We start from the raw sequence: 57,671 nt of genomic DNA, 5'->3' as shown, positions 1-57,671 counted from the left end.
TGATTGGATTCCTTCGATATTGAGAGCTGGTTCAAAGAAAAAACGTTTTAGAAAGGCAGTACGTTCCTCTTGTAACAGTGGTAATTCCAAGCCATAAATCTGGCTGATTTCCTCTGGATTACGTTGAGCATAGGTTTCAACCAAGGCCAACTCGCGTTCGTTCGGCTCCTGCACATCATCGTACAAACCTTCTACCAAGATACGGCCATCTGCAGCCCGAAGACTAGTCAAAGCTTGTATAAGATACCATGGAGCCGACTCGATGACTCCACCATAGCTAGAATGGATATCGACGTCTGCACTCTTGACCTTGGCATCAAAGGTTACAATTCCCTTATTTCCACCTGAGATTTCTAACTGCTCTAAGGCATTTTTGGTCCCTTGTTCCCAGACTAATAGATCTGCACCTCGGAGTTTGTCCGCATGTTTTTCTAGATATTTATCCAAATCCATAGAGGCCGATTCCTCTGCCCCTTCCATGATGAAGCTGATATTGACAGGGAGATCATCGTGGTGCTGCATATACTTTCTAAGAGCACTCAAACGAGCAGTGATATGACCTTTGTCATCATCCACCCCACGCCCATACATAATACCATCACGCACAGAAAGCGTGAAAGGATCCTCTGTCCAGACTTGGTCACCATCTGCCGGTACTGTATCGTAGTGGTTGTAGAAAATGATGGTTTTAGCATCTGGTCTCGAACTTTTGAAATGTGCCATGACAAAAGGCGCCGTATAACTTTCATCAATCTCAACTTCTGCGCCAACACGTTTAAAAATTTCACCTAGATAACGAGCCACCTCTTTCAGCCCGACTTGTTGGGCAAAGACTGATTTTTTAGAAATCAAGGTACGCAAAACTTCAAAGTAATGTTGCGCTACATGATCCTTTTCAAATTTTTCAATTTGTTCTTCTTGGCTAGGAAAAACCATTTTTTCTCTACCTTTCTACTAGGACTTGTACCTTTGGAATCAATACAAGTGGATTTCATTTGCTTGAGGCTCTATATAAAAGCAAGAGGTGGAAAAAATCTCTCCCACCTCCCTATGTTTATTACCAAACTGGTTGATCCAAGCCGTCTGAAGTTTCTTCGATAACTTTTTTCACTTCATCAGTGTGGTAAGCTGCGATAATTTTCTTGATTGCATCAGCTTTAGGTGATGATTCCCAATCTTTCTTCGCAACGATGATGTTGTACCATTGTTTTGAATTTTCGTCAGCTTGCTCTTTAAAGAGTGCTTTCTTGTAGTCCAATTTTGCTTCTGTAACAAAAGTGTTGTTGACAACAGCTGCATCAACTGATGTCAATGAACGAGCTGTCTGGCTAGCGTCCAATTCAGTGATTTTCAAGTTCTTTGGATTTTCTTTGATGTTTGCGATTGTAGCAAGTTCAGTTCCTGAAACATCCAACTTGATCAAACCAGCAGATTGAAGAAGGTAAAGAGCACGGCTTTCGTTAGTAGCATCGTTTGGTACTGCGATTTCACCGTTATCTGGGATTTCTTCTACTTTAGTGTACTTGTTTTCTTCTCCGTTTTTACCTGAGTAAAGACGGATTGGTGAGATATAAGTATCTGCAATCGCTACAAGATCTTTTCCGTTTTCTTTGTTCCAGTTGTTCAAGAAGTTGTAGTGTTGGAAAGCGTTCAAGTCTACTTCACCATCGGCAGTTGCTTTGTTTGGTTGTGAGTAGTCTGTAAACTCTGTGAATTCCAATTTGATGCCATCTTTTTCAACTAATTCTTGGACTTTGTCCCAGCGTGCTTCTTCTGAACCGCTACGGTTAACAGTCGCAATTTTAACTGTAGTTGTATTGTCTGCTTTCTTGTCTGAATTTCCGCAAGCTGCAAGTGTAAGGCCTGCTACTGTAGCAATCGCTGCTACGCTTAACCATTTTTTGATTTTCATGATTCTTTCTCCTTTAAAAATAATACCGTAATAGTATCTCATACTTTATTTGATTTCGCAAATTGTTATTAGATAGGTAAGGCTATAGTTTGAAACTATACATATTAAGCGAATATTAATCTACATTCACTTCTGTAGCTCTGCATAAAAAAAGCTAGCTAGCTGATTGCTAGATAGCTTTTTAAGAATTATTTACCTTGTCTTCTGCGTCGTGTTGCGATGCCTGCTAAGCCGAGGCTCGCAAGTAAACCGTAAACTCCGAATAGAGTCGTTTGCCCATCTACTCCTGAGTTTGTTCCTGTATTTGGTAATGCTTTCGTAGAAGCTTTTTCTACAGGTTTATTAGCTTCTGCACCTTGAGGTTTATCAGCAAGTTTACGAAGATCAAATTCTGGAAGTGTGTCTTGAACTGGAGCATTTTTTGGTAGACCAATAATCATTCCGTCTTTTTCTGCCAATTTCAGCATATTTTCTGCTTCAAGTACATCTAATAAAGCTTGTAGCTTCGCTTTGGCTTCTGCTAGGGCTGCTTGAGCCAATTTCAATTCAGCTTCCGCTTGGTCACTAACTTTCTGTGCATTTGCTTTATCAGTTTCTGCTTGCTTCAATGTTGTTTCTAAGGCTGATGCTTGACCTTTCAAGGCCATTGCTTTATCGCGTTTTTCTTCTGCATTCTTAATAGCTGTAGCCAATTCTGCTACCTTGGCTTGCAAGGCTTTTAGATTTTGACTTGCTTTAGTTGCCTCTTGTGATTTTGTAGCAACTAATTCAGCTTTTGCTTTCGCATCAGCAGTTAACGTTGCCAAATCAGATTTAGCTTGTTCCAAATCCTTTTTAACTTGTTCACGCGCATTGACTAGATTATTAGCTTGTTTATTTAATTTGTCCAATGTTACTAACAAGTCAGCTTTTTTAGTTTCAGCAGCTGATTTTTTAGCATCTTTATCAGCTTTTTCTGCTTTCAATGATGCAAGTTCAGACTTAAGATCAGCAGATTTGTCAACAACTGTTTTCTCAACATATACAAAGTGATGCTCAGGCAAGAACTTCATGCGTTTACCATAGAAGGTCGGATGCAATTTATCGTCTTCATTAAAGGCATAGAAATTAGAACTGTATTCCTTCACTGTTTCAGGTGTATAGGCATTACTTGTATATGTATAATAAATATTATTAGGATTTTTTCCTTCAATCGTTCCTTGGGCTACACCTACTTTTCCTCCAACCGGTGTAAGAAGGGCTCTGCGGTGTCCGTAGTCGATTCCTTTTATATTATTAAAGTCTGCATACCAAGCTAAAAGGGATTCATAAGCAAACTGTTTATAACTCATAATCTTATCGTAATTATAAATCGTTTGACCATTTTTAACTTCCACAAAGTTTGGTCCACCATCTGTTCCAGGAATTGCATAATTCATTCCAATATTTTCTACACGAACATCTTCTCCATCTGGGTGTGAGAACTTGGTATCATGGCTTAAGACTCCAGTGGTAGCCATTTCATTTGAACGTTCTTCTGCATGTTTAATGTAGGCTTCGTCTAGAGCTAAGTCTTGTGTAACACCATTAGCACGACGGAGTTCATTTGCTAACTCGATGAAAGCTTCTGTCAATTTGCGATTATCCACAACAAACTTAAAGACTGGTCTTGTTTTATATTTGTGATTAACTGCATCATATGGGTTTGCATTATAATCAGCTAAAGCCTTAGTGAAGCGTTTCATTTCTTCAGTTGCTTCCTCTTCAACTTCACGAACACCTTGAAAGTCAACATTTTCCATCAAAGGTTTGCCTGCGGCGTCTCTAGGGCGATTTTTTTTGTTATAGTCATAATCATCCTCAGATGCTGGAGCTTTATGTCCTTGTTCTTCTGGATTCAAGACCTTTTTCAAGACTGTTGGTTTGTAATTGTCAAGTTCCTTTTGTTTTTCTGCTATCTTATTCGCTACTTCATTCGCTGCTTTCGTTTGTTCTTGAAGAGACTGATCGGCTTTTTTAACCTCGCTTTCAGCATTAGAGATTTGATTTTTAAGACTTGCATCAGTCATGCCATCTAGTTCAGCTTGCTTTTCTTTTACCTCTGCTGCTTTAGCGTCACGCTTTTCATTGGCAGATTGGCTAGCTTCTTTAGCAGCAGTTTCTGCAGATTGAGCTGCTGTTGCTGTAGATTCTGCATTTGCCAAAGCTTTGTCAGCTTCTGTTTTTTCAGCGCTCTTCTCAGATGCTACTTTTGATTCTTCTTCGATGATAGCATCAGCATTTTTAGCGATATTGATAGCTTCTTTTGTCTCAGCAACCTTTTTATCAGCCTTTGCTAAGTCCTTTTTAGCCTCCGCTTCTTTTGAAGCTTTTTCATCTACAGACGCTTGAGCTTTCTTAACTTCCTTTTGCGCATCTGTAATCTGTTTTTCAGATGATGATGGCGCAACAGCTTTTTCCTTAGCATCTACAGGCTTTTCATTAGCTTGAACCTCATGATTCATTGCGCCCGCTGCTAACAAAGCCGCAGCTAATGTAAATGAGGATAGAAACTTTTTATGTTTCATAACAATCTCCTTTAAATGTATTATTTATTATTATAACCCATTCCGACGGGCTTTGTCAAAGAATATGGGGCAATCCAGTCGCTTTTTTGAATGTGCTTACATAAAAATACCTCTGTCACTAACAGAGGTATTTTTAAATTATTTAATATCAGCTTCTGCTGGGAGGTAAGAACCACCAAAGAACTGTTGAGACAGTTTTTCAAGAGTTCCGTCTTTGTATAGTTCTTGGATACGTTTATCCACAAATACCTTCAACTCATCTTGACCTTTTGCAAGAAGTGGATATACGTAAGGTTGTTGGTCGCTTGGAAGTTCGATGACTTTCAAGTTATCCAAACCTTGGTTTTTGATAACTGTTTCTACACCGATCTTGTCAAAAATCTTGTAGTCAAATTGTCCATCGCTCAAACGAGACATGATTTGTTGGAAATCTGCCTTCGTATAGTTAAGGATAGTTGGGTTATCTGGGTGTTGTTTGTTGTATTCTTCCAACTGTTTAGCGGATGTTGTTCCCTGAACGACTTCAGTAGATTTTCCACCGATATCATCAAGTGATTTGATGCTGTTGTCATCCTTTTTAACTACGAGAACGTTAGGGTTTTTAGCAGTTGGTGCTGCATAAAGATATTTTTCTGCACGTTCTTTAGTGTAGCTAATGTTGTTAACTGCCATTTGGTAACGATCTGCGTCAAGACCTGCAAAGATCCCTGACCATTCTGTCTTTTCAAACTTGACATCATATTTGTCAGAGTCTTTAAAGATAGCACGAATAACTTCGATTTCGTAACCAGTCAACTCACCATTATCTTCATAGTTAAATGGTTTTGGTGAAGCGTTAGTTGCAACGATAATTTCTTTCTTACCAGATGTTGCTTCACTAGTTGTAGCATCTTTCTTCTCACCACCTGAGCAAGCTGCTAATACACCTGCGGCAACAATCCCTAGGGCAGCAAGTGATGAATACTTAACGATTTTTTTCATGATAATTCCTCCAAAATAAAATACAGTCTTATCTTAACAGAAAAATTAGGATTGCGCCATTATATGATTTCTATATTTGTGATAGGTTTTCTTTATGGCTGATTAAAAGACCAAACGTAGGACTGCTATCAAGACTACTCCAAAGAGAACCGTCCCCACCAGATTGCGGTAACGAAAGGCCACAAAGGCTGTTGGGAAGACTGCTAGAAAGTCTAACCATTTTATCTGTGGAAAGCTCCCGATCTTTCCTGTCACCACACTTGAAAGAATCAAGGCAAAGATAATAGAAACTGGGAGAAATTTCAAAAAGCGCTCTACGATAGGTGGCAAACCCTTATACTTGGCAAGGATAAACGGAATAGTTCTTGGAACCCAAGTCACCAAACCAGAAAAGACGATTGCCATTAAAATATACTTACTGACCATCCAAAATCACCCCCATGGTACAACCTAGCAAGGTCGCAAACAGGACAGCTAACGACTGAGATACTACTGTCAAGAGTACAAAAAAGGAAACAGCAACAACTCCAAGAATGATGAAGAGATTGCGTAAGGGAATCCGTTTCTGCATAATCTGAAACTGGGAAGTGAAAATCCCGATAAACATCCCCACTAGAGCAAAATCTAACCCAAAAACTTCTGGATTTGGCAAAAGGCCACCAAGGGTTGTCCCAACTACTGTCCCAACAAACCAGGCTACATAGCTATTGAGATTGTTTCCATGCATCCACATAGGGTTGACCTTATCCGTATGAACCAGTTCTCTCATCAAGACCCCGTAAGTCTCATCGGTCAAGAGACTAGACATTCCGATATTATGCCAGAGACTAGTGTGGCGGAAATAGGTCGACGCATGCAAACTCAGCAAGAAGAGACGCAGATTAATCAAAAAGACCGTCATAGCAATGGCTGCCACAGGTGCTTGAACTGCTATCAAGGCTATCATGGCAAACTGGGCGCTCCCAGCATAGACAAAGAGGCTCATCAAGCCCATCTCTACAGGGGTTACATAAGGGGAGCCGATAATGCCACAAGCAAGACCAATGCTAATATAACCTAAAGCCGTCGGCACAGCTGCTTGTACACCCTCCCAAAATCCTTTTTCTTTCATAAACCTCCTCATTCTTACAAATACATCATTCTATTGTCACAAAGCGTTCAAAACAAGAACCCTAGGGCGAGTACCATCGAGATTGATCAATACGAATATTATATTGATTATTCCCAGGATTGTCATCATCCTCATATTCTGTAGGATAGACATCAATCCAGAGCTCTCTCTTTTGCCCTTTCAGTTTAACCTTGTAGCGATAACCGTCATCATAGAGCCCTACCGTATCAGTGGTCATGGACTGATAATCTGGAAGAGCTTCAATTTCTGCTTTCATATCTTGGGTTATCTTATAAAGCACTTCCTTCTGTTGAGCCTTGGACGCCACAGGGAAATAAACCGTAGCCCCTTGTAAACGATGCGATTTTGAGAAGGTAAAGGTCACGCGACCACTATAACCTTTCCATTTAAAACTTTCATAGTCGTAGAAAAGGCGCCCGGTTTTATAGAGATAGGGATCTTTTGCATGCCAAGGATTGTGATAGCCTGTTTCTGTCTCTTCTACTATTTCATTAGGTTTTCCAAACACTTTTTCAAAAGATTTGAGGGGCATGTTAAATGAAATAGATTCAAACATGACCAGTTGTGTCTTTTGAAACAGCTGAAAAACCATTAGAGACAGCAATAATACCACTAGGGCAAACGCCATACTGATTGTTTTTTTAAATCTCATATTTCTACTATACTAAAAAACTCTGGCATTTGTCCAAACAAAAAAGCCAGCCACAAGCTGACTCTTTATTCTATGGTATCAAAAGCAAGACTTGGTTTGGCATTTAGCTCCAAGTCTGCAAAGTTTTCTTTGTTCCACTCGCTGACGCTGGCATAGGCAATCATACCCGCATTGTCTCCGCAAAGTCGCAGAGGTGGAATGATGACCTTGACGTCTGTGATTTCAGCTGCTAGGCGTTCTCTAAGTCCTTTGTTAGCTGCCACACCACCAGCCACAACGAGGGTTTTAACAGGATATTTCTCCAAGGCCTTCTTGGTCTTTGCCATGAGAATATCCATAACTGCTGCTTGGAAGGAAGCACACAAGTCCTCTGTAGACAGGCTTTCTCCCTTTTGCTCGGCATTGTGGTGAAGATTGATAAAGGCAGACTTCAAACCTGAAAATGAAAACTCTAGATTGTCTTCCTTAATCATGGCACGAGGAAAGCCATAAACATCCTGACCTTGATGAGCCAATTCGTCTATCTCCCGACCTGCTGGATAGGTCAAACCCATGACTCGGCCTACCTTATCATAGGCCTCACCAACCGCATCATCACGAGTTTCCCCAACAATCTTATAATCACCAGCCTCAGAAACATAAACCAACTCTGTGTGTCCACCGCTAACCAATAAAGCTAACAAGGGGAATTCCAAAGGCTCGACACTTTGAGCTGCCATGAGATGACCGGCCATGTGATTCACAGGGATTAGAGGTAGTCCATGCGCCCAAGCAAAGGCTTTGGCAGCTGATAAACCAACAAGCAAGGCTCCTACTAATCCTGGTCCATAGGTAACCGCCACAGCTGTCACATCGTTTTCGGTAATTCCTGCTTCTGCTAGCGCCTCCTCGATACAGGCTGTAATGACCTCGACATGGTGACGACTAGCTACTTCTGGCACTACGCCCCCAAAACGTTTGTGACTCTCAATTTGACTAGCAATGACATTGGACAAGAGCTCGTTATCGTTTTTCAAGACGGCGACACTAGTCTCATCGCAGGATGTCTCAAATGCTAAAATATATCTATCCTTCATCTATTTCTCTCTTCATGATAATAGCGTCCTCAACCGGATCATGGTAGTAGGCCACTCTCTCAGCGATGACTGCCATTTTTTCTTTCTTGTAAAATGCTTGCGCTCGGTGGTTGGACTTTCTAACTTCGAGGAAAATCTCTTTATCTGTCGGCAATGTTGCAAACAAGACTGAGGCTATCCCCTGACCTTGATAGGCTTTTTTGACAGCAATTTGCAGGACTTCTGCTTCAAAAAGATTCTCCTGAATTGCTAGAAAACCTATCACTTCTTCCCCATCATAAGCTAGAGCATACCAAGTCTGGTCTTGAGACAGGTCTGCTTGAATTTGTTCCAACGTCCAAGGACTGACGGGATAAACATCTGTCATCACTTCGTAGATAGCTTGTGCCTCATCAGGCTGCTGTTGGATTCGTTTGATTTCAATCATAGGCGTTTGATGTAAGATTCTCCAGACTCGGTGTGATTCTTGAGCCAGTTTTCCTCAGCTTCTACACGCTTAAGGTAATTTGGCACAAAGTCATGCAAAGAGTCTGCTTCCTTATCCCAAGCCCAAAGAGCTAGATTCGCTGCATTTGGTAAGGTTTCTTGATAGTTAGCCTGTGGTAATTGCTCTTGAATCTGTTCGACAAAGGGACCCACTTCACCGACAAAGGTTACCTGGTCAGCATCCTTGACTTGCTCAAGGACTTCCGCAAAGGACAGATGCGCTTCTGGAAAGACAGGTTGAGCATGTTCATAAAATCCTGCGTATACATTGTTACGGCGTGCATCCATCAAAGGTACAAGCAACCCTTCTTGTTGGCATGGCACCAGAGACAAGAGACTTGACATGCCCACCAACTCAATGTTTAGGGTATGAGCCAAGGTCTTGGCGGTCGCCACTGCGATCCGCAAACCTGTATAGCTACCCGGCCCCTCTGCTACGACGATTCGATCCAAATCCTTGGGTGTCAAATCTAGATTGGTCATCAAAAAATCAATAGCAGGCATGAGGGTAATACTGTGATTTTTCTTGATATTAATCGTGGTCTCGGCAAGAAGCTGCTTGTCCTCTAAAATAGCTAGAGAAAGAGCCTTGCTGGACGTATCAAAAGCTAATACTTTCATAACACATTCCTATCTTATTGTCTGTTTACTATTATACTACAAAAGCCCTCGCATGGGAATTTTCTTTGTCTTGAAACGAAAATGAGAGTGGGACAGAAATCGGTCATTCGTTAGAATTCGATTTCGTCGTCCCACCTCCGCACAGTTGAGTAGGGCTGTAAAAGCTGATGAAATCAGCCTAGTAGAGCCCACTCAACCACTGCGTCTTGCTCGACAATCCAAAGACAATTGAGAGGCTAGGACTTTTGTCCCAGCCTCAGCACTTAAGTATTCAAGCCAAAGTAAAATACAAACCAGACCACATAGGTCACAAGAAGAAGGAAAAACGAATACAGAGTCACGAAGCCAATCTTCCACAGGAGTTTGGCTTTCCGATACTCTAGCCGAGTATACAAAACATTTCCTCCGTAAACACAGACAACAAATGCCGCAAAGGCCAGAAGACGAATGATAATAGCTAGTTGAAACATATCCTGCCCTCCTTCATAAGGAAAAACCTCTTTTCTAACTTTATTATAGCACGTGATTCTAAAGTCTTCAAATACTTGTATCGGGCAAAATGAAACACATTTCAAGCTCCTTACTTTCATGTTTCCTGCTTTTACTAATTCCCCTTTTTATGTTATAATTGAGATAATTGTAACGAATCAAGGTCAATACAGGCAGAAAATGAAATAGAAACAAACAGCTTCAAGCTGGTAATTTTTTGAATACAGCTGACCTGAAAACAGAAAGGAAACACATGATTTACAAAGTTTTTTATCAAGAAACAAAAGACCGTAGCCCACGTCGTGAAACAACACGCTCACTTTACTTAGACATTGATGCCAGCTCAGAACTTGAGGGACGTATCATTGCCCGTGAACTTGTTGAAAAAAACCGTCCAGAATTCAATGTTGAGTATATCGAGCTCTTGTCAAACAAATTGCTAGACTACGAAAAAGAAACTGGCGCATTCGAAATAACGGAGTTCTAATATGGCCTATACTCTTAAACCAGAAGAAGTGGGCGTTTTTGCCATTGGTGGTCTAGGAGAAATCGGTAAAAACACATACGGAATCGAATACCAAGACGAAATCATCATCGTTGATGCAGGGATTAAATTCCCCGAGGATGACTTGCTTGGTATCGACTACGTTATCCCTGATTACTCTTACATTGTCGAAAATATCGACCGCGTCAAGGCTCTCTTGATTACACACGGACACGAGGATCATATTGGTGGGATTCCTTTCTTGCTCAAGCAAGCAAATATCCCTATCTATGCAGGTCCACTAGCTCTCGCTTTGATCCGTGGAAAACTCGAAGAGCATGGCCTTTTGCGCAATGCTACACTTCACGAAATCAACCACAACACTGAGTTGACTTTTAAAAATCTTAAAGCAACTTTCTTTAGAACAACTCACTCGATCCCAGAGCCTTTGGGAATTGTTATCCATACACCTCAAGGAAAAATCGTCTGTACCGGTGACTTCAAGTTTGACTTTACACCAGTTGGTGAACCTGCAGACTTGCACCGTATGGCAGCCCTAGGTGAAGACGGAGTGCTTTGCTTACTTTCTGACTCGACAAATGCTGAAGTGCCAACCTTTACAAACTCTGAAAAGGTCGTTGGTCAGTCTATTATGAAGATTATCCAAGGTATCGAGGGACGTATCATCTTTGCATCCTTTGCCTCAAATATCTTCCGTCTACAGCAAGCGACTGATGCCGCTGTTAAAACAGGGCGTAAGATTGCTGTCTTTGGACGTTCTATGGAGAAAGCTATTGTCAACGGGATTGAACTAGGCTACATTAAGGCACCAAAAGGAACCTTCATCGAACCAAACGAAATCAAAGACTACCCTGCAGGCGAGATTCTTATCCTCTGTACAGGTAGCCAGGGTGAACCTATGGCAGCCCTCTCTCGTATCGCTAACGGAACTCACCGTCAAGTGCAACTCCAACCTGGCGATACGGTTATCTTCTCATCCAGTCCAATCCCAGGAAACACCACTAGCGTTAATAAGCTGATTAACATCATTTCTGAAGCTGGAGTTGAAGTCATCCATGGTAAGATTAACAACATCCATACATCTGGACATGGTGGCCAGCAAGAGCAAAAACTCATGCTCCGCCTCATCAAGCCAAAATACTTCATGCCTGTCCATGGTGAATACCGCATGCAAAAGGTCCACGCTGGACTAGCTGTAGACACTGGAGTAGAGAAGGACAATATCTTTATCATGAGCAATGGTGATGTGCTTGCCCTCACTGCAGACTCTGCTCGTATCGCAGGTCACTTCAATGCCCAAGACATCTACGTCGATGGAAATCGTATCGGTGAAATCGGAGCAGCAGTCCTAAAAGACCGCCGAGATCTATCCGAAGATGGTGTCGTACTTGCTGTCGCAACAGTAGACTTCAAGTCTCAGATGATTATTTCTGGCCCAGATATCCTCAGTCGTGGATTCGTCTACATGCGCGAATCTGGTGACTTGATCCGTCAAAGTCAACGCATCCTTTTCAATGCTATTCGTATCGCTTTGAAAAACAAGGATGCCAGCATCCAATCAGTCAATGGCGCTATCGTAAACGCTATTCGACCATTCCTTTACGAAAATACTGAGCGTGAACCAATCATCATTCCGATGATTCTCACACCAGATGAAGAAGAATAATACAAAACTCTCTGAAGCTTAAAGGCTTCAGAGAGTTTTTCTTATTTAACAACAAGATCGTAACGAGTTTTGCTGGTGAAAGTTTCACCTGCTTTGAGAATGACTTGATTTTTAAGGTCACTGTGAATAGCATCTGGCAAAGCCTGTGCTTCAAGAGCAATTCCATTGTGCTGGATCATTGGTTGACCAGCGATGATGACACTCTCATCCACAAAGTTCGCTGTATAAACTACAAAGCAAGGAGCTTCTGTCTTAAAGAGTAAGAAACGACCTGAACCTTGGTCATACAAGAAACCAGCATTGTCATGTCCTTCCGGAAGAGCAAATGGGTGATCCAAACCAGATACGAGTTGGATTTGCTCATCTTGGTCTGCAAAGATATCTTTCAACAAGGCGCCATTGTAGATGTGTTTAACCACATCACGATTAGCATCTGGGATCTTAGCTGGAACACCGTCCGGAGCGATTGGATAAATACCTTCTGTATTTAATTGGAAGACATGACGATCAACCGTCTGAGTAAAATCGCCTGACAAGTTAAAGTAGCTGTGATTGGTTGGATTAACCAAGGTATCTTGATCTGTCGTTACCTTGTAGCTGATTTCATAGGCACCCGTTTCTTCCAAGTAGTAGCTAATCCAGATTTTAAGATTTCCAGGGAAACCTCCTGTCCCGTCTTTTCTTTCCGTGTAAAGAGTCAAGCCATGGTCACTTACTTCGACTAGTTCAAATAAGCTAGAATCCCAACCTGTTGAACCACTGTGGTTGCAGTTGCTAGCATTGTTGACTTCGAGTTCATAGGTCTGGCCATTGAGTTCGAATGTTGCACCTGCGATACGACCTGCCACTGGACCTACACTCGCTCCATGTTTAGGGCTATTTCCCACATAGCTGTCAAAATCATCAAATCCTAGGATAACATTGGCAAAATTACCAGCCTTATCTGGAGTTACATAGCGTAGAATCGTTGCACCATAGGTCATGATTTCTAGTTGGTAGCCTGCTTCTGTTTCAAAGCAATAAGCGACAACATCCTTGCCATCAACTTTTCCAAATACACGTTCTGTGTATGCTTTCATCCCTATCTCCTTATTATTTGAATTCGTGAATAATGACACCTTGAACAACACGGTTTACGGTACCTGTTGGTGATGGTGTATCCGGTCTATTTCCAACCTTAAGCGAAGTCAAGAGAGCAAACAATTGACCGTAAACAATATAAGGGAATACGCGATAAACATCATTTAAAACGCCACCGCAGCCAAGCGCTACTTCCTTCACATTCTCAAGTCCAAAGACTTGATCGCTTAAAAGCACGACACGACGAGCAATTTGATCCCCTGCAACTTCACGAACCAAGTCCAAGTCATACTTGCGAGTATAGTCTGTTGTAGTACCAAATACTATGACGACAGTATCTTCGTTGATAAGAGATTTTGGACCATGACGGAAGCCAACTGGACTTTCATACATAGTCGCCACTTGACCAGCAGTCAATTCCAAAATTTTCAGCTGTGCTTCATGAGCAAGTCCGAAGAATGGACCTGCACCCAAGTAGATGACACGGTTAAATTCTAGGTCAACCAACTCTTTGACATCTGCTACATTGTCAAGAACTTTGCGAGCAAGACTAGAAAGCACTTCAAATCGTTCAGCTTTAACGGCAAATTCGGTTGGATCAAAGACCAAGAGTGCTGTCAACATCATAGAAGTAAAGCTTGATGTCATCGCAAAGCCAGCATCGTTAGAAGCTGCAGGTTGCAAGAGCAAAAGGTTGCGGTCATCACCATGGGCTTGAAGAGCTAATTCCCCTTCAGCCGCACATGTGATAGTCACTTGATAAAGTTCATCAACCAATGCCTTAGCCAGCTCAACTGTTGCTACACTTTCAGGCGAGTTTCCGCTACGTGCGAATGATACCAAAACAGTTGCCACATCTTTTTTCAAATAAGTTTGTGGGTTTGCAACGATATCTGTTGTCGCAATAGCATTAAAATTCCATTTACGTTCATCATAGACTTCCTTGAAGTAAGGAACCAAGGTATCACCTACATAAGCAGAAGTCCCAGCACCAGTCAAGATAACCTTGATGTAGTCATGTTTATCTGCAATGCCTTGCAAGAAAGCTGCAATTTCATCGCGTCGTGCTTGATAGGATTCAAAAGCTTCCTTCCAAACATCTGGTTGTTGGTAAATTTCGCGTGTGGTGATCTCTGCTCCCAACTCAAGCAAATCTTCTTTTGTATAATCTAGCATTGAAAACCTCTAATCTAATATTGTTTCATGATTGAAAACATGGGAATGGGAGTCGCTCCCATTCCCATGTATATTTTCTATAAGATGATTTAACGTTTTAACGCAATCACATCTTATACTCAATGAAAATCAAAGAGCAAACTAGGAAGCTAGCCGAAGGCTGTACTCAAGTACGGCAAGGCAAAGCTGACGTGGTTTGAATTTGATTTTTGAAGAGTATTATTCATCTTCATCGTCATCGAAGCTAGCCAATAAATCATTAACTTTCACAATGCTTTCTGAAGCACGACTCTTATAGTCCGCATCCATGCCTGTTAGGCTTGCATTGATAAATTCAATAACCATTGGAAGATTCATCCCTGCATACAGTTCAATGTCGCGACCTTCCATAATCAGACGACTCACCACGTTACATGGTGTTCCACCAAGAAGATCTGCAAAGACTAGGAAATCATCTAAACCTTCAACAGCAGCTTCAAATTTAGTAGTAAATTCTTCTGGTCCATCTTCTGGAAGAAGAGCCACCGCATGAATGTTATCTTGTGGCCCCATAATCATTTCTGTGCTACCTTTAAGTTCTTCACAGAAACGACCGTGACTCACTAAAATCAATGATTTAGTCATAAATTATGCGCCCATTCCAAGTGCAAATTTACCAAGAGCAGAAAGAGCCAAGGCAAGCACGATAATGATACCGATAGCTTTTGTAGAGTTCATACCTTTCTTACCAAGCAACCAGAAGATGAAGGCAGTGAAGATTGCTGGAAGCAAACGTGGGAAGATTGAGTTCAAGATGTCTTGGAAGTCAATCATCTTTTCACCGATTGGCAATTTGTATGAAATTTCAAAGTTGATCATTGTTGCTACAAGAGCACCCATCATGAATACACCAAGTACAGATGCAGCTTCAATCAAAGCTGTCAAAGTGCTTTGCATGTTGTTGATAAGGTTAACCCCTTCTTTGTAGGCAAATTCCAACTGTTTCCAACGGAAGATGTCATACGCTACCGCAACTGCGATCCAAAGGAAGATCCCCCAAGGTTGGCCAGCGATAGCCATTGTTGCAGCGATAGATCCCATGATAGCAGGTACAAGTGAACCAAAGATAGTATCTCCAAGAGGAGCGAATGGTCCCATCAAACCTGTCTTGATACCGTTAACCGCGTCTTTTGAGACTACACCATCTTTTTCTTCCATGGCAAGGTCAAAACCAGCGATGATTGTGTGGAAGAATGGTGAAGTGTTGAAGAATTGAGTATGAACTTTCATCATTTCTTTCAACTCAGGAGTTCCATCTCCATACATTTTACGCAATTGTGGCAAGATCATGTAAAGGTAACCTGATGCTTGCATACGTTCGTAGTTCCATCCCAATTGGAAAGTGAACAAGCTACGTTTGTTAATTTGATTAAAATCTTCTTTTGTTAATTTGTAATTAGAATTCGTCATCTTCAATTTCCCCACTTTCTGATGGTGTAGAAGGTGCTGCTACAGCTACTTTTTGGCTATTTTTGAAGTGAAGCACTGCAAGGAAAATACCTACGATAGAGATACCGATCATAGACAAACCTTTGAAGTTGTTTGCAAAGCCAATTTTTTCAGCAACTTCAGCTGGAAGCATGCCAACGATACCAGCAACTGCTCCACCAAGACTTGTTACATATGAGTAAAGTACAGTCAACATAGCTGTCAAACCGAATCCCATAGCAAGGTAGTGAAGGTTACGTTTAACTGGAAGGTAACGAAGCAAGATAGCGAATCCAAGACCTGGAAGCATACGACCTGCAAGAGTCAAACCGTCTGCAACCCATTGGTATTCTTTAACAAGGTTTACAACACCTGTAACGAATTCTCCACCGAAAGCAAGGGCGAAGAATACTGGAAGGGCACGAGATAGAGCCCAAGGAAGCGCACCAAGAAGGTAGTTGCGTTCGATTCCTTTGTAGTCAAAGCGTTCGATCGCAGCATCAATACGGTGAGCGAAGAATGTTGTAGTCATACGACCAAGTACGTCGAAGTAAGTCAAGAGTGCCGCTACTGGTACAGCGATTGTAGTAATCGCAAGGTCTGTTTCGATACCTTGTGCAACTGAGAAAGCTGTCGCAAGTACCGCACCAGAAGTTGCGTCGATACGAGAAGCACCACCGAAGGTACCTACCCCAAGTACGAACAACTGCAAGCTACCACCGATAAACAAACCAGTTGTCAAATCTCCCATGACTAAACCAGTAATGAAACCAGCGAATACAGGGGAACCTGCAGAAGAAACGATCGTCAACTCATCACAGATTTGATAAGCTGAGTACAAAGTGAGAAGTAAAATTTGCCACCATTGTATCATAACAATGACCTCCTAAAAATTTTTTCCTATTTTAATAAGCTCAAAAAGTCTGAAACTGGATCATTTGGAACCATTTGAGCAGTGAGTTTAACACCTTTTTCCGCTAATTTACGGAAGTCTTCCACGTCTTTATCCACAACGTTGATAGAACGTGTGATTGCACGTGTTTCTGGTGTTTGAGACATGTTGCCGACATTGACAGTTTCAAGTGGCACACCTGCTTCTACCAAACCGAGGAAACGGTCAGGTTTGCGTGCTACAATCAACAGACGTTGGCTATCATATTTACCAGCAAGGATATTCGCTGCTGCTTTATCAACTGGCAAAATACTAAGTTTTACACCTGGTGGTGTTGCAAGTTTCAAGCCACTTTTTTCAACGTCGTTGTTCACAACTTCATTGTCAACGACCATGATACGTGAAACATTAAGTTTAGCAGACCAAAGGTTTGCGACTTGTCCGTGAATTAAGCGCCCATCGATACGGCATCCTACAATTGTCATAAGTTTTCCCCCTTTATAAGTTTTAGTGTAGGTTTACAAGTTAAGTGTATGTGTTCCTTATACTCCCCTTCGGTTTCAAAGATAATGATGCGGTTGGCACCTTCCTTGAGATAGCTATGTGGAATATAAAGAGATAAGGTTGGACCGACATTCCAGAAACGACCTAGATGATGCCCGTTGATATAAGCAATCCCTTTACCAAACTCAGAACAATCTAAGTAGGTATCTTTCGGCTCCTTGATCTCAAAGTCAAAGGCGTAAAAGGCGGGTTGCCCTTCTGTCCATCCTTTAGAGAAATCAATCTTCTCAGGATTATCAAGTGGAAGTGGATATTGCTTCCAGTTGAGCAAGAAATGCAAATCTTTACAAACACCTGTGCGAATTCCTTTTCGTTGTGTGTCTGCTAAGAATTTGTGTCCATAGTTGACACGCCCCATATTTTCAATAAGTATATCAATATTGGATAGCGTTTTCTTTTTGCCTTGATAAAAAATATCTTCACCGATTTCTGTTTGGTACTGTGTCGCCACTCGTTTACCATCGATAAAGAGTTGGGCTCTATCTCGTCCGTCAATGATTCGAATGCGTTCTTCATCTGCATCCCAACTTGCTTCCGTACGATAGAGTAGGTAGCCGTAACCTTGTCCTAGCTCTTCCATTTTCTTAGGGTAGAGACTTTCAATCGGACTTGTCAGACTATCCAAGGTTTCGAAAAGAGAAACTTTCTCGACCAGTGGAATGTTTTCTACTTCCATACTTTCCTTGCGAAGCGGTTCAGATTGTGGATACTCAGGATAGTAAGTCGCCATCATGTATTTGACTGCAAAATATTTAGCAGTCGGGTTACCAGCTTCATCAAGAAGAGCGTCGTAATCATAAGATGTTACTTGTGGTAAATCAATAGTTCCTCGAGCTGAACAACCATTCATAAAACCAAAGTTGGTTCCACCGTGGAACATATATAGGTTGATAGATCCTAGCTCTAGAACTTCATGAACAGCTTCTGCTAATTCCTCAGGTTCACGCTTGATGATTGGTTCTTTCCATCGATTGAACCAGCCATCCCAGAATTCCATACACATGAGTGGCCATTTCTTGCCGTGCTCATCTAGAAACTCTTGCATCTGTGAGAAATTATAAGCAGCTTTGGAACCAAAGTTCCCCGTCACAAAGAGATCATCCTCAATCAAGGTCCCAGCCTTGAGAGTCGCTCGCCACGGACCATCTGATGTGAACAGCGGACAAGTAACTGACCGTTCTTCCATCAAGCGTCGGATTGCCCTCAAGTATGCCTTGTCTTCACCATACGATCCATACTCATTTTCGACTTGCATCATGAGAATGTTGCCACCGTTTTCCAATAATCTCGGAACTAAACGTGGAAGCAACTGATCATAGTAACGACCAACCATGTCAATGAAAGCTGGGTCCGACGACCGAATTCTCATATCCTTGGTTAAGAGCCATGCCGGTAAACCACCAAATTCCCACTCTGCACAGATAAATGGAGAAGGACGTACAATTGCATATAAGCCCAAATCTTGTGCAGTTTGAAGAAATCTTTCTAAATTAAGATCACCTTCAAAGTTAAATTTCCCTTCAGCAGGTTCATGCATGTTCCAAGCAACATAGGTCTCAACTGTATTGAATCCTAATGCCTTGAGGTTATACAATGAATGATGCCAATCTTCCGCAGGAACTCTAAAATAGTGAATGGCGCCAGACAAAATCTTGAATGGTTTCCCATTCAGATAGAAATCATCTTTAATTTCAAATCTTGCCATTCTTCCTCCTCTAAAAGCGAAAAGTTTGCGCTTTCATTTATTGTTATATCAACTATAAACCAATCGGAGAATAATGTCAATACTTTTTGAAATTTTCTTTAAAATTTTTCTATTTTTTTACTGAATCTTTTCTAAAAATCATCTCAAATCCTATAAAATCAACATTCTGACTGAAGAGCAAAAATACGAGGCAAAACACGAATTATTTATATCTATCCTAAATTCTTATTCCGATATTTTAATTTTTTAAAATGCTTTTCTACTATTTTTTTCGATTTTATGTTAAAATCATATGTGGAGAAGGAAAAAATGAGGTGAAAATATGGCAATTCCAAAATATCAATATATTAAAGATGAATTGAAAAATAAGATTATTTCTGGTCAATTCGCTAGTGGAGACAAGTTCTACACTGAAGCAGAATTGATTTCCATGTATGATGTTAGTTCAATCACAGTAGTCCGCGCCTTGAACGACCTTGCCAAAGACGGATATATCGTCCGCCAACAAGGGAAAGGAACTTTCGTAGCTCGTGCACGTAAACACAAACTCGTTGAATTTTCTGATGTAGAAATCTTCGAAACAAAAGATGATAAAGTAACTGTTCTTTCTATTGAACGCGGGAATGATCTTAAATACCTAGAAAAACTCGGCCTACGCGGCGATCAATTCTATTACAAGATTGAACGTATTCGTGAAACAAATGGCGTTACCTATATCTATCACAATTCGTATATTCCTGAACAATACATCAATGCCAACTATCCAAATCTCGAATATTATAGTTCTATCTATAATCGTTTCAAATTGGACTACCACATTCACATGAATGACGAGCATTTTGAAGAAATTAATGAAATTGTATTTCCAACTCCAAAACATGCCGCTTCTATCCTAGGAATCGACACTAAATTCCCAACTGTTTTCCAAACGAAGACAACTCAGCTTGAAGCAACTGGTCAAGTTTTGGAATACATCGAAACTTATAAACGTTCTGATTTCTACAAAATTAAATTCATTTCTTGTGACCGTGGTCACTAATCTTAAAAAACCTGAGGCAACTGTCTCAGGTTTTTTATATACCCATTATATCACCGCCTCTCTTTCAAGAGAATAGCATTTCAAGCAATTCTATAATTAGTAACCTTTTTACTAAAAAATAGTCAAAAGCAGAAAAATATATCTTAATTTATAAATTATTCTATTTTTTATAGTAATTTCCTCAAAAGCTTGACTTTATGTTAGTTAGAACATACAATAGGATTAGTATGTGAAAACGCTATCAAAAATTCAAAAGGGAGGTTTTTTAATGAAACCAGAAAATAAACAGCGCTTCTCTATTCGTAAATATGCAATCGGAGCAGCTTCTGTATTGATTGGCTTTGCCTTTCAGGCTCAGGCCGTTGCTGCTGACGGAGTCGTTCCTGCTACAACAGAGAATCAGCCTGCTGTCCAAACCACTGGAGAAGTCACTCCACCAACGAGTGAAGAAAAAGTCGAGACTGCTCCTTCAACAGAAAATACTACTCCAACTACTCCTTCAACAGAAAAAGCTACCCCAGCTGCTCCTGCAACAAACTCTGAAGCACCAAAAGTTGAAGTTGCTCCTGCACCTGCCGTAGCAAACCCTGTTACATCTGAAGAAGCTCCAGCTAAGCCAGCAGTAACTGAAGAGGCTAAGAAGACAGAATCTGAAAAACAAGAAGAAAAGAAAGAAGTTGCTAAAGTTGAAGCACCTGCAGTCGCTACAGAAAGAGCAACTCAAGTCAATGAAAAACTGGCTAAAAAGAAAATTGTATCAATTGACGCTGGACGTAAATACTTCTCTCCTGACCAACTAAAAGAAATCATCGACAAAGCTAAACACTATGGCTACACTGATCTTCACCTTTTAGTCGGAAATGACGGCTTGCGCTTTATGCTTGATGACATGTCTCTAACTGTAGGTGACAAAACTTATGCCAGCGATGATGTCAAACGTGCTGTTGAAAATGGAACCAATGCCTACTACAACGATCCAAATGGTAATCATCTGACTGAAAGCCAAATGACTGACTTGATTAGTTATGCTAAGGATAAAGGAATTGGACTTATCCCAACAGTTAACAGTCCTGGTCACATGGATGCCATCCTCAACGCCATGAAAGAATTGGGTATTGAAAAGCCTAACTTTAACTATTTTGGTAAAGAATCAGCACGTACGGTTGACCTTGACAACGAAAAGGCTGTTGCTTTTACAAAAGCCTTGATTGATAAGTATGCAGCTTACTTTGCGGGCAAGTCTGAAATCTTTAACATCGGTTTGGATGAATATGCTAACGATGCTACGGATGCCAAAGGGTGGAGCGTTCTTCAAGCCTATAAATGGTATCCAGAAGATGGATTCCCAGACAAGGGGTATGATAAATTCATCGCCTACGCTAACGATTTAGCTCGTATCGTCAAGTCTCACGGCCTTAAACCAATGGCCTTCAATGACGGTATCTACTATAATAGTGATACTACTTTTGGTACCTTTGATAAAGACATCATCGTGTCTATGTGGACTGGTGGCTGGGGCGGTTACGATGTCGCTTCTTCTAAGTTACTAGCTGAAAAAGGACACGAAATCCTCAACACTAATGATGCTTGGTACTACGTTCTTGGACGTAATGCTGACGGACAAGGTTGGTACAACCTCGATCAAGGATTGAACGGTATCAAGAGTACACCGATTACTTCTGTTCCAAAAACAGAAGGCGCTGACGTTCCTATTATCGGTGGGATGGTAGCCGCTTGGGCTGATACTCCATCTGCCCGCTACTCTCCATCTCGTCTATTCAAGCTCATGCGTCAATTCGCAAACTCAAATGCTGAATATTTCGCCGCTGACTACGAGTCTGCTGATCAAGCTCTGAAAGAAGTGCCAACCGACCTTAGCCGCTATACAGCAGAAAGTGTTGCTGCCGTTAAAGAGGCTGAAAAAGCCATTCGCTCTCTTGATAGCAACCTTAGCCGTGCTCAACAAGATAGCATTGACCAAGCGATTGCAAAACTCCAAGAAGCTGTTAGCAACTTGACCTTCACTCCAGAAGCTCAAAAAGAAGAAGATGCTAAACGTGAAGTTGAAAAACTTGAGAAAAACAAGGTTATCTCAATCGATGCTGGACGTAAGTACTTCACTCTAGATCAACTCAAACGTATCGTCGATAAAGCTAGCGAACTTGGTTACTCTGACCTTCATCTCCTCCTTGGAAATGATGGACTTCGCTTCCTCTTGGATGACATGACAATCACTGCAAACGGCAAAACCTATGCAAGTGACGATGTGAAAAATGCCATCATTGAAGGAACAAAAGCTTACTACGACGATCCAAACGGAACAACTCTAAGCCAAGCTGAAATTACTGAACTAATCCAATATGCTAAAGATAGAGGCATTGGAATTATCCCTGCCATCAACAGTCCTGGCCACATGGATGCTATGCTTGTTGCTATGGAAAAACTAGGCATCGCAAATCCACAAGCTAACTTTGACAAGGTTTCAAAAACAACTATGGACCTTGAAAACGAAGAAGCAATGAACTTTACAAAAGCCCTTATTGGCAAGTACATGGACTTCTTTGCAGGCAAGACTAAAATCTTTAACTATGGTACAGATGAGTATGCCAATGATGCTACCAATGCTCAAGGTTGGTACTACCTCAAGTGGTATGGCCTCTATGGTAAGTTTGCTGAGTACTCTAATAGCCTAGCTGCCATGGCTAAAGAAAAAGGGCTTCAACCAATGGCCTTTAACGACGGCTTCTACTACGATGATAATGACGATGTTGAGTTTGATAAAGATGTTATCATCTCTTACTGGTCTAAAGGTTGGTGGGGCTATAACCTTGCATCTCCTCAATATCTAGCAAGTAAGGGTTACAAAATCCTTAATACCAACGGAGATTGGTACTATGTTCTAGGCAATCATAAAAATGACGAAGCCTACCCTCTATCAAAAGCAATTGAAAATACTGAAAAAGTACCATTTAAGCAACTAGCTTCAACCAAATATCCTGAAGTCGACCTTCCAACAACTGGTAGTATGCTAGCCATCTGGGCGGACAAACCTCAAGCTGAGTACAAAGAAGAAGAAATTTTTGAACTGATGACTGCCTTTGCAGATCACAACAAAGACTACTTCCGTGCCGATTACAAGGCTCTACGCGAGGAACTTGCTCAAATCCCTGAAAACTTAGAAGGATATAGCACAGAAAGTCTCGATGCTCTCAAGGCTGCTAAAGAAGCACTAAACTACAATCTCAACCGTAATAAACAAGCTGAGTTGGATACACTTGTAGCTAACCTTAAAGCAGCAAGACTTGGTCTCAAACCAGCTGCAACTCACTCAGGAAGCCTTGATGAGAATGAAACTGCTGCCAACGTTGAAAACCGACCAGAGCTTATCACAAGAACGGAAGAAATTTCATTTGAGACTGTCAAGAAGGAAAATCCTAACCTTCCAGCAGGACAAGAAAAAGTTGTCACTGAAGGTGCCAAAGGTGAACGTACAATCTACGTCTCAGTTACTACTGAAAATGGTAAGGAAACTGAAACAGTTCTTGAAGAAAAAGTCACAAAAGAAGCTGTCAATCAAGTGGTTGAAGTTGGAACTCCTGTCACTCACGTCGGAGACGAAGAAGGAGTTGCTCCTGTTGCAGATGCCAAACCACGTGTTGTGATCGAGGACGAAGAAATTCCGTTTACAACTATCACTCGTGAAACTGATGCATTGACAAAGGGAGAAACTCGTGTCGTAACTGAAGGTGTTAAGGGACGTCGTAGTCATTTCTATTCTGTGTCTACTGCTGCTGACGGAAGCGAAGTGAAAACATTGGTTACTAGTGTTGTTGCTCAAGAACCAGTTACTCAAATCATCGAAGTTGGGACTCCTGTAACACATGTGGGAGACGAAAAAGGACTAGCTCCTGTAGCGGAAGAAAAACCAAAACTAGAGATTCCAAATATACCGGCTTCTATTGCAGAAGAAAAACCAGCACTAGAAATTCCAAATGTGCCAGCTCCTATTGCAGAAGAAAAACCGAAATTAGAGATTCCAAGTAAACCAGCTCCAGCAACTGTTCCTGCTGAGGAAAACAAACCTCTTCCTCAAGGACCAGCTCCTGTGGCAAAAGAAAATAAACTTCCTGAAACAGGAAGCCAAGGTTCAGAATGGTTGATTGCTACAGGTTTGATGGCTGCACTCACAGCTTATGGACTTAGCAAGAAAAAAGATTAAGCACAAATAAAAAGCGAGATACAATCTCGCTTTTTTTATTGTCATTAGTCACCCAAACCGATACGTTCGAAGATTTCATCCACCCGTTTGGTGTAGTAGGTTGGGTTGAAGATTTCGTCGATTTCTTCTTGAGTGAGGCGTGATGTTACTTCTGGATCAGCTTCAAGAAGTGGTTTGAAGTCTACTTGGTTATCCCATGATTGGGCTGTCTTTGGTTGAACAAGGTCGTAAGCTTGCTCACGTGTCATGCCTTTTTCAATCAAAGCAAGCATGGCACGTTGGCTGAAGATCAAACCAAATGTAGAGTTCATGTTGCGGATCATGTTTTCTGGGAAGACTGTCAAGTTCTTAACTATGTTTCCGAAACGGTTGAGCATGTAGTCAATCAAGATTGTTGTGTCTGGTGCGATGATACGCTCAGCTGATGAGTGAGAGATATCACGTTCATGCCAAAGGGCTACGTTTTCATAAGCTGTTACCATGTGACCACGGATCACACGCGCAAGACCTGTCATATTTTCAGAACCGATAGGGTTGCGCTTGTGAGGCATCGCAGATGAGCCTTTTTGCCCTTTGGCAAAGAATTCTTCTACTTCGCGTTGCTCAGATTTTTGAAGACCACGGATTTCCGTTGCCATACGCTCGATGGAAGTCGCGATACTAGCAAGAACTGCAAAATACTCAGCGTGAAGGTCACGAGGAAGCACCTGTGTAGAGATTTCTTGAGCACGGATACCCAATTTGTCACAGACGTATTTCTCAACGAATGGTGGGATATTGGCAAAGTTACCGACCGCACCCGAAATCTTACCAGCTTCCACACCAGCAGCCGCATGCTCAAAACGCTCGATGTTCCGTTTCATTTCGCTGTACCAAGTTGCCAATTTAAGACCAAAAGTTGTCGGCTCAGCGTGCACACCGTGGGTACGCCCCATCATGATGGTGAACTTGTGTTCTTTGGCTTTGTCAGCGATGATATTGAGGAAATTTTCAAGATCCTTGCGGATGATGTCGTTGGCTTGTTTGTAGAGGTAACCATATGCCGTATCTACTACGTCAGTAGAAGTCAAGCCATAGTGAACCCACTTACGCTCTTCACCAAGAGTCTCAGAAACCGCACGCGTGAAAGCCACCACATCGTGACGCGTTTGTTGCTCGATCTCCAAAATACGGTCGATGTCAAAGCCCGCTTTTTTACGGATCAAAGCCACATCTTCCTTAGGAATTTCTCCCAACTCGGCCCATGCTTCGTCAGCCAAGATTTCCACCTCAAGCCAAGCACGGTATTTATTTTCTTCAGTCCAAATGTTCGCCATCTCAGGGCGAGAGTAACGTTCGATCATTGTTTGTTCCTTTCTTTTGATGTTTCACTTATGTGGGGCGGATGTCAGCAACTTCCTTTAGAGTCTCAAGATTCCCGTCGCTTACGCTTTCCCTACGGCGTGAAACAGTCATTTTATTCAAATTCTTCTTTCCCAATCCACACTGATGGATAATGATCCAGTGTATTCAAATCCGTATCCAGCGGGGCATCATAGATAGCCAAATAGTTTTCAGGATATTGTGCAACTAGCTCTTCATACTTCGCTTTCACTTTTTCGTGATCGCTACTAGCATACAAGACTTCGACGACTGCTCCCGTCTTTTCTTTTTCAACAAATGCGTTGACAATGAGTTGAATCATAAAACCTCCTAAAGCGAAATCCCCTTCATGTTTGCTTCTAGAATGGGCATGTCCACACCTAACTCCTGACCGGTCTGATAGACACTTTGACAACAGTAGAAAATATCCTGTTTATCATTGTGTAAGGTCATGATTTTTCGTGTCAGCTCATTTTTCGCAAACATGACTTTCATGGCCTTGCCGGCTATCCAAGCGGGAATTTTGTAGGGCAAGAGTTCGGCTTTGTAAAGCTTCAAATTCACGCCACGCGCTTCTACGACTTTCAAAGCCTCTCGAATGGCCTTAATGGCCAATGATAATTCCGAAGAACTATTCATCAAGTTCAGAGCCAATTCTTCTGGATTTTCCAGATTCCCTGAACGTGCAGCTGTCGAAGTGACACTCGCATTAATCGCCATGTGAATCCAAATCCATTCGACCATATCATGAGGCACTTCCCACTTCAAATCTGCAGAAGTCAGTAAATCCGTCAGATCAGAATAGTTAGAAATCTGTGCTTTTTGTTCACCTTCTAGCATTAAATGGTCAAATAAGACACCATCCAAATGGTCCTCCTGCATATGACCACCCGCTGTCGGGAAAGCCAGAATATAGTCGTAATCTCCTGCCCACTCTTGGACCTCTTTTCGAGTATTCCAGAAATTGCAGAAGAAAACGAGAGTGCCTTTGATATTATTTTTTCGCAAGGTTTCCACAGCTTCTTTGACAAACCCATGACGCACACTCAGAAAAATAAAATCATATTCCGAATCAGCTTCCGCCACATGAACCTCATAGGTGTCGTGTTTGTTCTCACCTTTGGAATGATAACGGCCATCTAGCAGATCAACCAACAACTCCTTGGGAGCATTGTTTTTCTTACTATCTCTAAGTACGTGTTCCACTTGATGGCCTGCTTTTTGAAAGGCGTAGGCATAGGTGGTCCCGATGACTCCAAGTCCTAGAATCGCTATTTTCACTTAAAAATCAATCCCTTTCCCAAACTCCTCAACCTCATCCGGCACATCACTAAACAAAGTCACATGTCCCATTTTGCGGTTGTGCTTTGCTTCTAGTTTACCATATAAGTGGAGGTGGGCGCTTGGATTTTCTGTAACATAACGCTCAGCTGTTTCGACGTGTTGACCGAGAACGTTGAGCATGACAGCAGGGGCATGGAGGTGGATTGCTGGAAGTGGTGCTCCGAGAACGCCCAAGATATGGGTGTCAAACTGGGAAAAATCGCAGGCTTCAATCGAGTAGTGGCCAGAATTGTGTGGGCGTGGGGCGATTTCGTTGACGATGATGTCATCAGCTGTCGCAAACATTTCTACACAAAGGGTACCAGAGAGGTTCAGTTGTTCAGCGATTCGCACTGCCATAGCTCTGGCTTTTTCTGCTAAATTTGCTGAAATACGTGCTGGAACAATGGTTTTAGACAGGATATTGTTGCGGTGGATATTTTCCTGAACTGGGAAGACTGTCACATCCTTGCCGTTACCAGAAACGATGACAGAAATCTCAAGGTCGAAATTGACAAATTCTTCCAAAACGCAGTCTGCTGAATCGGCTAGTGCCTTGGCTTCTTCCAAATCTGCTTCTGAACGAATAACCTTTTGTCCATGCCCATCGTAGCCACCGGTCGCCGTCTTAAGGACATAGTTTTTCGACAGGTCGATAGCTGCCAAATCTTGGCTTGAGGTCACAACCTTGTAAGGAGCAACGGTGACTTGAGCCTTGTTTGAGAGGAAGTCCTTCTCAAAGATACGGTTTTGTGAAATACGAAGCAGGTCTGTCCCTTGTGGAAGCTGACCATCTTTGATAACAGCGTCAAGGCCGTCAGCGTCGACATTTTCAAACTCATAGGTCAGGACATCGCAACGCTCCGCCAACTGACGGAGGGCGTCCACATCATTATAAGGCGCCACGATGATTTCCGCCACACGAGAGGCTGGGCAATCCGCCGCAGGATCCAGCGCGATAACCTTGTGACCCATGTAGATAGCAGAAATGGCCATCATCTGACCCAGCTGACCACCACCGATAATTCCGATTGTTTTAGATGAGCTCATTTGTAGACTCCTCTGCTATTTTCCCTTGTTCTTCTGTGAAATCTGCCAAAGCTGTCGCGATAGTCTGATCCTCTACTGACAGGAGACGGAGGGCAAAGAGGGCTGCATTGGTCGCACCTGCTTCACCGATAGCCATGGTTGCGACTGGCACACCACCTGGCATCTGAACGATAGAATAAAGAGAATCCACACCGCTCAGGGCACGAGATTTGACAGGTACCCCGATGACTGGAAGGGTAGTCTTAGCAGCTACCATGCCTGGCAAATGGGCTGCGCCACCCGCACCCGCGATGATGACCTTGATGCCACGGCTACGTGCTTCTTCGGCATGTTTAAACATGAGGTCAGGTGTACGGTGTGCGGAAACAACTTTCTTTTCGTAGGCTACACTGAAACGGTCCAGGACTTCGGCGGTTTTTTGCATGGTTGCCCAGTCGGATTTTGAGCCCATTATGATGGAAATTACTGGTTTCATTACTTCTCCTTTTTTAATAATCGTCTATTGTAGTGCGGACGTAAGCGACCACCTATGGCGTTCCATTACTAAAACTGGAGCCTGGGTCTCCAGTTTTCCACTCCTAATAGCAAAGCTACTAGGAGTTCCACTACTGCGACGATTATCCTATACTAGCTCGCTAACGCTCGCAAATTAAGCGACCATTACCTTAGTTTGGCTCGCTTTCGCTCGTCATGGCAAATATGTCTGTTAATCTTTTATGGCCTTGCTTCCGATATCGGTTCGGCAGAAGAGGCCTTCTGTGTTTTGGTTGTTGAGTTGGCTGTAAATGATGTTTTGGCCGTCTTTGACGGTGTCTGCTGTGGTGACTAGCATATAGACACGTCCACCGTTTGATAGCAGTGCTCTGCTATTTTCAGCAAATTTGGCACCGGCATAGTAGGTGATGATGTCGCCCTCTGTCTTGGCTGGAAGCTTGACACCCTTCTCATAAGCGAGTGGGTAGCCGTTTGATGCTACAACCACACCAAGTGTCACACCCTTGTCTGTCCATGTGATAGCTGGCTCCTTGCCCTCCAAAATATCCGTGATATTTTGCGCAAAGTCAGATGTCAAACGAGGCAAGATGATTTGTGTTTCAGGATCTCCAAATCGAGCGTTGAACTCGATGACTTTGGGTCCATCAGCTGTCAAGATAAGACCAGCGTAAAGAACACCCAGATAAGATCGTCCTTCCTGAATCATCCCTTCGAGAACTGGCTTGACAATAGTGTCAACCGCTGTGTCAACCACGCTCTGTGGCAAGTGAGGAACTGGCGCGTAAGCCCCCATCCCACCAGTATTCGGCCCCTTGTCACCATCATAGGCACGCTTGTGGTCCTGAGCTGTTGGCATGATGTAGAACTTGTCGCCATTGACAAAAGCAAAGAGAGAGAACTCTTCTCCGTCAAGGAATTCCTCGATAACCACACGCGCACCTGAGTCACCAAATTTATTGTCCAAAAGCATCTCGTGAGCGGCTTCCACTGCTTGCTCAACCGTTTCAGCAACGACGACACCTTTACCAAGGGCTAAACCGTCTGCCTTGACTACGATCGGAGCACCTTTCTCCTCGATGTAGGCCTTAGCTTCCTCGAAATCTGAAAAGGTTCCATAGGCTGCTGTAGGAACGTCATATTTGACCATGATTTCCTTAGCAAAATCCTTAGACCATTCCAGCTCAGCCGCAGCCTTGGTCGGACCAAAAGCCTTGAGACCAGCTGCATTGAAATCATCCACAATCCCAGCTGCAAGGGCGTCATCTGGGCCAATGAAGGTCCAAGCAATATCGTTGGTTTTTGCAAATTCAATCAATTTAGAATGTTCGGAAATGGAGATATTTACCAACTCTAAACCATCCAGAGTCATCCCGTCATTTCCAGGAGCTACAAAAACCTGTTCAATATCTTTAGACTCCAGCAACTTCTTAGCAATCGCATGTTCACGACCACCTGAACCGACAACAAGCAGTTTCATCTCTCAACCTCTTTTGCGAATTATTTATTAATATTATACCATAAACGTTCGTTTTAATCTTGTTTCGTTTTGCTTTAAAAGCAAAAAAAGGAAAGAAAATGTTTTCTTCCCTTTTATTTTCTTAATGTCTAAAATGTCTCACGCCTGTGAAGACCATAGTCAAGCCGTATTTATCAGCAGCTTCGATAGACTCTTGATCACGGACTGACCCCCCTGGCTGGATGATAGCCTTAATACCTGCTTTAGCGATTTCTTCCACGTTATCCGCAAATGGGAAGAAGGCATCCGAAGCAAGGACAGCGCCGTCAAGACGGTCTTTAGCTTGGCCAATGGCAATGCGGACGGAAGCCACACGATTGGTTTGACCAGGGCCAACGCCAAGTGTCATGTGGTCATTAGTCACTATGATTCCGTTTGATTTGACATACTTGATAGCTTTCCAAGCAAACTCAAGGGCAGTCGCTTCTGTCTCAGTTGGTTGGCGTTTGGTTACCACTTGCCAGTCAGCTGGGTGTTCTTTGATCACGTCTTGGTTTTGAACGAGGAGTCCACCGACAACACCTGTGTATTCTGCTTCTACTTCGCTAGCGTCTTGAGCATCAAATGGCAACTCAAGGATACGCAAGTTTTTCTTCTTGGTTGTCAAAATTTCAAGTGCTTCATCTGTATAGCTTGGTGCGATGATGATTTCAAGGAAAACACCGTGCATCTTCTCAGCTGTCGCAGCATCCACCTCACGGTTAAGAACAACGATCCCACCGAAGATAGAAACTGGGTCAGACTCATAAGCATAGTCCCAAGCTGTTTCGATATCGTCAGCCTGACCGATTCCACATGGATTCATGTGTTTGAGAGCCACAACGGTTGGACGTTCTTTGAAATCACGAATGATACGAATGGCAGCATCCGCATCACGGATATTGTTGAATGACAATTCTTTACCGTTAAGCTGTTTAGCTGAAGCAATCGAATAATCCGTTGGTAAGGCTTTTTGATAGAAATCGGCATCCTGTTGAGGGTTTTCGCCGTAACGCATTGGTTGTTTAAGGTCATAGGTCAAAGTGAGTTTTTCAGGTTTTGTTTCTCCCACTTGAGCTGTGAAATACTCTGCAATCAAGGCATCGTAGCCCGCTGTGTGACGGAAAACCTTTGCTGCCAAACGTTGGCGAGTTTCGTAAGTTGTTTCACCATTTACTGACAATTCGTCAAGAACAAGAGCATAGTCAGCAGGATCTACAACAACTGTTACGCTAGCGTGGTTTTTAGCCGCTGAACGAAGCATTGATGGACCACCGATATCGATGTTTTCAACCGCGTCAGCGTATGTCACGTCAGGTTTGAGGATGGTTTCCTTGAATGGGTAAAGGTTAACCACAACAAGGTCGATAAGTTCAATATTATTGACCTTAGCCGCCTCTAGGTGACTATCGAGATCACGACGAGCGAGGAGACCACCGTGGATATTTGGGTGGAGAGTCTTAACACGACCGTCCATCATTTCTGGGAAACCAGTCACATCGTCAATAGCAATGGTTTCCACCCCAGCATTGTCAAGGGCAACCTTGGTCCCACCTGTCGAGATGATATCCCAACCAAGTTTTTTGAGTTCTTGGGCAAATTCAACAATGCCCGCTTTGTCTGAGACTGAAATAAGTGCTCGTTTAGTCATTTTCTTTCTTTTCCTTTTTTAAAAAAGTTCTTTCTCTGCTACAGTCGAAAATTTTCTTTCAGCTCTAGCACTTCCTTATTTGCGTGCAACTCCCAAACTATCCAAGACTTCTGGATAGAGCTTGTACTCTGTTTCGTGGATGCGAGTCTCGAAAGTATCAAGGGTATCATTCTCTAGACGTGGCACACGGACTTGTTTGATAACCTTGCCAGTATCAACGCCAGAATCCACCCAATGAATAGTCACGCCAGACTGGTCAACGCCTGCATTCCAAGCATCCTCAATACCATGAGCGCCTGGAAATTCAGGGAGATATGCCGGATGAATATTGATGATACGACCTTCATAAGCTTCTAACAAGGTTGACCCGACGATTTTCATGTAGCCTGCGAGACAAACGAGGTCAATCTGGTGTTCATCCAAGAGTTCGACGATGGCTCCTTCATAGTCTGCCTTGTTTTCAAACTCCTTGAGTTCAAAAGCGTAGGATAATACCCCAAGATTCTCTGCACGCTCAAGTACATAGGCATCGCGATGATCTGAAAAGACAAATTCTACTGGAAATTGTTCCGCAATCACCTGAAAGTTTGAGCCGTTACCAGAGGCAAAAACAGCAATTTTTTTAGCCATTATTTAATCACCACACTAGCATCTGTCTTCTTCACAATTCGACCGATTTCATACACAGGCTCGTCGAGAAGTTCTTTGACACGTTTCACATATTCTGGCTTCACCGCAAGCATGAGACCAATTCCCATGTTAAAGATTTCAAACATTTCTTCGTGTTTAATTTGGCCATATTTTTCAAGGGCTTTGAAAATTGGAAGGACTGGGACTTTGCTTTCGTCAATTTCAGCAGCCAAGTCATCCGCGAACATCCGTGGGACATTTTCGATGAAACCACCACCTGTGATGTGGGCGATTCCGTTGACCAATTCTTCTTTGATGAGTGGCAAAGCTGCTTTGACGTAGATACGAGTTGGTTCCAAAAGAACGTCTTTAAGTTTCTTCCCTTCAAGTTCTGGGAGAACTTCTTCTCCTGTATAGTCCGCAAAGACACGACGAACAAGGGAATAACCATTTGAATGGATACCGCTTGAAGCAAGACCAAGAAGCACGTCTCCCTCTGCTACTTTTGAACCGTCGATGATTTGGCTTTTTTCAGCAACACCGACCGCAAATCCAGCCAAGTCATAGTCGTCTTCACCGTACATACCAGGCATTTCAGCAGTTTCACCACCGATGAGGGCTGCACCAGCTTGCACACACCCTTCGGCCACACCAGCAACCACTTGTTCTAGCTTAGCTGGTTCATTTTTACCAGTTGCGACGTAGTCCAAGAAGTAAAGAGGCTCTGCACCTGCAGCGATGATATCGTTAACACACATGGCCACACAGTCTTGACCGATGGTATCGTGTTTGTCGTACTTAATAGCCAGCATGAGTTTAGTACCAACACCATCTGTACCTGAGATCAAAACAGGTTCTTTGACACCTGTTTTTGAAAGGTCAAACATGCCACCGAAACCACCAAGAGCTCCCATGACACCTGCACGCTCTGTACGGGCAACGTGTTTTTTGATCCGTTCTACAACCTCATAACCCGCTTCAACGTCCACACCCGATTGAGCATACGCATTCTTATTTGTCATTTGTTTATTCCTTTTCCTTTCCTTCAATGGGAAATTTTATTTGTAAAAACTCGTTTTTTCTTCCAAACTTCTACGATATTCTTCTTCATAGTCATAGAGAGGAGTTGGATATTTCCCATCAAAGTAAGCCACACAGAGACCGCCATTTGGCGCATCTGTTTCAATCCCAATAGAGTTAATCAAGCCATCAATTGAAAGATAGGTCAGGCTATCCGCACCAATGATTTGGCAAGTTTCCTCAACGGTATGATTGGCCGCAATCAGCTCCTGACGTGTCTGGATATCAATCCCGTAAAAACATGGATAGGCAAGAGCAGGACTCCCGATGGCAACGTGCACTTCTGATGCCCCCGCTTCTTTCAAAAGTTGGACAATGCGACGAGATGTTGTTCCTCGTACAATGGAGTCATCAATCATGACAACACGCTTGCCTTTCACGACACCAGAAACGGCAGAAAGTTTCATCCGAACCCCTTGCTCACGCAATTCTTGAGTTGGCTGGATAAATGTACGTTGGGTATATTGGTTCTTGATGAGACCCATTTCATTTGGTAGACCTGATTCTTCAGCAAAGCCCATAGCTGCGCTGAGAGAGGAGTTTGGCACACCGACTACGATATCAGCTTCGTGCTTGAACTCGCGTGCCAATTGAGCTCCCATTCGCTTACGGGCTGTATGGACATTGACACCATGGATATTGGAGTCAGGACGAGCAAAATAGATATACTCCATGGAACAGATAGCCAACTGAGTATCGTTTGTGTAGCTATCATACTGGATACCATTGTCGTCAATAATGACAATCTCGCCTGGTTTCACATCGCGAATCCACTCAGCACCGATGACTTCAAATGCACAGGTTTCAGATGAAACAACAACTGCTCCATTAGCCATTTTCCCGATTGATAGAGGTCGGAAGCCATTTGGATCAAGGGCTGCAATTAACTTATCTTCAAACATCAAGAGATAAGCGAAACCACCTTTGACAAGACTAAGTGCTTCCTTGATTTTTCCCATCAAATTTGGATTGTGGCTACGGCGAATAAGATGAGCCAAAATTTCTGAATCTGAAGTTGAGCTGAAGATTGCCCCTCTTTGTTCCAATTCTTGCTTGAGAGATTCTGCATTGGTCAGATTCCCATTATGAGCCAGACCAAACTGCATATCGTGAAAGCGGAAAAGGAAAGGTTGGATATTGTCTACAGAAGCTTCTCCCGCAGTCGCATAACGCACATGTCCAATCGCTCCAGTTCCTGTCAATTTATCCAAATTAGCAGGATTTTTGAAAACTTCTGATAAAAGCCCCATATCACGATGGCGCTTCAATTGTCCGTGGTCATTGGAGAGGATTCCTGCCCCCTCCTGACCACGGTGCTGAAGACTGTGGAGACCAAAATAGGTCAACTTAGCAGCATCTGGATGTCCCCAGATACCGAAAACACCACATTCTTCATTAAGAGATTTTACTTCGTATGTCATTTTATATACCTTTTATTCTCCAGTAAAGTATTTAACCGCTGATGCAAAGAGATGTTGATCTTTATTGCCTGGAATATTTTGGAAGAGACCGTCTTCGAAACGTTCTGAGTGACCCATCTTACCAATAATTTGACCGTTCTTGCTGGTAATACCTTCGATCGCATTAACAGAACCATTTGGATTGTATTTAGAATCCATGCTTGGTTTACCATCAAAGTCAACATATTGGGTAAAGATTTGACCATTGTCACGAAGCTCTGCAAATTCCTCAGCTGTCACGACAAACTTCCCTTCACCGTGCGATACTGGGATGGCATGGATGTCACCAACTTCTACTCCGGCAAGCCATGGTGAGTTGGTGTTGGCAATACGTGTCTCAACCATCTTGGCCACGTGTTGGTTAGCATCATTGTAGAAGAGGGTTGGACTGGTGCTACTTGCATCTTCAAAGTTACCGTATGGAAGAAGACCTGATTTAACAAGGGCTTGGAATCCGTTACAGATACCGATAATCAAACCACCACCTTCGATGAAGCTATCAATAGCTGCACGTACTTTTTCATTGAGCAAGATGTTGACGATGAATTTAGCTGATCCATCTGGTTCATCCGCTGCTGAGAAACCACCTGCAAAGAAGATAATGTTAGCTTTTTCGATATTGTCAACCATAGTGTCAACAGACTTGACAATAGCCTCTTCATTAAGTGTTACAAATGGTACCAAGTTGACTTTTGCACCTTCTTTTTCAAAGGCTTTAGCTGAATCGTACTCAGAGTTAGTACCTGGGAATACTGGGATGTAAACCACTGGTGTCTCAACTGTTTCTTTAGCTTTGATAACTGCATCTGATGTTACAGCAGGCACTTCTTCCAACTCAGTTGCTTGTGCAAATTCCGTTGGGTAAACTTCTTCCAATTTACCTTGGAAGGCACTGTCAAGTTTGTGTCCATCAAGCGTTACATCGTTGACAGTAAGTGTAAAGTCAGCTGCTGTTTGTCCAATCTTGGCAACACCTGCAATCTCTTCCGGAGATGTGAAGATAAATCCACCCAATTGAGCTGTCAAAGCAGTCTCAAGATTTTCAAGGGCTACAGTGGCACCAATATGGTTACCAAAACTTGCAAGTGCAAGTGCTTCAAGGACACCTCCATATTTGACAGCTGATGCAGATGTGACTTTATGATCAGCTTGGATGGCTTCAAACTTAGCAAAGTTAGACTTGATGAGATCGAAGTCAATTTCTTGTGCCAAAGCTTGACCAGGAATGTAGTAAATATTTTCACCAGTAGCTTTGAATTCTGGAGAAAGAACCTTACGGCTATCTGCAGTTGTTACCCCAAAAGCAACCAAGGTTGGTGGTACTGTCAATTCTTCAAAGGTACCAGACATAGAGTCCTTACCACCGATAGATGGCAAAGCAAGTTGAATCTGAGCTTCGATTGATCCAAGGAGAGCAGCTACTGGTTGACCAAAACGCTCTGCTTGTTTATCCATACGCTCGAAATATTCTTGATAAGAGAAACGAGCCTTAGACCAGTTTGCACCAGCAGCAACCAAACGAGCTGTTGCTTCGATGACTGCATAAGCAGCGCCATGATATGGAGACCATTCTGCTACATAAGGGTTGAATCCTTGCGCCATAACAGAAGCAGTTGTTGTCACGCCATGTTGGACTGGCAATTTCTGTACAGAAGCTTCCGTTGGTGTGATTTGGTAGCGACCACCGAGTGGGTGATTGACTGTTGAACGACCAACTGAACTATCAAAGATGGTTTGTAAACCTTTTTGACTTGCATGGTTGAGGTCAGCCAAGACTTCAAGAGTATCCGCTTCAAGGGTTTCAGCAGATGTTTGACGTTCTTCTGGAAGCTTGACATCCTTGTCAACCACCTTAGCATCTACAACCACACGTACACCGTTTGTATCAAGGAAACGACGTTCCAAATCAACGATGGTTTCACCATTCCAGTGCATGACAAGATTTGGTTTTTCAGTCACTGTCGCTACGACAACTGCATCAATATTTTCTTTGTTACATTCAGCAACGAAAGCATCTACATCTTCTGGACGAACCACTACAGCCATCCGTTCTTGAGATTCTGAGATAGCAATTTCTGTACCGTTTAAACCTTGGTATTTCAATGGCACTTTGTCTAGATCAATTTCAAGACCATCTGCCAATTCACCGATCGCCACACAGACACCACCGGCACCAAAGTCATTTGATTTCTTGATCAGACGGGTCACTTCCCCATTACGGAAAAGACGTTGAATCTTACGTTCTTCGATGGCATTCCCTTTTTGAACCTCAGCACCAGCTGTTTCAACAGACTCAACTGTTTGAACTTTAGATGAACCTGTCGCACCACCGACACCGTCACGTCCAGTCTTCCCACCGAGCAAGATAATCACATCACCAGCTTCAGGTTTTTCACGGACAACATTTTCCTTAGGAGCCGCACCGACAACTGCACCTAGCTCCATACGCTTAGCAACGAAACCTGGGTGGAAGTATTCACGAACATAAGTTGTTGCAAGACCAATTTGGTTACCATATGAAGAATAACCATGAGCTGCTGTTTTAGAAATCACTTGTTGTGGCAATTTACCAGCGCGAGTTTCTGAAATTGGAGCCGTGATATCACCAGCACCTGAGATACGCATGGCTTGGTAAACGTATGAACGACCTGACAATGGGTCACGAATGGCACCACCGATACAAGTAGCCGCTCCACCAAATGGTTCAATCTCCGTTGGGTGGTTGTGTGTTTCATTCTTGAACATAAGAAGCCATGGTTCTTTGACACCATTGACATCCACTTCAATTTCAACTGAGCAGGCATTGATTTCATCAGACACTTCCATGTCATCCAAACGACCATTAGCACGCTCATAACGGCCAAAAATAGTCGCCATATCCATCAAGGTTTGAGGTTTTTCTGTACGTCCCAACTCATCACGCATGGCAATATACTTGTCATAAGTCGCTTGCAATTGTTTTTCAAATTTAGAAGCTGAGAAGTCGATGGTTTTCAACTCAGTTTCGAAAGTTGTGTGACGGCAGTGGTCAGACCAGTAAGTATCCAAAACCTTCAACTCAGTCTCAGTCGGTACACGTCCAATGGATTTGAAGTAATCTTGAATGAAGAGAAGGTCATCCACTTCCATTGCCAATCCTTGCTCAGCCTTATACTGTGCAAAATCTTCTGCTGTATATGTTTCAAAGAAATCCAAATTTGGAATGGTCTTGTCAGACTCAGAGAAATCCTGTTTCGCAATACCAACAGTGATGTCTTTGAAACGAGAATCCACTGGGTTCAAGAGATAGTTTTTAACAGCTTCCAATTCATTCGCATCAATATCCTTATTGACCAAGTAAAGTTGTGCTGTGTTCACTGTTACATCATTTGAACTACCCAACAAAAGCAAAGCTTCTTGTGAAGACGCCGCACGTTGATCAAATTGACCAGGCAAACTTTCGATAGCAAAGAAAGCATACTTCTCAAGGTCAGCCTTAACCTCAGCTTCATCCAAAACAGTATCGGTCACCTGCTCAGAAAAAATATGTTTTTCCGCACGCGCAAACAAATCCTCTGCCAAACCAAAAACATCATAAACCTGAACAATCCGAAGATCATTCAAAGTTTTCAACTGAAGATTATGTTGTAATTCTTTTACTAAAGAGTCAGATTTGACACGAAAATCAGCTTTTTTCTCAACGAAAATACGTTTATCCATTTTAGTTCCTTTATCTATTTCTACTTAAAGATTGTAGTGACGACCAAGTAAAACTTTACTTCAATCCCTGCAACTTCTCTAACACGACCTTATAAACATCCGTTAGACTGCCCAAATCTCTACGAAAAACATCCTTGTCCATGTGGTGCCCTTCAGCATCCCAAAGGCGGCAGTTATCTGGAGAGAATTCGTCTGCCAAGATGATTTTGCCATCCTTATCAAAACCGAATTCCAATTTGAAATCAATCAAACGAAGACCAATTTGCGCAAACCAATCTTTCAGCAATCCATTGATACGACGCGTTTCTTCCTTGATATAAGCGATTTGTTCATCATTGGCAATATCCAAAAACTTCACATGCTCATCATTGATAAATGGATCATCCAAATCATCGTTTTTGTAGTAAAATTCAACGATTGGAGTTTTCAAGTCCAAACCTTCTTCAACACCGAAACGTTTTGAGAAAGAACCCGCAGTCACGTTACGAAGCACAACCTCCAAAGGAATGATTGAAACCTTCTTGTTCAATTGTTCTGTATCAGAGATACGTTCGATAAAGTGAGTAGCCACACCCGCAGCATTCAATTTTTCAAAAATAAGAGACGAAATCTGATTATTGAGCACACCTTTGCCTTCGATGGTCTCTTTACGAGCACCATTAAGCATGGTAGCTTGGTCCTTATAAACGGACCTAATCACATGTTCGTCTTCTGTAGTATAGATATCTTTAGCTTTTCCCGTATAAATAAGTTTGCTGGACATTTTATTATTCGCCTTTCGTATTACTTTGCCTCATTCTAACACAAAAATAAGCATAAATCAAATGTTTTACGAACGTAAACGCATTCCCTTCTGAGTTTTATAAAAACTGTAAATCGTTTTAAGATTACAGTTTTTAAATATTATTTAAGAAAAAGTGATCATTATTCCCAATTCAAAAAATCATCCAAATAATAGCGTAAATAACTTTTCTTGCCTATGATTATTTGTAAGTGGCCTTCTAAACCATACCTAAGATTTTCAGCTTGTTCTCGAGTTATTTTTGTTTCCGCTTCTATTTTAAAGAAATTTCCTTGGTCAGTTTTGGTTGCAATTGTATCAATACTAGTGATAGTAGAAACAAGTCTCACTTGACCATTAGCGCCATTAGTCGTGGTAAAGCGTACAGAATCTCCAATCTTGATTCCCACAATATCTTTTGAACTAAGATAGGCCGTCAATTTTGTTTTCCCTTCTCTATCTAATAGTGGATATAATTTAGCCAGTAATGTTCCTTCTGTGACGACCGCAGATTGATTCCTTTCAGGATTGAGATAAAGAACTCCGTCTTCCTGGGCTCTTATTGTTCCTTTTTCAAGTAAGCTAGTTTGATTTTTTTTGCCTATTTCTCTTTCTAAATCATCTTGCTCTACAGCTATCTGCTCTTGTACAGTCGAAGAATTCTGAGAAAAGAGACCTATATTTGGCTGTGCAGTACTGTTCTTAAGGTTACTTGTTTTACTTTGATGATGTCTAAAACTCTCCAACTGATTAACATTGGCTTCATACTGAATCACATCTCCAACCTCCTGATACTGAACAAGTAAATCTCCTCGTTGCACTTGCTTGTTCTCTTCCAGATAATTAACTACCATCCGCCTATTACTAGTTGACTGGATATTAGCAATGATACGACTAGGTTCAACTGTAGCTTTCGAAGATAAACTAATTTCCTTTTCTGCAAACATTGCAAATCCAAACATAAACACTACCAAAAGTGACATAGGAAAAATCACTCGACTGGAAAAATTATGATAACGTCGATTATAAAATTCCGCACTTTCTAAAAATTCAAGGTACATTCTTTCTCCTTTCTAACAGTTAACTAAATGAGCATAAAAACTATTTCGAGCAAGCAAGTCAGCATGATTGCCCTCTTCTACAATCTTACCTCGATCCAAAACAACAACTTTCTCCACCCGTTCAGCAATAGTCAAGCGATGAGCAATGAAAACCAAGGTCTTATCTAGATTCATGAGATTGTCCACTATCCGTTTCTCTGTTAAGATATCTAGACTGCTCGTCGCCTCATCCAAAATCAAGATAGGGGCATCTGTCAAGAGAGCACGCGCCAAAGCAATCCTCTGGCGTTGACCACCAGAAATCCCGGCTCCATCAGAAGTCAATTCTGTCTGGTAATTCAAGGGCATACGCTCAATATCTTCACGAATTTCTGCTAGCTCAACTGCACGTAGTATATCCTCCTGAGTCGTACCCTCCTTGGCTCCAAGGAGAAGATTTTCTAATATTGTTCCATTAAATACATAAGGTTGCTGAGGTAAATAGTTGATATGTTGGCGCAGAGACTTTTTATCAATCTGATTTAAATTCATATCCCCCAGTCTGATTTCTCCCTGACTTGGGTTGAAAAAATTAACCATCATCTTAGCCAAGGTCGACTTCCCTGATCCTGAAACCCCTACAAGAGCTATTTTAGAGCCCTGTTTGATGTTCAAATTGATATCCGATAAGATATCTTGACCATAATCATACTTGTAGTGAATTCCCTTAAAAGTCATATCTCCTTGAACCATGCTCAAATCCTCTACCATTTTCTGTCCTTCAAACTCAGAGTTGACCCGATACACCTCGTTGAGACGACTATTCGCAACTTGAGCTGTTTGGAGCTTACTCTGAAGGTTGATAATGTTTTCTAAAGGATTGGTGAAATAATAAAGAAGCGTATTATATGTAATAAACTGGCCTAAACTCATCTTTCCATCCATAACGAAATTAGCACCCATCCATAATACGCAGACATTTAGCAGCAGTTGAGCAAATTTTTTAAGAGCTTTTTGCTGACTTTCTGCTCTGCTATAAGTAAAGGACCTTTTCAGATAGTCCACAAATTCCCTATCAAGCTTTTGGTAGCGTGTTTTTTCGCTAGCTAAGGATTTAATCGTTTCAATACCATTAATATCCTCTATAATAGAAGATGATAGGGTTGCATTTGCTTCCATGGTATCCCGGTTCATCTTTTCAAAAGGTTTCATAAAAGCAATAATAATTACAGCATAAATAGGAAGCCCCAATAAGCTCATGAAAAAGAGATTACTATTTTGCAAAAACAAAATTATGGAAATCATCAACATCATAGATATATCCAAAAAAATTGAAATAATGGTTGAAGTCAAGGCATCTATGATACTATTAGCATCTGTAAATCGTGACACGATCTCCCCCGTCCGACGTGTTGCAAAAAAGGACATAGGTAGATTAAAAATATGTTTGATATAAGATAAAATAACATCAATCGATAGACGTTGCCCAAGGATAATTAAAAGGTAATCTTGAGCAAAAGACAAAATCTGTTGAAGAGCATAAACGATAACAAGGCATATAGAAATAATACTTAGGGTCGAAGACGTCTGATTCGGTACATAAGTATCAATAATAGATTGTAGATAGTATGAACCAACGATGTTAATAAAGGTTACTAGAACGGTCGCTAATATGATATTGGTGATCAAACCTTTCTGATTTATCAAAATAGGTAGAAAAGAAGTCAAACTCTGATTCTTGTCCTTATGTGGCTGATAATTTGGGGAGGGAGCCACAAAGATAGTTGTCCCTGTCCATTCTTCTTCAAATCTTTCACGCGATAGTTTGGTCAATCTAACCTCTGGATCTGGATCAGCTATATGAATGTTCTGCTGATCCATCCCTGTCACTACATAATAATGAAAGAATTCTTTGTCCTTAAGCACGTGAACCACAAAAGGAAAGATTAAATTTGGAGAATCAAACAAAGTCATGTCTGCTTGAATTGCTTGTGGCTCAAAACCTAATGTTTCCGCAGCCTTCACCAGACCCAAAGCTGTCGTCCCATTTATAGTCGTTTTGGCTAATTCACGCAGACGTGCTAATGAATAATGGCTTCCAAAACAGCCAAACACCATGGCCAATGAAGCCACTCCACAGTCCTTCTGATCCATCTGTGAGCGATAGTGTTTTTTTCTGAATTTCATATTCTTATCCTTTTCTTAACAACCTAATTAAAAGTTCTGTAAGACTATTTTAGCCAAACAAAATAAGAAATTGATAACTCTTTCTAAAAAAACAGTATCTACACCCAAATAGCACTTTTAAAAGTTTAAGCAAGCATTTGGATTTTATAATTCGTTAAAATAAATATTCCACACGACAAAAAAACAACATGCTCTGCATGTTGCTTTTTTTATATTCTATTTTTGATAATTTCTAATACATCTGCGACGCTATTGAGGTTGTCGATTTCTTCATCACTAATTTCGATTCCAAATTCGTCTTCGATTGTTAAGATAAATTCCATCAAATCCACAGAGTCAGCATTCAAATCATCCTTCAAACTCAAGTTTTCGGTTACAACAAAGTCTTCTCCTTGACGTTCTTGGATAATCGTAACAACACGGTCAAAAATTTCTTTATCTGTCATATTATTCTCCTGAAAATTCACGCGCAGTTTGTGCAACTACATCTGTCTCAAGCATGGTACGAATCTGACGAAGCGTACTGTATACAGCCTTAGCGTCACTTGAACCATGAGTCTTAACAACAGGCGCCTTAACGCCAAACAAGACGGCACCACCAACATCTGAATAGTTGAGCTGTTTTTTCAAACCTCTGAGATTATCCTTGAGAAGGAATGCGCCGAGCTTGGCTCTAAGTCCGCCACCTACAATGGCATTCTTAAGTAATCCCATGATCCCCATAGCAGTACCTTCAATAGCTTTGAGAACAGCGTTTCCCGTGAAACCATCGGTTACGACTACATCTGCAACACCATCCATCAAGTCACGTGCTTCCACATTCCCGACAAAATTCAAACTCTCGTCAGCCGCTAATAAGTCATAGGCTTCCTTGCGTAGTGGATCTCCCTTACTGCTTTCTGTACCGTTGTTCAGAAGGCCAATACGGGGATTTGCAATACCACGAACATTCTTGGCATAGAATGAACCTAGAATTGCGTATTGATGGAGGTGATGAGCTGTATTTTCGGCATTAGCTCCGAGATCCAGCATATCAAAACCCTTACCATCAATCGTTGGCAATGTTGACATAAGCCCAGGTCGGTCGATATTTTTGATACGACCAACGATGAAAAATCCTGCCGCTAACAAGGCTCCTGTGTTCCCAGCAGAGAGAACAGCGTCTGCTTCTCCATCCTTGACAGCCTTAGCTGCCAATACCATGCTGGCATTTTTCTTCTTGCGGATGGCTTTTGTAGGCTCGTCATCAGAGTCAATTTTCTCATCTGTATGGATAATGCTGACGCGGTCTGTAGCTGTTAGATATTGCTTGATTTTACTTTCGTCTCCGTAAAGTTGAATCTCAATATCTAAAAAGTCAGCAAGGGCTTGATTGACACCCTCTACAATAGCTTGTGGTGCATAATCGCCACCCATTGCGTCTACTGCGATTTTTTTCATTTGTCTTCCTCTTTTAGTAATTGTCCCCAGTCGGCTAGGGAATCAATAAATTTCTTTGATTTTAGGTGAATACCGACATATTCCTCGTAGATTTGATCTATAAACTTACGCAAATCCTGCTTAATTTCAGACTTGAGCGAGATAGTCTCCAAGGTCTCAAAATCAATGGCTTGAAATTGATTGAGCAGATAAGGAATATTCGGATTCAAATGGCATCGTTTTTCATCTTCGTGGTAATGATCTGGGCAAAGGCAGGCACCATACTTGAATGAAAAATCAAAGGCCTGCCCCACACGATGACAAAAGGTACACTCATTAAAGTTGAGGCTGATTCCAAAACGTGTCAAAATTTGAATTTCAAAAATATTGGTCAAAACCTGATAGTCTAAGCCCTCTTCCATCAACTCCAAAGTCTTTTGCAAAAAAGCAAACAAGGGTGCGTCCTGCTGATTATCCTGCAAACTAGCATCTGCCAAGGCTGCAACATAGGTTGCATATGCCATAACAAAGAGGTCGCTATTGATTTTCGGAAAAGTCTTTACCTCATGGTAATCCTCGATATAGCTGAGTCCATCATCGTTAACCTTTAAGAGAAAACGAGCCAGCACCAAGGGTTGAATGACTGGAGCAAGTTTAGATTTGCTAGCATGTTTCACAAAAAACATCCGTTTCCCAGCTTGCTCTGTAAAGATTTTGACCAGCTTATCATCCTCACGAAAGTTACGATTGTAGAGCACCAGGCCTTGACTCGTAATAGACTGAATCATGCTTCTTTCATGTACTCCTCAAGACGTTTCATAGCTTCTTTAATCGTTTCCATGCTAGCTGCATAAGATAGGCGAACATACCCTTCTCCGTACTGACCAAAGGCAGCACCTGGGATAAAGGCAACAGCCTTCTTATGAGCAAAATCTTTTAGGAAAGCAAAAGAATCTTGATTGTAACCTGCAGGAATCTTAGCAAAAATGTAAAAGGCTCCATCTGGTTTGATAATCTCAAAACCAAGGTCCGTCATCTTCTCGATAATGTAGTCCCGACGTTGAATATACTCTTTCTTCATAGGTTCTGCATCGTCTTTACCAGCTGTCAAAGCTTCTACTGCAGCATGTTGCGTCATGGTATTTGCAGCAGTAACCAAGTACTGGTGACTCTTGATGAGTTGAGCTGTGAAGTTTGCTGGTGCAAAGATAAAACCTAAACGCCATCCTGTCATGGCATGGGATTTAGAAAGGCCGTTAATGATAATGGCTTGATCTCTCAGCATCGTTCCCAAAGAGACATGATTTTCCCCTGTATAGGTCAATTCTGAGTAGACCTCATCGCAGACTACGAAAATCTCATACTTACGTAGAACGTCTGCCAAGGCTTCTAATTGCTCGCGACTATAAGTGATACCAGTTGGATTAGCTGGATAGTTGAGAATGACGGCCTTAAGCTTGTCACCCTGCTCCAAAATTGCCTTTTCCAACATCTCAGGAGTCAAGACAAAACCATTTTCAGTCGTATCAATCTCGACAATCTCTGCACCAACTAGATTAACTATTGGCTCATAGCCAGGATAGGCAGGAGCTGGCAAGAGAACCTTGTCTCCTTCCTCCAAAATAGCTGTCAGAGTGGCTGATAGAGCCTCTGTCGCACCAATTGTGACCAAGATTTCATTCTCTGGATTGTAGTCTAGCTGATATTTCTCTTTTACAAATTCACTCGCCGCCTGACGCAATGTCAACAAACCACTCATCCCTGTATAGTAGGATTGATCTTGGTCAATGGCTCGCTTTGCAGCTTCCTTGACATGATCTGGCGTTGTAAAATCTGGTTCTCCCAAGGTCAATCGCAGGACACCAGGAATCTCTGAAATAGCCTGGTCAAATTGACGAATCAAGGAAACTTGTATCTTATCTAATTGTTTATTAAATCGTTTGGTTAAGTCCATATATATCCTCCTTGATCAAAGAACATATATCTATTATACTACAAAAGCTCTCTGACCGCAAAATTCCGTTTATTTGCAACCTTATTCCCACTTTCTATTTTACTTTTCTGACAGACAAGATTATAATAAGAAGTGCTTATTTTCGGAGGTTTTTATGTCATTTCTATCAAAAAATTGGGCAGGACTGTTAGCCTGTCTGATCATCTCAATCATCTCTTGGGTTTTAGGAGGCTTTCTGCCTGTTGTGGGAGCACCTGTTTTCGCCATTTTTATCGGAATGATTCTCCACCCCTTTCTCACTCCCTATAAACAACTGGATGCCGGTTTAACTTATAGCTCAAAAAAACTGCTTCAGTATGCTGTTATCTTGCTTGGGTTTGGACTCAATATCTCTCAAGTTTTCGCAGTAGGAAAATCCTCACTTCCTGTCATCCTATCTACTATTTCTATAGCCTTGATTGTTGCCTATCTCTTCCAGCGCTTTTTTGACCTAGATACAAAGCTAGCTACCTTGATTGGAGTTGGATCTTCTATCTGTGGCGGTTCTGCCATTGCAGCGACTGCTCCTGTTATTCACGCCAAGGAAAAAGAAGTGGCCCAAGCTATCTCTGTTATCTTCTTCTTCAATGTCTTGGCAGCTCTTATCTTCCCAACTCTAGGTTCTTGGCTCCATCTTTCTAACGAAGGTTTTGCTCTCTTTGCGGGTACTGCGGTCAACGATACTTCCTCTGTGACAGCTACTGCTAGTGCCTGGGATAGTCTTTACCATACCAACACTCTTGAGTCTGCCACTATTGTTAAACTGACACGCACCCTAGCTATTATCCCTATTACTCTCTTCCTCTCCTACTGGCAAAGCCGTCAACAAGGTAACAACCAAGGAGTGAAGCTTAAAAAAATCTTCCCCGTTTTCATCCTCTACTTTATCCTAGCTTCTCTGCTAACCACCGTCCTTACTTCTTTTGGTGTCAGCAATAGCTTCTTTTCTCCTCTCAAACAACTCTCCAAATTCCTCATCATCATGGCCATGAGCGCTATCGGTCTCAAAACCAACCTCATCGCCATGATCAAATCCAGTGGAAAATCCATTCTTCTTGGAGCCCTTTGTTGGATTGCTATCATCCTAACTAGTCTTGGTATGCAAACACTCCTCGGCATTTTCTAATACTCTTCGAAAATCAAATTCAAACCACGTCAACGTCGTCTTGCCGTACTCAAGTACAGCCTGCGGCTAGTTTCCTAGTTTGCTCTTTGATTTTCATTGAGTACAACACAAAAGGTAGCCCATCAGCTACCTTTTTACTGTTCAAGAATTAAACGTGTATGTTCTCTCTTAATACAACGGTTCATCACGATGTCATCGCATCCTCCAGCACGCAAGATTTCTTCTGCTTCCAAACTTTCAAGTCCTAGTTGTGCCCAGAAAATCTTGGCATCCGCCTTGAGAAAGTCTCGTGCTACATCAGGTAAAAATTCACTGCGACGATATACATTGACGATATCTACAGGGAAAGGAATTTCAGCTAGACTAGCATAAGCCTTTTCTCCTAAGATTTGACCACCTGCAGCCTTGGGATTAACTGGAATAATTTTATAACCACGAGCCTGCATTTCCTTGGTCACTCGATTACTAGTTGTTTCCTCGCGGTCAGACAAGCCCACTACGGCTAAGGTTTTACTAGTTGCTAGATACTGACGGACCACACCATCACTTGGATTGATAAATTCTTGAGTCATAGAAACCCTCCTTTTTCATCAGTATAGCACATTTTGAAAAGGCTTGCAGTCTTTGGCTACAAAAAATTTCCTAGCAGGAGAATACCGGCTAGGAAATTCATTTATTCAAGTGAAAGATTAGATTTTTTTCTCGATACTAAATAATGGAGAAAGTGGGCGTTTTTCGTGGATACGTACAATAGCATCACCAAGGAGGTGAGCAATAGAAATCTGTTCAATCTTATCAATCAAACGTTCTTCCGGAAGGTAAATAGTATCTAAAACCACCAACTTTTTGATAGCAGATTTTTGGATGTTCTCCAAAGCTGGTCCTGATAATACTGGGTGAGTACAGCTAGCATAAACTTCCACAGCTCCAGCTTCAGCCAAAGCATCGGCAGCATGACAGATAGTTCCAGCTGTATCAATCATATCATCAATCAAGATACAAGTTTTGCCCTCTACTTTACCAATGATATTCATCACTTCACTAGTATTCATCTTGTCTACACTTCGACGTTTATCAATGATAGCAATCGGTGTTTTCAAAAATTCAGCTAGCTTACGAGCACGCGTCACACCACCGTGGTCCGGACTTACTACCACATAGTCAGATCCAACCATGCCACGACGCTCAAAGTAATCTGCAATCAGAGGAGCACCCATCAAGTGATCAACAGGAATATCAAAGAATCCCTGAATCTGTGCAGCGTGCAAGTCAATTGTCAACAAACGATCTACTCCAGCTACTTCAAGCATATTTGCAACGAGTTTTGCAGTGATTGGTTCACGCGCTCTAGCTTTTCTATCCTGACGTGCATAACCATAGTAAGGCATCACAACGTTGACAGATTCTGCACTAGCACGTTTCAAAGCATCAACCATAATCAAAATCTCTAGTAGATTGTCATTTACAGGTGAGCTAGTTGATTGTAAGATAAAGACATGTTTCCCACGGATAGATTCTTCGATGTTAACTTGAATTTCTCCATCTGAAAATTGACGAACAGTCGATTTTCCCAATTCTATCCCAATTTCTTGCGCCACACGCTCTGCCAATTCTCTATTTGAAGAAAGGGCAAACAGCTTTAAATCAGAAAAAGACATGATTTCCTCCAGTATTTATGTATCACTTATGTTTTTTCACAATATTTTCCATCTACCATTGTAGCGCTTTTTTCTTGATTTTTCAATAAAAAATAAGACAAGAGTAGACATTTATACCCTTATCTTATGCTATTTTATATTAGTGATATTAAAGCAAAAATTTATCTATCTTATCATCCTACTTCATGCTACTCTAGAAGCTTTTCAATAGAAAGTTAGTATATCTCTCTCATACTACCTGTATCTACATCATAAACAGCTCCTGAAATTATGACATCATCTGGAATTAATGGACATTCTCGCAACAACTTCATATCCTCTCGGACACTCTCATCGATGTCTTGAAACGGTAAAAAATCCTGCCCAGATACATCAACTCCCAATTCACATTTCAAATGTTCTTGGAAATCCTCGTTCTTGAAGGTTTGAGCGCCACAGTCTGTATGATGGAGCACCACAATTTCTCTTGTTCCCATTTGTTGCTGGGAAATCACAAGCGAGCGAATCATATCATCTGTTACTCGACCACCCGCATTCCGTAAAATATGGGCATCTCCAAGGGCTAACCCTAGAGCTGGTGCAACGTGTAAACGCGAGTCCATACAAGTTACGATTGCAACCTTGGTCTTGGGTTTAATGGATAAGTGCAAATCTCCATGTAGTTCTACATAAGCTTGATTGGCTTTTAAAAAATTTTCAAAATAGGACATGTCAACTCACTTTCTAGTCTACCAGATAATTTGAACACCAAATTATTTATCTCCTATCTTACCATCTTTTCTTTGCCTTGTCAGTTTTCAGCTTTCATAAAAAAACTAGGACAGAGACATCCAGCATCTAGCTTGAGTTTCTGTCCTAGTCTTTATAGTTATGAACCTTTTTGAATATATTTGTTGAGGGAGCCTGCAAAGCTCTGAAGATTGAGACTTTGTACATAGACTTCACCAGTACCTCGGAAGGTGTTAACCACTCCTTCGCCTGTACCGATAGACTGCCAGAAGCCATTTTCTAAGTGGATATTATAGTCCAAAGACTGGCTCCAAGCCACCACATGGGCATTGTCAATCGTTATTTCTTGGTTTTGAAGCTCAATTTTCTTAATAGAACCAAAAGCATTAGCCAAAAGAGTTCCCTGACCTTGGGTAGTCATCACAAAAAGCCCGCCTTGCCCTCCGAACAGAGCTTTTCCAATAGATTGACGTTCCATTGTATAGAAAGCCGTACCATCAAGAGCTAGAAAGGCCCCATCATTCAATCTGTACTGCTTTTCCCCTAGCTCAAGAGCAATCACTTGGCCAGGAGTATCTGGTGCTAGAGCAAGGTTGCCGTTGTCAGACTCTGCAACAGCTTGAGTAATGAAGGTGCTTTCGCCAGAAACCATGGATCGTCCCACGGCTTTGACAAAACGTCCTAAACCAGAACCGCTAGCATTGAGCTGAGTATTGAGGCTTACATTGGGTGTGTGGTAGACCATGCTACCACGCTGAATAAAGACTGTTTCTCCTTGATTGAGTGACAACTCCACCAAAGGAAATTGCATTTGACTATCCATAGAAAATTTCATCAGAAATTCCTCCTTGTTTTAATAAATGTTAGCAACAAAATAATTAGTCATCTAAAACTGACCATAACTATTAGGAGAATACTTTTTTCAAGACTTCCTGAATAGTCGTCACCCCAATCACCTGAATTTCCTTAGGTGGCTTAATACCTGTCAAAGAATTTTTGGGTACATAAATTTTTGTAAATCCAAGTTTGGCAGCTTCATTGATGCGTTTCTCGATACGATTGACCCGTCGGATTTCTCCCGTTAAGCCCAATTCTCCCACAAAACATTCTTGAGGATTAGTTGGTTTGTCCTTGTAACTTGAAGCAATAGCAACTGCAACAGCCAGGTCAATAGCAGGTTCATCTAATTTGACACCGCCAGCTGATTTAAGATAGGCATCCTGATTTTGAAGCAAGAGACCGGCCCGCTTCTCCAAAACAGCCATAATCAAGCTAGCACGATTGAAGTCAAGGCCTGTCGTCGTACGCTTAGCATTCCCAAACATGGTCGGCGTCACCAAGGCCTGCACTTCAGCAAGAATTGGACGTGTCCCTTCCATGGTCACAACGATTGACGAACCAGTTGCTCCATCCAAACGTTCTTCCAGAAATACCTCACTTGGATTGAGAACCTCAACCAAGCCACCTGACTGCATCTCAAAGATTCCAATCTCATTGGTTGAGCCAAAACGGTTTTTGACAGCTCTCAAGATACGGAAGGTATGATGACGCTCCCCTTCAAAGTAAAGCACGGTATCCACCATATGCTCCAACATACGCGGACCAGCCAAGGTTCCTTCCTTGGTTACATGGCCGACGATAAAAATAGCGATATTATTAGTCTTAGCCAGCTGCATGAGCTCTGCAGTTACTTCCCGTACTTGAGAAACCGATCCTTGAACTCCAGAAATCTCAGGAGACATAATGGTTTGGATGGAGTCGATGATGAGAAAATCTGGCTGAATTCTCTCTACTTCTGCCCGCACGCTCTGCATATTGGTCTCAGCATAGAGATAAAACTCACTATCAATATCCCCCAAGCGCTCTGCACGGAGTTTGATCTGTTGAGCAGACTCCTCCCCACTGACATAGAGAACTGTTCCTACTTGAGACAACTGGGTTGATACTTGTAAGAGAAGGGTTGATTTTCCAATACCTGGATCTCCACCAATTAGGACGAGACTCCCTGGTACCACACCCCCACCGAGTACACGGTTGAATTCCTCCATCTCAGTCTTGGTTCGATTGACATTAATAGAAGTTACTTCAGCCAATTTCATAGGCTTAGTTTTCTCACCTGTCAAGGACACACGCGCATTCTTGACCTCTGCAACCTCAACTTCCTCCACAAAAGAAGACCAAGCTCCACAGTTTGGACAGCGTCCTAAATACTTTGGTGAATTATATTCACAATTTTGACACACAAATGTCGCTTTTTTCTTAGCTATAATTCTAATCCTCTCATTATAAAATCTCTTATTCTTTTCACGTCAGCAACTATCTTGTTTCAGAACAGTAAGGCCACCATCATCCGCATGGACATAATACCGACCATCAGGACTAAATCCAAAAATATAGGGTAAATAACCTTTATAAATTTGACTTTTAGCTTCCTCATCTTTCCCCCAATAAATAGTTAAAATGGGATACTCTTCAGATTGGTCTTTATCCATTGTCACTCTGATGTCTTTGCCATTATCCAGAGGGAGATTTCCACCGTATTGACCAGCGATAGGGATAGGTGAATCATATCCCTCACACATGACTACTAACTCTACCTCATCGTAATCTCCGTCTATCGGTGTTACTTGCCTATTTTCGCTGTCAATGATTGACATGTAGTCTGAAGAAATGCAAAGAATTTTATGATAGGCATCAGGGAGAAATGCTAGGTAAAGAAATCCTCCAATACTGATCTCATACACCTTCTTATACCCTTGACAATTCTCTGCGGTAAAAGCTTGAAAATCCTTATAGCTCATTCATTGCGCTTCTTTCTATATCTCTATCTCACACTCAATCACTTGGCAAAAATCAATCTTCTCGTCTGGTACAAATTGGCGCATGAGCATTCCGTGAGTTACAATGATAATAGTTTTATAATTTTTATATTTTTCCAAAGCTCTTAAAAAACGATGACGCATCTCTAGATCAGTTTCATAGCGATAAGGAGAATCTTCAGATAAACCTCCTTGATGTTTTAGATAATATTCATGAGCTACCAATACACTAGTTAAATCAGAGTTAGTGCCATCTAAGTCTGGACGCCACTCATGAAAAAACGGCTCTACAAATAAGTCCAATCCTGTTTCAACTGCTATATAATGTGCTGTTTCTAAAGCCCTCGTCACAGACGATGAAATAATAATCTCTGCCTTTCCAAAACATGCAGTTTTAGCAACTTCTTTTGCCAGACTGCGACCTTTTCCTGTCAATGGTGCTAAATCACGACCAAAACCACTATAGAGTTGCGGATTTTCAAGTTTATCAAGCATACTATAATCTGGCTCCCCATGACGGACAAAGATAATCTTCATATTAAGATCCCCGTAAAACTATCCAATCTTGATTCCGCAATCTTGCCACTGCTTCAGTGTTTTAGAGAATTTCTTCTGGTTGGCAACTCCGACAGCAGACAAATCGACAGAAACCTGATAATTCTCCTTAACAGCTGCCAAAATGGAAGCCTTGACACATCCATTGCCATCTACCCCTATAAACTCTATGCTTTTAGCACCGTTTCCCTCTAAAAAATCTTTTAAATCTGGATTAGTAAAGCAAGAAGCCCGACGCTTCTCAAAAATACGAGAAGATACAACCAGCAAGCCGGTCGCAAATTTCTTCTTTCTATCTTTTCTCTCCCAGAAAAAACGATTGAGAATATAGATAACTCGGTCGCTAGGATAGGTAGCAATTTTGTCATTTACAGCTGCAGTCAGTTCTTCATGATATGCTTTTCCTACAGCAACATAATCTGACTGCATGTCTACAACTAATAAATAGTCTGCCATTTTATTCCTCTATTTCCCTGTTGATCCAAACCCACCAGTACGAACTCCGTCTGCCTCATCTCCATCTGCGATTAAAAATGGTGCAAAGACAGCCTGAACTATACGTTCGCCAACTTCAAGGACGACTTCCTGGTCGGTAATGTTTTTCATCTGAGCAAAGATATGGCCTTCATTTCCTGGATTGCCATAGTAGTCTCCATCAATAACCCCCACAGAGTTGATTAAAACTAGGCCTTTTTTGCGAGGGTTAGAGGAACGGTCATAAAGATAGAGCACTTCAGTCGGCTGCATATAGGCCTTGACACCAGTTGGGACAAGAACAATCTCTCCTGGAGCAATCACCGTACGCACCGCAACCTTTAAGTCGTAGCCAGCTGCATGCGCTGTCTCACGTTTAGGTAACAAAGTTTCATCTGTAAAACTAGAAACTAATTCAAAACCACGAATTTTCATATTATTCCTCTTTTTAATCTTTTATTCTAGGTTATTTTATCTTATTTATTCGAAAAAAGCACGAAAAAAGAGCACACAATTCACACTCGCTTAGGGCTGCTGGATTCCTCCCCTGACCCGCTTCACGCAGAACTGTTGCTCCACTAGTTATTATACCACATTCCCCTCTATTTTTAAAGAGAAATTATTTTTTACGTCGATTTCGGAAAAAGTCTTGCATAATCTCTGCGCACTCATTCTCTAAAACACCTGTTTCAACGTCCACACGGTGATTGAGCCTCTCATCTGTCAAAATATCGTACAAGCTCCCAGCGGCGCCAAATTTCTGGTTTTTAGCCCCGTAGACCACGTTTGGAATCCGTGCGAGACCAATTGCTCCACTACACATAACACAAGGCTCAATGGTCACAAAAAGCGTACAATCAAGCAAGCGCCAACTCTCTTCGCTCAGATTAGCATCCTCTATAGCCATAATTTCTGCATGCATGACCGCACGTTGCAACTCCTCACGTGCATTGTGCCCCCGACCAATGATTTCTCCATCCTTTACAATTACACAACCAATTGGGATTTCATCGTGCTCTAAAGCAATCTTCGCCTCCTTTAAGGCCTCTCTCATAAAAACTTCTTTTTCTTCAAGCGTGTAATTCATCTCTTCTCTCTTCCTAGCTATCAATTCTATCATTATAGCATGTTTTCCTAGACAAAAAAAGAGCTCTATAATATTTGCAGAAACCAACTTTAGATAGTATTCAATCTCTGGTTTGTAGAAATAATGTTATAAAAAGAGTATAATGGTAGCAAAATTTAGAGAAACACTAGGAATCATGAACTGAGAGTAATGGATACAAGTGATACAGAATGTCCAGATCTGTCGGAAGATTTTTAACTATAAGTCTCCAAGAGATGATTATCCTGAGATTTAAATAATAAACAAGATGAAAGGGTAACTAATGCAATTAGAATTTTTACAGGATGAACCAAAACTTACCTTGATGTTTCCATATAAAGATACATTTAATAGAGTAGGGGGACCATCCATGATATCTATATCTGTTATGATTCTCTGGATTCTAAAGCGTCTGATGACTTACAATACTGATTTTGCAGACAAAATTGTTATGGCAGTAGCGCTGATTTATGCTCCCCTCCTTATATGGTTTATGGGGTATTATCTCTTCATAAATGGAGTAAAATTAGAAATTTATAAAAACAATATTGTTCAGTATTATACCTATAGCAGTAGAGGCCACAGCCTATTACATTATCAATTTGGACTTCAAGATATCGAACAAATAACCATTAAAAAGCGTCCTTTTAATTGCGTAAAGTTAAACATAAAAATTAGAAATCCTATTTTTTTAGAAGGACATGAAAAAAAACTAAATAAGCTAGTCAGAGTCAGTATCATCACAGACAAACTAAAAGCAGATGCTTTTATGCACGAAATGAAGCAATTTCAAAGTGATAAATCAGATAATCAACTAAGCTGATTCAGAAAAAATTCAAGTTTGTCTAACTTACAAATTCTCAAGAAAATAGTTCACTGAAGAGGCTGGAATCAGAAATTCCAACCTCATTTTTTCTTAGTTATGCGCCTTTGATGTGATGGCAAATTGAACGATTTGTTGGTATTTGAGAATTCAAAAAGTTTTTTTACCAAAACTTCTTTTCTCAATTCACAACTTTAACCAATTTACCCAAATGTTGAAACCTCACAGATCTGGGTGTACCAAATCGAGAGTTGGTCTAAAGATTTCTGTCCCACTGTTTTTTTCTTTGTCTTAAAAGTAAAGAAGCCACCTAAATATGACTTAAAAGCTGACAAAAAAGCCACCGAATGCGGTGACTTTATAGGGAGATTATTATGAAAAAGAAAAGTTTAGGAAATTTGTTACAACAAGTTAGGAGGTCTTCTTGTAACTGTCTATAGTATATCCGACCTGTCTTAAACAAATCTTAAAAAATCTCCTATGACCAAACACTTTCTAAAATATTTGTCTGTTCACGACCAGGACCTACTGAGAATGTTGAAATACGCACACCCACCAATTCGCTAACACGACGTACATAGTTACGTGCATTCTCAGGAAGATCTTCCAAAGTACGTACTCCAGTAATATCTTCATGCCAACCTGGCAATTCTTCATAGATTGGCTTGCAACGTTTCAATTGTTCGAGACTAGCTGGGTAGTAATCAATACGTTGACCATCAAGATCATAAGCTACACAGATTTTTACTGTATCCAAGCCACTCAAAACATCGATAGAGTTCAAAGAGAGATTTGTAATACCAGAAACACGGCGGCTATGGCGCATAACAACTGAGTCAAACCAACCTACACGACGCGGACGACCAGTGGTTGTTCCATACTCATGGCCCACTTCACGAATACGATCACCAACTTCATCAAATAGCTCAGTTGGGAAAGGGCCATCACCAACACGACTTGTGTAAGCTTTACATACACCTACAACCTTGTCAATCTTGCTTGGACCTACTCCAGAACCAATTGTCACACCACCAGCCACAGGGTTTGATGAAGTAACAAACGGATAAGTTCCTTGGTCAATATCTAACATGACCCCTTGTGCACCTTCAAAGAGAACACGTTTGCCATTATCAAGTGCATCATTCAAGATAACAGAAGTATCTGTTACATATTGCTTGATTTGTTGACCATACTCATAGTATTCTTCAAAAATATCATCAATTGAAATAGGTTCGCTATCATACAATTTTACAAATTGACGATTCTTTTCAGCAAGATTACGTTCTAAACGCTCACGGAAAATCTCTTTATCTAAAAGGTCTGCAATACGGATACCGACACGAGCCGCCTTATCCATATAAGCAGGGCCAATCCCTTTAATTGTAGTCCCAATCTTATTATCGCCCTTAGCTTCTTCTTGCAAGCGATCTAACTCGATGTGGTAAGGCAAAATAACATGTGCACGATCAGAAATACGTAGATTATCTGTTGTAACGCCTTCCTCGTGAAGATAGGATAATTCTTTTACAAGAGATTTCGGATTAACTACCATTCCATTACCAATTACGGAAATCTTTTCAGGGAAGAAAATTCCAGATGGAATTAAATGCAATTTGAACTTTTTCCCATCAATAACAATAGTGTGGCCCGCATTGTCACCACCTTGGTAACGAGCAATCACTTCCGCATTAGCTGAAAGAAAATCAGTAATTTTTCCTTTACCTTCATCACCCCATTGGGTACCTACAACAACAACTGAAGTCATAATAAATTTTCGTCTGAGCCTAAGGGCTCGTCCTTTCTCATATACATGGTGGGAATCTCACCCACAATTATATCTTACAATTTATTATAAGAAAAAAATACTATTTAATCAAGGATAAACACTAGAAAAGATTAGGGATTTCTTTTATTTTTAAATTGAAAAATAACAATTATTTAGCTTATTCTATATAAAATTAAATAATTTATTATTATTGTTCGTAAAAAATGAAAGAAAACTTATTTAAAATGAATAATTCAAATTCTGACCAAGCAAATAATTGAGATAAAGACGATATGCAGCTCTAAAGTGACAGAGAATAAAATCATTCTCACTCTTTATCCTAAAACGAATTAAGTAATATAATAAAAATTTTAGATGAAGTAATTCCCATTCATCATTACTTTGTAGAAAAAATGAATATTCTTCTTCGACTTGTTTTAGAAAAACTAAAGAACGATTGTAGTATTTTTGAAGCATATAAAAAACCTTTCTTATTGATAAAAAAAGTTTATCAGAAAAGGTCACTAAAATGAAAATAAATCCTATAAAGTTAGAATCAAAAGCTAAACTAACATAAAATAAACAAAATAGGCATTGATAGATACAAAAATAAAAGTTCTAAAAAAATTATAAAATAAAAAAAACGTTCCTTAGAACGTTTAAATACTCCGCCAGTAGGACTCGAACCTACGACATCATGATTAACAGTCATGCGCTACTACCAACTGAGCTATGGCGGATAAC

Annotated in this window: 54 protein-coding genes, 1 tRNA gene and 1 other RNA gene (1 of these 56 running past the window's edge); 6 read left to right on the top strand and 50 right to left on the bottom strand. The window is 41.4% G+C overall.

Annotated features, from left to right (window positions below):
* The 11 genes from AC3E9F_RS03730 to AC3E9F_RS03680 form a co-directional block, all read right to left on the bottom strand.
* On the bottom strand, nt 1–936 hold the 5' portion of the coding sequence (locus AC3E9F_RS03730) for a M20 family metallopeptidase (protein WP_263394250.1). It extends 438 nt beyond the left edge of the window; the window shows 936 of its 1,374 coding nt (coding positions 1–936); the start codon lies at nt 934–936; its stop codon lies off the left edge, out of view.
* A 121-nt stretch (nt 937–1,057) separates the two neighbouring features.
* Nucleotides 1,058–1,912 (bottom strand): MetQ/NlpA family ABC transporter substrate-binding protein, encoded by an 855-nt coding sequence (locus tag AC3E9F_RS03725; RefSeq protein ID WP_263394249.1) that lies wholly within the window; start codon nt 1,910–1,912, stop codon nt 1,058–1,060.
* Nucleotides 1,913–2,100: 188 nt separating this feature from the next.
* On the bottom strand, nt 2,101–4,458 hold the full coding sequence (locus AC3E9F_RS03720; protein ID WP_263394248.1) for a hypothetical protein: 2,358 nt from the start codon (nt 4,456–4,458) through the stop codon (nt 2,101–2,103).
* Nucleotides 4,459–4,596: 138 nt separating this feature from the next.
* A complete protein-coding gene (locus AC3E9F_RS03715; RefSeq protein ID WP_263394247.1) occupies nt 4,597–5,439 on the bottom strand; it encodes an amino acid ABC transporter substrate-binding protein in 843 nt (280 codons plus the stop codon).
* 102 nt (nt 5,440–5,541) lie between these two features.
* Nucleotides 5,542–5,865: an AzlD domain-containing protein gene (locus tag AC3E9F_RS03710; RefSeq protein ID WP_490672819.1), complete on the bottom strand. Its 324-nt coding sequence runs from the start codon at nt 5,863–5,865 to the stop codon at nt 5,542–5,544.
* Entirely contained in the window at nt 5,855–6,550 is a 696-nt protein-coding gene (locus AC3E9F_RS03705; RefSeq protein ID WP_490672818.1) for an AzlC family ABC transporter permease, read from the bottom strand. Before AC3E9F_RS03705 ends, AC3E9F_RS03710 begins: the two co-directional genes overlap by 11 nt.
* A 61-nt stretch (nt 6,551–6,611) precedes the next feature.
* Nucleotides 6,612–7,223, bottom strand: coding sequence for a hypothetical protein (locus AC3E9F_RS03700; protein WP_263394244.1), 612 nt, complete (start codon nt 7,221–7,223; stop codon nt 6,612–6,614).
* Nucleotides 7,224–7,288: 65 nt separating this feature from the next.
* Entirely contained in the window at nt 7,289–8,299 is a 1,011-nt protein-coding gene (gene tsaD / locus AC3E9F_RS03695; RefSeq protein ID WP_263394243.1) for a tRNA (adenosine(37)-N6)-threonylcarbamoyltransferase complex transferase subunit TsaD, read from the bottom strand.
* Nucleotides 8,289–8,726, bottom strand: coding sequence for a ribosomal protein S18-alanine N-acetyltransferase (gene rimI / locus AC3E9F_RS03690; RefSeq protein WP_263394242.1), 438 nt, complete (start codon nt 8,724–8,726; stop codon nt 8,289–8,291). Before rimI ends, tsaD begins: the two co-directional genes overlap by 11 nt.
* Nucleotides 8,723–9,406 (bottom strand): tRNA (adenosine(37)-N6)-threonylcarbamoyltransferase complex dimerization subunit type 1 TsaB, encoded by a 684-nt coding sequence (gene tsaB / locus AC3E9F_RS03685; RefSeq protein WP_263394241.1) that lies wholly within the window; start codon nt 9,404–9,406, stop codon nt 8,723–8,725. The genes rimI and tsaB overlap by 4 nt, the downstream gene beginning before the upstream one ends.
* A 263-nt stretch (nt 9,407–9,669) precedes the next feature.
* The gene (locus AC3E9F_RS03680; RefSeq protein ID WP_263394240.1) at nt 9,670–9,876 is read right to left on the bottom strand and encodes a hypothetical protein; all 207 of its coding nucleotides are present in this window, start codon (nt 9,874–9,876) and stop codon (nt 9,670–9,672) included.
* Between the two features lie 272 nt (nt 9,877–10,148).
* Here AC3E9F_RS03680 and AC3E9F_RS03675 point away from each other — a divergent pair, with 272 nt between their 5' ends.
* Nucleotides 10,149–10,382: a DNA-dependent RNA polymerase subunit epsilon gene (locus AC3E9F_RS03675; protein WP_490672817.1), complete on the top strand. Its 234-nt coding sequence runs from the start codon at nt 10,149–10,151 to the stop codon at nt 10,380–10,382.
* A gap of 1 nt (nt 10,383) precedes the next feature.
* Entirely contained in the window at nt 10,384–12,066 is a 1,683-nt protein-coding gene (gene rnjA / locus AC3E9F_RS03670; protein WP_490672816.1) for a ribonuclease J1, read from the top strand.
* Between the two features lie 41 nt (nt 12,067–12,107).
* Here the strand turns inward: rnjA and AC3E9F_RS03665 are convergent, their stop codons facing one another.
* The 7 genes from AC3E9F_RS03665 to AC3E9F_RS03635 all read right to left on the bottom strand — a co-directional run bounded on the left by AC3E9F_RS03665 (nt 12,108) and on the right by AC3E9F_RS03635 (nt 18,950).
* Complete coding sequence (locus AC3E9F_RS03665) at nt 12,108–13,145, bottom strand: aldose epimerase family protein (RefSeq protein ID WP_490672815.1); 1,038 nt, start codon at nt 13,143–13,145, stop codon at nt 12,108–12,110.
* Between the two features lie 13 nt (nt 13,146–13,158).
* A complete protein-coding gene (locus tag AC3E9F_RS03660; RefSeq protein ID WP_490672814.1) occupies nt 13,159–14,322 on the bottom strand; it encodes an SIS domain-containing protein in 1,164 nt (387 codons plus the stop codon).
* A 219-nt stretch (nt 14,323–14,541) separates the two neighbouring features.
* Nucleotides 14,542–14,946 (bottom strand): PTS sugar transporter subunit IIA, encoded by a 405-nt coding sequence (locus AC3E9F_RS03655; RefSeq protein ID WP_490672813.1) that lies wholly within the window; start codon nt 14,944–14,946, stop codon nt 14,542–14,544.
* Between the two features lie 3 nt (nt 14,947–14,949).
* Nucleotides 14,950–15,771, bottom strand: a complete 822-nt coding sequence (locus tag AC3E9F_RS03650; RefSeq protein WP_178894416.1) for a PTS system mannose/fructose/sorbose family transporter subunit IID — start codon at nt 15,769–15,771, stop codon at nt 14,950–14,952.
* Entirely contained in the window at nt 15,758–16,663 is a 906-nt protein-coding gene (locus AC3E9F_RS03645) for a PTS mannose/fructose/sorbose/N-acetylgalactosamine transporter subunit IIC (RefSeq protein WP_214262567.1), read from the bottom strand. Before AC3E9F_RS03645 ends, AC3E9F_RS03650 begins: the two co-directional genes overlap by 14 nt.
* Nucleotides 16,664–16,689: 26 nt before the next feature.
* Nucleotides 16,690–17,166, bottom strand: a complete 477-nt coding sequence (locus AC3E9F_RS03640; RefSeq protein ID WP_214262566.1) for a PTS sugar transporter subunit IIB — start codon at nt 17,164–17,166, stop codon at nt 16,690–16,692.
* Complete coding sequence (locus tag AC3E9F_RS03635; RefSeq protein ID WP_263394236.1) at nt 17,163–18,950, bottom strand: glycoside hydrolase family 35 protein; 1,788 nt, start codon at nt 18,948–18,950, stop codon at nt 17,163–17,165. Before AC3E9F_RS03635 ends, AC3E9F_RS03640 begins: the two co-directional genes overlap by 4 nt.
* A 322-nt stretch (nt 18,951–19,272) precedes the next feature.
* On the opposite strand from AC3E9F_RS03635, the gene AC3E9F_RS03630 reads away from it, so the two are divergent.
* Together AC3E9F_RS03630 and strH are read left to right on the top strand one after the other, a co-directional pair.
* Entirely contained in the window at nt 19,273–19,989 is a 717-nt protein-coding gene (locus AC3E9F_RS03630) for a GntR family transcriptional regulator (protein ID WP_214262564.1), read from the top strand.
* 268 nt (nt 19,990–20,257) lie between these two features.
* Nucleotides 20,258–24,208, top strand: coding sequence for an LPXTG-anchored beta-N-acetylhexosaminidase StrH (strH, locus tag AC3E9F_RS03625; protein ID WP_263394235.1), 3,951 nt, complete (start codon nt 20,258–20,260; stop codon nt 24,206–24,208).
* A gap of 44 nt (nt 24,209–24,252) precedes the next feature.
* Here the strand turns inward: strH and purB are convergent, their stop codons facing one another.
* From purB to AC3E9F_RS03535, 18 genes are all read right to left on the bottom strand, one after another.
* On the bottom strand, nt 24,253–25,551 hold the full coding sequence (purB, locus tag AC3E9F_RS03620; protein WP_263394234.1) for an adenylosuccinate lyase: 1,299 nt from the start codon (nt 25,549–25,551) through the stop codon (nt 24,253–24,255).
* A gap of 113 nt (nt 25,552–25,664) precedes the next feature.
* On the bottom strand, nt 25,665–25,892 hold the full coding sequence (locus AC3E9F_RS03615) for a phosphoribosylaminoimidazole carboxylase (RefSeq protein ID WP_263394233.1): 228 nt from the start codon (nt 25,890–25,892) through the stop codon (nt 25,665–25,667).
* 8 nt (nt 25,893–25,900) lie between these two features.
* Nucleotides 25,901–26,851: a ketopantoate reductase family protein gene (locus tag AC3E9F_RS03610; RefSeq protein WP_263394232.1), complete on the bottom strand. Its 951-nt coding sequence runs from the start codon at nt 26,849–26,851 to the stop codon at nt 25,901–25,903.
* On the bottom strand, nt 26,852–27,943 hold the full coding sequence (gene purK / locus AC3E9F_RS03605; RefSeq protein ID WP_263394231.1) for a 5-(carboxyamino)imidazole ribonucleotide synthase: 1,092 nt from the start codon (nt 27,941–27,943) through the stop codon (nt 26,852–26,854).
* The gene (purE, locus tag AC3E9F_RS03600; RefSeq protein WP_263394230.1) at nt 27,930–28,418 is read right to left on the bottom strand and encodes a 5-(carboxyamino)imidazole ribonucleotide mutase; all 489 of its coding nucleotides are present in this window, start codon (nt 28,416–28,418) and stop codon (nt 27,930–27,932) included. The genes purK and purE overlap by 14 nt, the downstream gene beginning before the upstream one ends.
* A gap of 231 nt (nt 28,419–28,649) precedes the next feature.
* Nucleotides 28,650–29,915, bottom strand: coding sequence for a phosphoribosylamine--glycine ligase (gene purD, locus AC3E9F_RS03595; RefSeq protein WP_263394229.1), 1,266 nt, complete (start codon nt 29,913–29,915; stop codon nt 28,650–28,652).
* A 121-nt stretch (nt 29,916–30,036) separates the two neighbouring features.
* Nucleotides 30,037–31,584 carry a bifunctional phosphoribosylaminoimidazolecarboxamide formyltransferase/IMP cyclohydrolase gene (gene purH / locus AC3E9F_RS03590; protein WP_263394228.1) on the bottom strand — a complete coding sequence of 516 codons (1,548 nt, stop codon included), beginning with the start codon at nt 31,582–31,584 and terminating at the stop codon, nt 30,037–30,039.
* Nucleotides 31,585–31,659: 75 nt separating this feature from the next.
* Entirely contained in the window at nt 31,660–32,214 is a 555-nt protein-coding gene (gene purN / locus AC3E9F_RS03585; protein ID WP_263394227.1) for a phosphoribosylglycinamide formyltransferase, read from the bottom strand.
* The gene (purM, locus tag AC3E9F_RS03580; protein WP_263394226.1) at nt 32,214–33,236 is read right to left on the bottom strand and encodes a phosphoribosylformylglycinamidine cyclo-ligase; all 1,023 of its coding nucleotides are present in this window, start codon (nt 33,234–33,236) and stop codon (nt 32,214–32,216) included. Before purM ends, purN begins: the two co-directional genes overlap by 1 nt.
* A 36-nt stretch (nt 33,237–33,272) precedes the next feature.
* A complete protein-coding gene (purF, locus tag AC3E9F_RS03575) occupies nt 33,273–34,715 on the bottom strand; it encodes an amidophosphoribosyltransferase (protein WP_214262555.1) in 1,443 nt (480 codons plus the stop codon).
* Between the two features lie 12 nt (nt 34,716–34,727).
* Nucleotides 34,728–38,453 (bottom strand): phosphoribosylformylglycinamidine synthase, encoded by a 3,726-nt coding sequence (locus AC3E9F_RS03570; protein WP_263394225.1) that lies wholly within the window; start codon nt 38,451–38,453, stop codon nt 34,728–34,730.
* Nucleotides 38,454–38,508: 55 nt separating this feature from the next.
* Nucleotides 38,509–39,216: a phosphoribosylaminoimidazolesuccinocarboxamide synthase gene (gene purC / locus AC3E9F_RS03565; protein WP_263394224.1), complete on the bottom strand. Its 708-nt coding sequence runs from the start codon at nt 39,214–39,216 to the stop codon at nt 38,509–38,511.
* A gap of 161 nt (nt 39,217–39,377) precedes the next feature.
* Nucleotides 39,378–40,295 carry an HlyD family efflux transporter periplasmic adaptor subunit gene (locus tag AC3E9F_RS03560; protein WP_263394223.1) on the bottom strand — a complete coding sequence of 306 codons (918 nt, stop codon included), beginning with the start codon at nt 40,293–40,295 and terminating at the stop codon, nt 39,378–39,380.
* 12 nt (nt 40,296–40,307) lie between these two features.
* Complete coding sequence (gene comA / locus AC3E9F_RS03555) at nt 40,308–42,461, bottom strand: peptide cleavage/export ABC transporter ComA (protein WP_263394222.1); 2,154 nt, start codon at nt 42,459–42,461, stop codon at nt 40,308–40,310.
* Nucleotides 42,462–42,670: 209 nt separating this feature from the next.
* Nucleotides 42,671–42,907 (bottom strand): acyl carrier protein, encoded by a 237-nt coding sequence (locus tag AC3E9F_RS03550; protein ID WP_263394221.1) that lies wholly within the window; start codon nt 42,905–42,907, stop codon nt 42,671–42,673.
* Nucleotide 42,908: 1 nt separating this feature from the next.
* Complete coding sequence (plsX, locus tag AC3E9F_RS03545; protein WP_263394220.1) at nt 42,909–43,901, bottom strand: phosphate acyltransferase PlsX; 993 nt, start codon at nt 43,899–43,901, stop codon at nt 42,909–42,911.
* On the bottom strand, nt 43,898–44,668 hold the full coding sequence (recO, locus tag AC3E9F_RS03540; RefSeq protein ID WP_254727198.1) for a DNA repair protein RecO: 771 nt from the start codon (nt 44,666–44,668) through the stop codon (nt 43,898–43,900). The genes plsX and recO overlap by 4 nt, the downstream gene beginning before the upstream one ends.
* Nucleotides 44,665–45,834 carry a pyridoxal phosphate-dependent aminotransferase gene (locus AC3E9F_RS03535; RefSeq protein WP_263394219.1) on the bottom strand — a complete coding sequence of 390 codons (1,170 nt, stop codon included), beginning with the start codon at nt 45,832–45,834 and terminating at the stop codon, nt 44,665–44,667. Before AC3E9F_RS03535 ends, recO begins: the two co-directional genes overlap by 4 nt.
* Nucleotides 45,835–45,988: 154 nt before the next feature.
* Between AC3E9F_RS03535 and AC3E9F_RS03530 the strand changes: the two genes are divergently transcribed.
* A complete protein-coding gene (locus AC3E9F_RS03530) occupies nt 45,989–46,999 on the top strand; it encodes a YeiH family protein (protein ID WP_263394218.1) in 1,011 nt (336 codons plus the stop codon).
* A 134-nt stretch (nt 47,000–47,133) separates the two neighbouring features.
* Here the strand turns inward: AC3E9F_RS03530 and AC3E9F_RS03525 are convergent, their stop codons facing one another.
* The 11 genes from AC3E9F_RS03525 to tadA form a co-directional block, all read right to left on the bottom strand.
* Complete coding sequence (locus AC3E9F_RS03525; RefSeq protein WP_214262546.1) at nt 47,134–47,571, bottom strand: CoA-binding protein; 438 nt, start codon at nt 47,569–47,571, stop codon at nt 47,134–47,136.
* Nucleotides 47,572–47,688: 117 nt separating this feature from the next.
* Nucleotides 47,689–48,657, bottom strand: a complete 969-nt coding sequence (locus AC3E9F_RS03520; RefSeq protein WP_263394217.1) for a ribose-phosphate diphosphokinase — start codon at nt 48,655–48,657, stop codon at nt 47,689–47,691.
* A gap of 215 nt (nt 48,658–48,872) precedes the next feature.
* Nucleotides 48,873–49,367, bottom strand: coding sequence for a beta-class carbonic anhydrase (locus tag AC3E9F_RS03515; RefSeq protein ID WP_263394216.1), 495 nt, complete (start codon nt 49,365–49,367; stop codon nt 48,873–48,875).
* A gap of 158 nt (nt 49,368–49,525) precedes the next feature.
* Nucleotides 49,526–50,221, bottom strand: a complete 696-nt coding sequence (locus AC3E9F_RS03510; RefSeq protein ID WP_263394215.1) for a TIGR00266 family protein — start codon at nt 50,219–50,221, stop codon at nt 49,526–49,528.
* A 70-nt stretch (nt 50,222–50,291) separates the two neighbouring features.
* Complete coding sequence (gene radA, locus AC3E9F_RS03505) at nt 50,292–51,656, bottom strand: DNA repair protein RadA (protein WP_263394549.1); 1,365 nt, start codon at nt 51,654–51,656, stop codon at nt 50,292–50,294.
* Nucleotides 51,657–51,695: 39 nt separating this feature from the next.
* Nucleotides 51,696–52,187, bottom strand: coding sequence for a hypothetical protein (locus AC3E9F_RS03500; RefSeq protein ID WP_263394214.1), 492 nt, complete (start codon nt 52,185–52,187; stop codon nt 51,696–51,698).
* Between the two features lie 15 nt (nt 52,188–52,202).
* Nucleotides 52,203–52,742 carry a histidine phosphatase family protein gene (locus AC3E9F_RS03495; protein WP_263394213.1) on the bottom strand — a complete coding sequence of 180 codons (540 nt, stop codon included), beginning with the start codon at nt 52,740–52,742 and terminating at the stop codon, nt 52,203–52,205.
* 18 nt (nt 52,743–52,760) lie between these two features.
* Nucleotides 52,761–53,216 (bottom strand): isochorismatase family protein, encoded by a 456-nt coding sequence (locus AC3E9F_RS03490; RefSeq protein ID WP_048716617.1) that lies wholly within the window; start codon nt 53,214–53,216, stop codon nt 52,761–52,763.
* Nucleotides 53,217–53,225: 9 nt separating this feature from the next.
* The gene (locus AC3E9F_RS03485) at nt 53,226–53,669 is read right to left on the bottom strand and encodes a dUTP diphosphatase (protein WP_195184408.1); all 444 of its coding nucleotides are present in this window, start codon (nt 53,667–53,669) and stop codon (nt 53,226–53,228) included.
* 53 nt (nt 53,670–53,722) lie between these two features.
* Nucleotides 53,723–53,821, bottom strand: an RNA gene (gene ffs, locus AC3E9F_RS03480) — signal recognition particle sRNA small type.
* Nucleotides 53,822–53,853: 32 nt separating this feature from the next.
* Complete coding sequence (gene tadA / locus AC3E9F_RS03475; RefSeq protein ID WP_263394212.1) at nt 53,854–54,321, bottom strand: tRNA adenosine(34) deaminase TadA; 468 nt, start codon at nt 54,319–54,321, stop codon at nt 53,854–53,856.
* Between the two features lie 301 nt (nt 54,322–54,622).
* Here tadA and AC3E9F_RS03470 point away from each other — a divergent pair, with 301 nt between their 5' ends.
* A complete protein-coding gene (locus AC3E9F_RS03470; RefSeq protein ID WP_263394211.1) occupies nt 54,623–55,162 on the top strand; it encodes a hypothetical protein in 540 nt (179 codons plus the stop codon).
* Nucleotides 55,163–55,640: 478 nt separating this feature from the next.
* Here the strand turns inward: AC3E9F_RS03470 and AC3E9F_RS03465 are convergent, their stop codons facing one another.
* From AC3E9F_RS03465 to AC3E9F_RS03455, 3 genes are all read right to left on the bottom strand, one after another.
* On the bottom strand, nt 55,641–56,927 hold the full coding sequence (locus AC3E9F_RS03465; RefSeq protein WP_195184411.1) for an adenylosuccinate synthase: 1,287 nt from the start codon (nt 56,925–56,927) through the stop codon (nt 55,641–55,643).
* A 240-nt stretch (nt 56,928–57,167) separates the two neighbouring features.
* Nucleotides 57,168–57,404, bottom strand: a complete 237-nt coding sequence (comW, locus tag AC3E9F_RS03460) for a sigma(X)-activator ComW (RefSeq protein WP_251937815.1) — start codon at nt 57,402–57,404, stop codon at nt 57,168–57,170.
* A 189-nt stretch (nt 57,405–57,593) separates the two neighbouring features.
* Nucleotides 57,594–57,667 (bottom strand) — tRNA-Asn (locus tag AC3E9F_RS03455).
* Nucleotides 57,668–57,671: the final 4 nt, after the last annotated feature.

The organism is Streptococcus sp. SCPM-O-B-15277 (M60) (assembly GCF_058200335.1).
The sequence above is the reverse complement of the archived record's forward strand: the minus strand, read 5'-3'. Positions and strand labels throughout refer to the sequence as shown.

Bases quoted from the DNA above. Each gene is read 5' to 3' on its own strand.
- AC3E9F_RS03725 (WP_263394249.1), bottom strand. From the start codon at position 1,912: ATGAAAATCAAAAAATGGTTAAGCGTAGCAGCGATTGCTACAGTAGCA.
- AC3E9F_RS03720 (WP_263394248.1), bottom strand. From the start codon at position 4,458: ATGAAACATAAAAAGTTTCTATCCTCATTTACATTAGCTGCGGCTTTG.
- AC3E9F_RS03715 (WP_263394247.1), bottom strand. From the start codon at position 5,439: ATGAAAAAAATCGTTAAGTATTCATCACTTGCTGCCCTAGGGATTGTT.
- AC3E9F_RS03710 (WP_490672819.1), bottom strand. From the start codon at position 5,865: ATGGTCAGTAAGTATATTTTAATGGCAATCGTCTTTTCTGGTTTGGTG.
- AC3E9F_RS03705 (WP_490672818.1), bottom strand. From the start codon at position 6,550: ATGAAAGAAAAAGGATTTTGGGAGGGTGTACAAGCAGCTGTGCCGACG.
- AC3E9F_RS03700 (WP_263394244.1), bottom strand. From the start codon at position 7,223: ATGAGATTTAAAAAAACAATCAGTATGGCGTTTGCCCTAGTGGTATTA.
- tsaD (WP_263394243.1), bottom strand. From the start codon at position 8,299: ATGAAGGATAGATATATTTTAGCATTTGAGACATCCTGCGATGAGACT.
- rimI (WP_263394242.1), bottom strand. From the start codon at position 8,726: ATGATTGAAATCAAACGAATCCAACAGCAGCCTGATGAGGCACAAGCT.
- tsaB (WP_263394241.1), bottom strand. From the start codon at position 9,406: ATGAAAGTATTAGCTTTTGATACGTCCAGCAAGGCTCTTTCTCTAGCT.
- AC3E9F_RS03680 (WP_263394240.1), bottom strand. From the start codon at position 9,876: ATGTTTCAACTAGCTATTATCATTCGTCTTCTGGCCTTTGCGGCATTT.
- AC3E9F_RS03675 (WP_490672817.1), top strand. From the start codon at position 10,149: ATGATTTACAAAGTTTTTTATCAAGAAACAAAAGACCGTAGCCCACGT.
- rnjA (WP_490672816.1), top strand. From the start codon at position 10,384: ATGGCCTATACTCTTAAACCAGAAGAAGTGGGCGTTTTTGCCATTGGT.
- AC3E9F_RS03665 (WP_490672815.1), bottom strand. From the start codon at position 13,145: ATGAAAGCATACACAGAACGTGTATTTGGAAAAGTTGATGGCAAGGAT.
- AC3E9F_RS03660 (WP_490672814.1), bottom strand. From the start codon at position 14,322: ATGCTAGATTATACAAAAGAAGATTTGCTTGAGTTGGGAGCAGAGATC.
- AC3E9F_RS03655 (WP_490672813.1), bottom strand. From the start codon at position 14,946: ATGACTAAATCATTGATTTTAGTGAGTCACGGTCGTTTCTGTGAAGAA.
- AC3E9F_RS03650 (WP_178894416.1), bottom strand. From the start codon at position 15,771: ATGACGAATTCTAATTACAAATTAACAAAAGAAGATTTTAATCAAATT.
- AC3E9F_RS03645 (WP_214262567.1), bottom strand. From the start codon at position 16,663: ATGATACAATGGTGGCAAATTTTACTTCTCACTTTGTACTCAGCTTAT.
- AC3E9F_RS03640 (WP_214262566.1), bottom strand. From the start codon at position 17,166: ATGACAATTGTAGGATGCCGTATCGATGGGCGCTTAATTCACGGACAA.
- AC3E9F_RS03635 (WP_263394236.1), bottom strand. From the start codon at position 18,950: ATGGCAAGATTTGAAATTAAAGATGATTTCTATCTGAATGGGAAACCA.
- AC3E9F_RS03630 (WP_214262564.1), top strand. From the start codon at position 19,273: ATGGCAATTCCAAAATATCAATATATTAAAGATGAATTGAAAAATAAG.
- strH (WP_263394235.1), top strand. From the start codon at position 20,258: ATGAAACCAGAAAATAAACAGCGCTTCTCTATTCGTAAATATGCAATC.
- purB (WP_263394234.1), bottom strand. From the start codon at position 25,551: ATGATCGAACGTTACTCTCGCCCTGAGATGGCGAACATTTGGACTGAA.
- AC3E9F_RS03615 (WP_263394233.1), bottom strand. From the start codon at position 25,892: ATGATTCAACTCATTGTCAACGCATTTGTTGAAAAAGAAAAGACGGGA.
- purK (WP_263394231.1), bottom strand. From the start codon at position 27,943: ATGAGCTCATCTAAAACAATCGGAATTATCGGTGGTGGTCAGCTGGGT.
- purE (WP_263394230.1), bottom strand. From the start codon at position 28,418: ATGAAACCAGTAATTTCCATCATAATGGGCTCAAAATCCGACTGGGCA.
- purD (WP_263394229.1), bottom strand. From the start codon at position 29,915: ATGAAACTGCTTGTTGTCGGTTCAGGTGGTCGTGAACATGCGATTGCT.
- purH (WP_263394228.1), bottom strand. From the start codon at position 31,584: ATGACTAAACGAGCACTTATTTCAGTCTCAGACAAAGCGGGCATTGTT.
- purN (WP_263394227.1), bottom strand. From the start codon at position 32,214: ATGGCTAAAAAAATTGCTGTTTTTGCCTCTGGTAACGGCTCAAACTTT.
- purM (WP_263394226.1), bottom strand. From the start codon at position 33,236: ATGACAAATAAGAATGCGTATGCTCAATCGGGTGTGGACGTTGAAGCG.
- purF (WP_214262555.1), bottom strand. From the start codon at position 34,715: ATGACATACGAAGTAAAATCTCTTAATGAAGAATGTGGTGTTTTCGGT.
- AC3E9F_RS03570 (WP_263394225.1), bottom strand. From the start codon at position 38,453: ATGGATAAACGTATTTTCGTTGAGAAAAAAGCTGATTTTCGTGTCAAA.
- purC (WP_263394224.1), bottom strand. From the start codon at position 39,216: ATGTCCAGCAAACTTATTTATACGGGAAAAGCTAAAGATATCTATACT.
- AC3E9F_RS03560 (WP_263394223.1), bottom strand. From the start codon at position 40,295: ATGTACCTTGAATTTTTAGAAAGTGCGGAATTTTATAATCGACGTTAT.
- comA (WP_263394222.1), bottom strand. From the start codon at position 42,461: ATGAAATTCAGAAAAAAACACTATCGCTCACAGATGGATCAGAAGGAC.
- AC3E9F_RS03550 (WP_263394221.1), bottom strand. From the start codon at position 42,907: ATGACAGATAAAGAAATTTTTGACCGTGTTGTTACGATTATCCAAGAA.
- plsX (WP_263394220.1), bottom strand. From the start codon at position 43,901: ATGAAAAAAATCGCAGTAGACGCAATGGGTGGCGATTATGCACCACAA.
- recO (WP_254727198.1), bottom strand. From the start codon at position 44,668: ATGATTCAGTCTATTACGAGTCAAGGCCTGGTGCTCTACAATCGTAAC.
- AC3E9F_RS03535 (WP_263394219.1), bottom strand. From the start codon at position 45,834: ATGGACTTAACCAAACGATTTAATAAACAATTAGATAAGATACAAGTT.
- AC3E9F_RS03530 (WP_263394218.1), top strand. From the start codon at position 45,989: ATGTCATTTCTATCAAAAAATTGGGCAGGACTGTTAGCCTGTCTGATC.
- AC3E9F_RS03525 (WP_214262546.1), bottom strand. From the start codon at position 47,571: ATGACTCAAGAATTTATCAATCCAAGTGATGGTGTGGTCCGTCAGTAT.
- AC3E9F_RS03520 (WP_263394217.1), bottom strand. From the start codon at position 48,657: ATGTCTTTTTCTGATTTAAAGCTGTTTGCCCTTTCTTCAAATAGAGAA.
- AC3E9F_RS03515 (WP_263394216.1), bottom strand. From the start codon at position 49,367: ATGTCCTATTTTGAAAATTTTTTAAAAGCCAATCAAGCTTATGTAGAA.
- AC3E9F_RS03510 (WP_263394215.1), bottom strand. From the start codon at position 50,221: ATGAAATTTTCTATGGATAGTCAAATGCAATTTCCTTTGGTGGAGTTG.
- AC3E9F_RS03500 (WP_263394214.1), bottom strand. From the start codon at position 52,187: ATGAGCTATAAGGATTTTCAAGCTTTTACCGCAGAGAATTGTCAAGGG.
- AC3E9F_RS03495 (WP_263394213.1), bottom strand. From the start codon at position 52,742: ATGAAGATTATCTTTGTCCGTCATGGGGAGCCAGATTATAGTATGCTT.
- AC3E9F_RS03490 (WP_048716617.1), bottom strand. From the start codon at position 53,216: ATGGCAGACTATTTATTAGTTGTAGACATGCAGTCAGATTATGTTGCT.
- AC3E9F_RS03485 (WP_195184408.1), bottom strand. From the start codon at position 53,669: ATGAAAATTCGTGGTTTTGAATTAGTTTCTAGTTTTACAGATGAAACT.
- tadA (WP_263394212.1), bottom strand. From the start codon at position 54,321: ATGAATTACACGCTTGAAGAAAAAGAAGTTTTTATGAGAGAGGCCTTA.
- AC3E9F_RS03470 (WP_263394211.1), top strand. From the start codon at position 54,623: ATGCAATTAGAATTTTTACAGGATGAACCAAAACTTACCTTGATGTTT.
- AC3E9F_RS03465 (WP_195184411.1), bottom strand. From the start codon at position 56,927: ATGACTTCAGTTGTTGTTGTAGGTACCCAATGGGGTGATGAAGGTAAA.
- comW (WP_251937815.1), bottom strand. From the start codon at position 57,404: ATGCTTCAAAAATACTACAATCGTTCTTTAGTTTTTCTAAAACAAGTC.